Annotated in this window: 43 protein-coding genes and 2 pseudogenes (1 of these 45 cut by a window edge); 26 read left to right on the top strand and 19 right to left on the bottom strand. The window is 70.6% G+C overall.

The window, feature by feature from the left end:
• The first annotated feature begins 613 nt into the window (after window positions 1–613).
• The 7 genes from WMF12_RS10470 to WMF12_RS10440 all read left to right on the top strand — a co-directional run bounded on the left by WMF12_RS10470 (window position 614) and on the right by WMF12_RS10440 (window position 10,283).
• Window positions 614–1,735 (top strand): DUF4419 domain-containing protein, encoded by a 1,122-nt coding sequence (locus WMF12_RS10470; RefSeq protein ID WP_437745437.1) that lies wholly within the window; start codon window positions 614–616, stop codon window positions 1,733–1,735.
• Window positions 1,736–1,879: 144 nt separating this feature from the next.
• Entirely contained in the window at window positions 1,880–3,133 is a 1,254-nt protein-coding gene (locus tag WMF12_RS10465) for a hypothetical protein (protein WP_437870472.1), read from the top strand.
• A 45-nt stretch (window positions 3,134–3,178) separates the two neighbouring features.
• On the top strand, window positions 3,179–4,297 hold the full coding sequence (locus WMF12_RS10460) for a hypothetical protein (RefSeq protein WP_437870471.1): 1,119 nt from the start codon (window positions 3,179–3,181) through the stop codon (window positions 4,295–4,297).
• A 25-nt stretch (window positions 4,298–4,322) separates the two neighbouring features.
• On the top strand, window positions 4,323–6,758 hold the full coding sequence (locus WMF12_RS10455; protein ID WP_437870470.1) for a DUF2169 family type VI secretion system accessory protein: 2,436 nt from the start codon (window positions 4,323–4,325) through the stop codon (window positions 6,756–6,758).
• Window positions 6,755–8,494, top strand: coding sequence for a pentapeptide repeat-containing protein (locus WMF12_RS10450; protein ID WP_437870469.1), 1,740 nt, complete (start codon window positions 6,755–6,757; stop codon window positions 8,492–8,494). The genes WMF12_RS10455 and WMF12_RS10450 overlap by 4 nt, the downstream gene beginning before the upstream one ends.
• A 16-nt stretch (window positions 8,495–8,510) precedes the next feature.
• Entirely contained in the window at window positions 8,511–9,203 is a 693-nt protein-coding gene (locus WMF12_RS10445) for a DUF3540 domain-containing protein (protein ID WP_437870468.1), read from the top strand.
• Window positions 9,204–9,215: 12 nt separating this feature from the next.
• Entirely contained in the window at window positions 9,216–10,283 is a 1,068-nt protein-coding gene (locus WMF12_RS10440; protein WP_437870467.1) for a S41 family peptidase, read from the top strand.
• Window positions 10,284–10,521: 238 nt separating this feature from the next.
• Here WMF12_RS10440 and WMF12_RS10435 read toward each other — a convergent pair whose 3' ends face one another.
• Complete coding sequence (locus tag WMF12_RS10435) at window positions 10,522–12,543, bottom strand: hypothetical protein (RefSeq protein ID WP_437870466.1); 2,022 nt, start codon at window positions 12,541–12,543, stop codon at window positions 10,522–10,524.
• A 489-nt stretch (window positions 12,544–13,032) separates the two neighbouring features.
• Here WMF12_RS10435 and WMF12_RS10430 point away from each other — a divergent pair, with 489 nt between their 5' ends.
• Window positions 13,033–13,461: a hypothetical protein gene (locus WMF12_RS10430; RefSeq protein ID WP_437870465.1), complete on the top strand. Its 429-nt coding sequence runs from the start codon at window positions 13,033–13,035 to the stop codon at window positions 13,459–13,461.
• Between the two features lie 132 nt (window positions 13,462–13,593).
• Here WMF12_RS10430 and WMF12_RS10425 read toward each other — a convergent pair whose 3' ends face one another.
• The gene (locus WMF12_RS10425; protein ID WP_437870464.1) at window positions 13,594–15,657 is read right to left on the bottom strand and encodes a hypothetical protein; all 2,064 of its coding nucleotides are present in this window, start codon (window positions 15,655–15,657) and stop codon (window positions 13,594–13,596) included.
• A gap of 125 nt (window positions 15,658–15,782) precedes the next feature.
• Here WMF12_RS10425 and WMF12_RS10420 point away from each other — a divergent pair, with 125 nt between their 5' ends.
• Window positions 15,783–16,580 carry a sulfite exporter TauE/SafE family protein gene (locus WMF12_RS10420; RefSeq protein ID WP_437870463.1) on the top strand — a complete coding sequence of 266 codons (798 nt, stop codon included), beginning with the start codon at window positions 15,783–15,785 and terminating at the stop codon, window positions 16,578–16,580.
• Between the two features lie 8 nt (window positions 16,581–16,588).
• Here the strand turns inward: WMF12_RS10420 and WMF12_RS10415 are convergent, their stop codons facing one another.
• A complete protein-coding gene (locus WMF12_RS10415) occupies window positions 16,589–17,209 on the bottom strand; it encodes an SAM-dependent methyltransferase (protein ID WP_437870462.1) in 621 nt (206 codons plus the stop codon).
• Window positions 17,210–17,224: 15 nt separating this feature from the next.
• Window positions 17,225–18,358, bottom strand: coding sequence for a lysylphosphatidylglycerol synthase domain-containing protein (locus tag WMF12_RS10410; protein ID WP_437769142.1), 1,134 nt, complete (start codon window positions 18,356–18,358; stop codon window positions 17,225–17,227).
• Window positions 18,359–18,472: 114 nt separating this feature from the next.
• Here WMF12_RS10410 and rfbF point away from each other — a divergent pair, with 114 nt between their 5' ends.
• The 4 genes from rfbF to WMF12_RS10390 are packed head-to-tail and all read left to right on the top strand — an operon-like array spanning window position 18,473 to window position 22,297.
• Entirely contained in the window at window positions 18,473–19,243 is a 771-nt protein-coding gene (gene rfbF / locus WMF12_RS10405) for a glucose-1-phosphate cytidylyltransferase (protein ID WP_437873846.1), read from the top strand.
• Window positions 19,240–20,316, top strand: coding sequence for a CDP-glucose 4,6-dehydratase (gene rfbG, locus WMF12_RS10400; RefSeq protein WP_437870461.1), 1,077 nt, complete (start codon window positions 19,240–19,242; stop codon window positions 20,314–20,316). The genes rfbF and rfbG overlap by 4 nt, the downstream gene beginning before the upstream one ends.
• Window positions 20,313–21,263, top strand: coding sequence for an NAD-dependent epimerase/dehydratase family protein (locus WMF12_RS10395; protein ID WP_437870460.1), 951 nt, complete (start codon window positions 20,313–20,315; stop codon window positions 21,261–21,263). Before rfbG ends, WMF12_RS10395 begins: the two co-directional genes overlap by 4 nt.
• Window positions 21,260–22,297 carry a glycosyltransferase family 2 protein gene (locus WMF12_RS10390; RefSeq protein ID WP_437870459.1) on the top strand — a complete coding sequence of 346 codons (1,038 nt, stop codon included), beginning with the start codon at window positions 21,260–21,262 and terminating at the stop codon, window positions 22,295–22,297. Before WMF12_RS10395 ends, WMF12_RS10390 begins: the two co-directional genes overlap by 4 nt.
• Here WMF12_RS10390 and WMF12_RS10385 read toward each other — a convergent pair.
• The 5 genes and pseudogenes from WMF12_RS10385 to WMF12_RS10365 all read right to left on the bottom strand — a co-directional run bounded on the left by WMF12_RS10385 (window position 22,255) and on the right by WMF12_RS10365 (window position 28,449).
• A complete protein-coding gene (locus tag WMF12_RS10385; protein WP_437870458.1) occupies window positions 22,255–23,988 on the bottom strand; it encodes a DUF6798 domain-containing protein in 1,734 nt (577 codons plus the stop codon). The two genes, WMF12_RS10390 and WMF12_RS10385, sit on opposite strands and share 43 nt — an antisense overlap.
• A gap of 187 nt (window positions 23,989–24,175) precedes the next feature.
• Window positions 24,176–24,535 (bottom strand): annotated as a pseudogene (locus WMF12_RS10380) (aquaporin); the annotation flags it as partial.
• A gap of 368 nt (window positions 24,536–24,903) precedes the next feature.
• Window positions 24,904–25,293 (bottom strand): DUF4156 domain-containing protein, encoded by a 390-nt coding sequence (locus WMF12_RS10375; RefSeq protein WP_437870457.1) that lies wholly within the window; start codon window positions 25,291–25,293, stop codon window positions 24,904–24,906.
• Window positions 25,294–25,436: 143 nt separating this feature from the next.
• Window positions 25,437–27,359 carry a GNAT family N-acetyltransferase gene (locus tag WMF12_RS10370; protein WP_437870456.1) on the bottom strand — a complete coding sequence of 641 codons (1,923 nt, stop codon included), beginning with the start codon at window positions 27,357–27,359 and terminating at the stop codon, window positions 25,437–25,439.
• A gap of 283 nt (window positions 27,360–27,642) precedes the next feature.
• Window positions 27,643–28,449, bottom strand: a complete 807-nt coding sequence (locus WMF12_RS10365) for a class I SAM-dependent methyltransferase (protein ID WP_437870455.1) — start codon at window positions 28,447–28,449, stop codon at window positions 27,643–27,645.
• Between the two features lie 291 nt (window positions 28,450–28,740).
• On the opposite strand from WMF12_RS10365, the gene WMF12_RS10360 reads away from it, so the two are divergent.
• Window positions 28,741–29,283: a DinB family protein gene (locus WMF12_RS10360; protein WP_437870454.1), complete on the top strand. Its 543-nt coding sequence runs from the start codon at window positions 28,741–28,743 to the stop codon at window positions 29,281–29,283.
• Between the two features lie 80 nt (window positions 29,284–29,363).
• Here the strand turns inward: WMF12_RS10360 and WMF12_RS10355 are convergent, their stop codons facing one another.
• On the bottom strand, window positions 29,364–30,881 hold the full coding sequence (locus WMF12_RS10355) for a hypothetical protein (RefSeq protein WP_437870453.1): 1,518 nt from the start codon (window positions 30,879–30,881) through the stop codon (window positions 29,364–29,366).
• A 595-nt stretch (window positions 30,882–31,476) separates the two neighbouring features.
• Here WMF12_RS10355 and WMF12_RS10350 point away from each other — a divergent pair.
• Window positions 31,477–32,301 (top strand): hypothetical protein, encoded by an 825-nt coding sequence (locus tag WMF12_RS10350; RefSeq protein WP_437870452.1) that lies wholly within the window; start codon window positions 31,477–31,479, stop codon window positions 32,299–32,301.
• Window positions 32,302–32,371: 70 nt separating this feature from the next.
• Here WMF12_RS10350 and WMF12_RS10345 read toward each other — a convergent pair whose 3' ends face one another.
• On the bottom strand, window positions 32,372–33,328 hold the full coding sequence (locus tag WMF12_RS10345) for a LysR family transcriptional regulator (RefSeq protein WP_437870451.1): 957 nt from the start codon (window positions 33,326–33,328) through the stop codon (window positions 32,372–32,374).
• Window positions 33,329–33,534: 206 nt separating this feature from the next.
• Here WMF12_RS10345 and WMF12_RS10340 point away from each other — a divergent pair, with 206 nt between their 5' ends.
• On the top strand, window positions 33,535–34,158 hold the full coding sequence (locus WMF12_RS10340) for an RNA 2'-phosphotransferase (RefSeq protein ID WP_437870450.1): 624 nt from the start codon (window positions 33,535–33,537) through the stop codon (window positions 34,156–34,158).
• 275 nt (window positions 34,159–34,433) lie between these two features.
• A complete protein-coding gene (locus WMF12_RS10335) occupies window positions 34,434–35,273 on the top strand; it encodes an amidohydrolase family protein (protein WP_437870449.1) in 840 nt (279 codons plus the stop codon).
• A 368-nt stretch (window positions 35,274–35,641) separates the two neighbouring features.
• Here the strand turns inward: WMF12_RS10335 and WMF12_RS10330 are convergent, their stop codons facing one another.
• From WMF12_RS10330 to WMF12_RS10320, 3 genes are all read right to left on the bottom strand, one after another.
• Complete coding sequence (locus tag WMF12_RS10330) at window positions 35,642–35,770, bottom strand: hypothetical protein (protein WP_437870448.1); 129 nt, start codon at window positions 35,768–35,770, stop codon at window positions 35,642–35,644.
• Window positions 35,771–35,833: 63 nt separating this feature from the next.
• The gene (locus tag WMF12_RS10325; protein ID WP_437873987.1) at window positions 35,834–35,986 is read right to left on the bottom strand and encodes a hypothetical protein; all 153 of its coding nucleotides are present in this window, start codon (window positions 35,984–35,986) and stop codon (window positions 35,834–35,836) included.
• A 694-nt stretch (window positions 35,987–36,680) separates the two neighbouring features.
• Complete coding sequence (locus WMF12_RS10320; RefSeq protein WP_437870447.1) at window positions 36,681–38,879, bottom strand: aldo/keto reductase; 2,199 nt, start codon at window positions 38,877–38,879, stop codon at window positions 36,681–36,683.
• On the opposite strand from WMF12_RS10320, the gene WMF12_RS10315 reads away from it, so the two are divergent.
• The 7 genes from WMF12_RS10315 (at window position 38,853) to WMF12_RS10285 (ending at window position 47,877) form a co-directional block, all read left to right on the top strand.
• Window positions 38,853–39,323, top strand: a complete 471-nt coding sequence (locus tag WMF12_RS10315) for a hypothetical protein (protein WP_437870446.1) — start codon at window positions 38,853–38,855, stop codon at window positions 39,321–39,323. The genes WMF12_RS10320 and WMF12_RS10315 overlap by 27 nt on opposite strands.
• 339 nt (window positions 39,324–39,662) lie before the next feature.
• Window positions 39,663–40,385: a DNA alkylation repair protein gene (locus WMF12_RS10310; protein ID WP_437746558.1), complete on the top strand. Its 723-nt coding sequence runs from the start codon at window positions 39,663–39,665 to the stop codon at window positions 40,383–40,385.
• A 324-nt stretch (window positions 40,386–40,709) separates the two neighbouring features.
• On the top strand, window positions 40,710–41,231 hold the full coding sequence (locus WMF12_RS10305; protein WP_437870445.1) for a hypothetical protein: 522 nt from the start codon (window positions 40,710–40,712) through the stop codon (window positions 41,229–41,231).
• A gap of 356 nt (window positions 41,232–41,587) precedes the next feature.
• Entirely contained in the window at window positions 41,588–42,556 is a 969-nt protein-coding gene (locus WMF12_RS10300) for a LysR family transcriptional regulator (protein ID WP_437870444.1), read from the top strand.
• A gap of 201 nt (window positions 42,557–42,757) precedes the next feature.
• The gene (locus WMF12_RS10295; RefSeq protein WP_437870443.1) at window positions 42,758–43,792 is read left to right on the top strand and encodes a Kelch repeat-containing protein; all 1,035 of its coding nucleotides are present in this window, start codon (window positions 42,758–42,760) and stop codon (window positions 43,790–43,792) included.
• Window positions 43,793–44,217: 425 nt separating this feature from the next.
• Window positions 44,218–45,486 (top strand): FG-GAP repeat domain-containing protein, encoded by a 1,269-nt coding sequence (locus WMF12_RS10290; protein ID WP_437870442.1) that lies wholly within the window; start codon window positions 44,218–44,220, stop codon window positions 45,484–45,486.
• A 357-nt stretch (window positions 45,487–45,843) separates the two neighbouring features.
• Window positions 45,844–47,877: a WD40 repeat domain-containing protein gene (locus WMF12_RS10285; protein WP_437870441.1), complete on the top strand. Its 2,034-nt coding sequence runs from the start codon at window positions 45,844–45,846 to the stop codon at window positions 47,875–47,877.
• 86 nt (window positions 47,878–47,963) lie between these two features.
• Here WMF12_RS10285 and WMF12_RS10280 read toward each other — a convergent pair whose 3' ends face one another.
• The gene (locus tag WMF12_RS10280; RefSeq protein WP_437870440.1) at window positions 47,964–50,135 is read right to left on the bottom strand and encodes an OmpA family protein; all 2,172 of its coding nucleotides are present in this window, start codon (window positions 50,133–50,135) and stop codon (window positions 47,964–47,966) included.
• A 630-nt stretch (window positions 50,136–50,765) separates the two neighbouring features.
• On the opposite strand from WMF12_RS10280, the gene WMF12_RS10275 reads away from it, so the two are divergent.
• Window positions 50,766–51,425: a glutathione S-transferase family protein gene (locus WMF12_RS10275; protein WP_437870439.1), complete on the top strand. Its 660-nt coding sequence runs from the start codon at window positions 50,766–50,768 to the stop codon at window positions 51,423–51,425.
• A gap of 103 nt (window positions 51,426–51,528) precedes the next feature.
• On the opposite strand, the gene WMF12_RS10270 is transcribed toward WMF12_RS10275, so the two are convergent.
• Both WMF12_RS10270 and WMF12_RS10265 read right to left on the bottom strand, forming a co-directional pair.
• Window positions 51,529–51,906, bottom strand: a complete 378-nt coding sequence (locus WMF12_RS10270) for a hypothetical protein (protein ID WP_437745407.1) — start codon at window positions 51,904–51,906, stop codon at window positions 51,529–51,531.
• A gap of 593 nt (window positions 51,907–52,499) precedes the next feature.
• Entirely contained in the window at window positions 52,500–52,919 is a 420-nt protein-coding gene (locus WMF12_RS10265; protein ID WP_437870438.1) for a hypothetical protein, read from the bottom strand.
• 560 nt (window positions 52,920–53,479) lie between these two features.
• Between WMF12_RS10265 and WMF12_RS10260 the strand changes: the two genes are divergently transcribed.
• Window positions 53,480–55,144, top strand: a complete 1,665-nt coding sequence (locus WMF12_RS10260; RefSeq protein WP_437870437.1) for a glycoside hydrolase family 43 protein — start codon at window positions 53,480–53,482, stop codon at window positions 55,142–55,144.
• Between the two features lie 79 nt (window positions 55,145–55,223).
• Here the strand turns inward: WMF12_RS10260 and WMF12_RS10255 are convergent, their stop codons facing one another.
• Together WMF12_RS10255 and WMF12_RS10250 are read right to left on the bottom strand one after the other, a co-directional pair.
• The gene (locus WMF12_RS10255; protein WP_437870436.1) at window positions 55,224–56,786 is read right to left on the bottom strand and encodes an RtcB family protein; all 1,563 of its coding nucleotides are present in this window, start codon (window positions 56,784–56,786) and stop codon (window positions 55,224–55,226) included.
• A gap of 245 nt (window positions 56,787–57,031) precedes the next feature.
• Window positions 57,032–57,671 (bottom strand): annotated as a pseudogene (locus WMF12_RS10250) (sigma 54-interacting transcriptional regulator) (its annotated part continues 97 nt past the right edge of the window); the annotation flags it as partial.

Genomic DNA, 57,671 nt, shown 5'->3' with positions numbered 1-57,671 from the left:
CGGCGAAGAGCAGCCCGGATCCAGAGAAAATCCTCTCGATTCCGGCCATGATAAGCCCACATCCAGAGAATCAACTCTCGGTTCAGGCTAAAAGTAGCCTGTATCCAGAGAATCATCTCTCGATTCCGGTTAAATACGGCCTGGATCTAGAGAAAGAATTCTCGATTACGGCGAAGAGCAGCCCGGATCCAGAGAAAACGCTCGGTTCCGACGACAACCCGCTCGGCTGCGACGAAGACGCGCTCGGCTGCAACGCCGGCGCCGAGCGACAGCGCCGTCGACCTGGCTGCGCGCGCTGTGGGAAGGAAAGGAGGAGAACGAACTCCTGTCTTCTCAGAGGTCCGGAAGAACGACCGCGCACGTCTCCCAGCGGACCCGGGGCACGACCGATCACGACCCATCACCAATCGATGCCTCGGAACAAGCACCTTGCCGGGCCCCAGCGCTCACGCCGGGCAGCAGAAATGTGCCGCGCCCGGGCGCGCTCCGTCCCATGCAGCGACGCCGCGGTGGGCGCCTGCGCGCGGCCCGTTGTCGCGCGCCGCACGCTCGTGTACGAAGGACAGCGAAGGATCACGAGCGCGCCGCGCAGGCTTGGGGAGGACGAGGTTTCATGAACGTCACGACGATCGCCGTTGCCGACGTCGAGCCCGCAACGGCGCCGTTGCCGGGATTCGATAGCGAAGCTGCGGTGCAGAGCCTGCTCGTCTCGAAGATCGAGGCCTCCTACCGCCACCGCCTGCCCCTCGTGGGACGCACGGACCTCCACCCGCTCGTCCAGGCCGCCTATACCGCCTTCACCCAGCGCTATCCCCTCGTGCTCTCGCCCGACGTGGTCTGGCTCTGCCTGGCGCGCGGCTTCACGTTCCACCTCGCCGCGAACGACGAGCATCGACGCCGCTTCCTCCCCGACGATCACGAGTTCTCGCTCGTCGTCGATCGCCCGGACTTCACCCTCGGCGAGGTGAACCCGTGGCCAGCTTTGTTTCCGGACTTTTCCAGGCAGGTTTCAGCGCGGGTCGGCTCGCTGCGGGACCTCGTGACCTCCAATTTCTCCACCACGGGGCCTGTCGAGCGGGTGTCGTCGGAGCTCACGGTCGCGACCCCGCTCGCGCCGCACTACGCGTGGGAGCCGCCGTTCCCGGGCGACATGGTGTTCCCGCAGCGCGGGATCCCGCGCGTGTACCTGCTCGGCACGTCCGACGACTGGCGCTGGGTGCGCCAGCGCGTGGCGATGCTCGGCTCCGTCGGGCAAGATCGGTGGACCCGCGCGCTCCTGCCCGTGCTCGACCAGATCGCCGCCTCGGCGGAGGGGCGCGCCGACACGATGTTCTGGCGCGCGTTCTTCAGGTACGAGAGCTCGGCCGACGAGCTGACCGGGTGGATCCACGTGCTGTTTCCCTACCTGCGCGCGTGGCCCAACGACTACTTCGCCCCGAATCCCTATCTCGAGAGCTGGCACGAGCGATGGCTGACGGCGGAGGCCCGGAGCGACGCGCTCGGGGGCCTCGGGAACCCGCAGGGACCGGGGCTCTCCGAGCTGCCGCCCGGCCTGACCAGCGCCCAGCTGCGCTTCATCGACGGGAGCAGGCGCGAGCACCCCATGGAGTTCATCAGCGGTCTCATCGGCGTGACGCAGGATCCGCACTCCCTCGCGCTGCTGCCGGAGTTCGTCTGGGCCATCGCGCACCAAGCCCCCGAGTCGGCGGCGCAGCGCCCCGCCGAGGCCTCGTGAGCCACGCGGCCCCGTGAGCCGCGCGCTCGATCACGACGATCGCGGCGAGCGGTTCGGCGTGGACGGGCGGCTCCCCCTGACATAGGATTGTGCGGTCCGCGACACGGCGACGCCATGCGTCGTCGATCACGCTCGGAGGCTCCAGTGTCCGGAGGCAAATTCGCGCTCCTCGAAGTACCGGATCTGAATGGTGGGGAACCGTCCTACCTGCGCCTCGGGGCCGCCGCGCCGCTCGGCGAGAGCGCGGGCGACGATCTCGCCGAGCGGATTCAGACGTTCACCGACGACGACCGCAAGCGGGACGGCTCGCCCAATTTCGTGCCTGTGGGCGAGCGAAAGGCCGAGACCGCGAAGCTGCACACGAAGGGCGGCTGGCGCGATCACACCGACGGCAACCGCATCTCGACCACCAAGGGCGACAAGGTCGAGGTGATCGGGGGGAACTACCGCCTGCTCATCCTCGGCCGCGGGGAGCACCAGGCGGGCTGGGACGTGTCGGGAGGGCACGTCACCGAGGTCAGCGAGACCTTCGGCGGCGGCACCACGATCGAGTGGGTGCAGAACTACGGCGGGACGTGGAAGGTGGTCGAGACGACCATCAAGGGCGAGGTGCACACCCTCTACCACGGCGACGTCTACGACTATTACTTCGGGAAGATCAAGGAGAGCCAGACCGGCACGGACACGTTCCCCACGCTGAATGTCACCGACGATTTCATCGATGACAAGAATCCGCCCTCGCCCCAGGCGATCCCGACGGAGAACCCCACGATCGTCGACAGGACGTGGGCCAAGAGCATCTCGTCCTATACCGGCTCCGCGAAGCTGCCGGTGCCGTCGATCACCGACGAGACCTGGACGGAAGTGATGGTGACGAAGACGAACGCCACCTCGATGACCGACGAGACGACCGTCAAGGCGGAGTCGAAATCCACCATGAAGGCCGCGTCGATCACGTCCTCCACCAAGGTCGACGGGACCATGGATGACCACACCGAGGCCGACATCATCAAGAGTTATACGAAGGCGAGCAAGATCATCTCCGAGACCCACGCCGACACCGAGGACGATATGTACGGCGACGCGGACTCCTACACGAAGGGCGACAGCAAGACCGTCGTCGAGGGGATCGAGACGACGATCAACCTCGGCATGGTCAACGAGGTCGTCCTGGGGGGGATGATCGAGGCGACGCTCGGCGCGGAGGTGACCTTCACGGCCGGCGGCATCGTCGACGTGACCGTCGGGCTCAAGGCGGATTTCAGCTTGACCGGGAGCATCGACGTCTCCGCCGGCCCCACGCTCGAGATCAGCCCGGCGGGCGTGGAGCTCCACATGAGCAAGACGGAGATCGCGCTCGCCAACAAGATCGTCTCGGCGTTCAACCTCTTCGTTTGAGGGCGCGAGCACCACGCTCCACGCGCCACCGGATACGGAGCTCCCATGGCCGGCGATGGCAAGTACGGTATCCTCCATGTGCCTGATTTCGGCGACGGCATGTCGTCGTACCTGCGCATCGGCGCGGCCGAGGGCGACGAGTACACCTGGCGAGATCACACCGACGGCAACCGGGTCATCACCACGCGGGGCGACAAGGTCGAGGTCATCGGGGGCACCTACAAGATGACCATCCTCGGTCGCCGCGAGTTCGAGGGCGGCTGGAAGGCGGAGGACGGGCAGATCAACGAGAAGAGCATCACCTTCTACGGGTCGGGCGAGTTCGACTTCATCCAGGGCCCCCGCGGCGAGAAGCGCCTGCGCGAGAAGACCGTGAAGGGCGAGGTGCACACCACCTACCACGGCGATGCCTTCGAGTTCCATTACAGCAGCAAGATGGAGAGCGTCACCGGACACGACAGCCCGCCGCGCAACCTGGACGAGATCACGGACGCCTGGGGGCTCCCGCCCTCAGGCGTCCTCGGGGAGAACCCCACGATCGTCGACAGGACGTGGGCCAAGAGCATTTCGTCCTATACCGGCTCGGCGAAGCTGCCGGTGCCCTCGATCTCCAACGAGACATGGGCGGACACGATGGTGTCGAAGACCCACGCCACGTCGATGACCGACGAGACGACCGTCGAGGGACCGTCGAAGTCGACGATGAAGGCGGGGTCGATCACGACCTCGACCACGGTCACCGGGACCATCGATGACCACACCGAGGCCGACATCATCAAGAGCTATACAAAGGCGAGCAAGATCATCTCCGAGACCCACGCCGACACCAAGGACGAGAAGTACGGCGACGCGGACTCCTACACGCAGGGCGACAGCAAGACCGTCGTCGACGGGATCGAGACGACGATCAACCTCGGCATGGTCAACGAGGTCGTCCTGGGGGCGATGATCGAGGCGACGCTCGGCGCGGAGGTGAGCTTCACAGGCGGCATCTCGGCCAGCGCCACGATCGGCCTGGAGGCGTCCGTCACCGTCGCCGCGTCCCTCGATGCCAGCATCGGGCCCACGCTCTCGATGGGGACGGAGAAGCTGAAGGTCACCCTGGACCGGGGCAAGGTCGTGCCCGTCCGCACGAACATCGCGGCAGTCCACCTCATGACGTGACGCGCACGCGCGACGACCCTCACGGATGGCGAACAAGAACCTCACCCCGTTCCTCTTCGGCAGCAAGGTCACCTCGCGGAGGCCGCCTCAGCCGGAGATGACCCTGATCGTCCGGGCGAAGTTCACCCTCACGCCCGGAGCGCCGCTCTCCCTGCCCGAGGGCCACCCGGCGCTCGCGCAGGAGACGCTGCGCGGCGACGTGTTCCACGACGACGATCACGAACAGACCGGCGAGTGCCTGTACCCGAGCGATCTGGCGGACTTCAAGCCCCACGCCGACGTGCTCCTGATCGGCACGTGCCACACGCCGGGCAAGGCGCGCATGACCGAGTGTCCGGTGCGGTTCGGCGTCGGGTCCTGGTCGAAGATCCTGCGCGTGGTCGGCGAGCGCGTGTGGATGGATGGCCTGCTCGGGCCCGCCATGAGCGATCCTGTGCCGTTCGACCGGATGCCGCTCGGCGATCGGCGCAGCTTCGGAGGGCCGGGGCACCCGCTCAACCCGGTGGGCAGGGGCCACGGGACGCGCGAGCTCCCCAACGTCGAGGGCCCGGACGATCTGCTGCTGTCGCGCTCGGATCGGCCGGCGCCCGCGGGGTTCGGGCCCCTGTCGCCGAACCGGCCCGATCGGCGCGCCCGGGTCGGGAAGAACTACGGCAAGGCGTACCGCGAGAAGCGAGCGCCCTACTTCGCCGACGACTTCGACTGGACCTATTTCAACGCGGCCCGGCCCGATCAGTGGCTCCCCTATTTGCGCGGGGACGAGGAGCTCCTGTTCCAGAACCTCCACCCCGACGCGGAGGTCTTCCGGTCGCGGCTGCCGGGCCTCCGGATCCGCGTGTTCGCGAACGACGCGGAGCGCGGGTTTCGGGAGGTGCCGATGCACCTCGACACGCTGCTCGCCAACCTGGACGAGGGGGCCCTGTTCCTCACGTGGCGCGGCCTCACGGAGGTGACCGACGACGACCTCTCGCGCGTCACCACGCTCGTCGCCTCCGAGCCGCTCGACGGGCCGGCGCTGCCCGAGGAGCATTACCGGGAGATCCTCGCGCGCTTCGAGGCCGATCCGCTCGAGATCGAGGAGCAGCTCGCGCCGGAGCTCAAGGAGGAGTGGGGGGCGCTGCAGGCGCTGCAGAAGAAGGGCGACGGCGCGGCGCCGCGCGACGGCGGCGGCGCGGCGGGGCTCGACCCGCTGTCGGCGCTGCTCAAGGCGCGGCTCGGCGACGTCGCGAAGCCGCAGCAGGAGAGGATCGGCCGGGCGATGGCGGCGCTCGCGGGCATCGCGTTGCCGGGGGGAAAGGTCCTCGGCAGCGTCATCGCGGAGGCGCTGCGCAACCTGCCGAAGGCCTCGCAGGCCCTGCCGCCGATGAGCTCCGACGCGTCGCCCGTGCTGATGGACGCGGCGCTCCGGACGGCCTTCCGGCGCGTCGCGCGGGCGGTGGAGGAGGCGAAGGCGCTCGCGGCCGCGCGCGGGACCCAGGTCCCGGCGCTCGCGGCGTGGGACAAGCTCGCCGGCGATCCGAAGCTCGCGTCGATGGGCCTCTCCATGGCCCCGCCGCGGCCGCCCGGGCAGATCGGGCCGGGGAGCGACCTCCGCGACCAGGACCTGAGCGAGCAGGACCTGAGCGGCCGCGACCTGACCGGCGCGGACCTCACGGGCGCCCTCCTCACGGGCGCCAACCTCCGGGGCGCGAGGCTCACGCGCGCCCTCCTCAAGCAGGCCGTGCTGTTCGACGCCGACGTGAGGGAGGCCGATTTCACGGGCGCGGACCTGAGCCTCGCCACCCTGCAGAGCGCCTGGGCAGAGCGCGCCGTCTTCCGCGGCGCCACGCTGGAGGGCACCACGTTCGACGGCGCGCGGCTCATGGAGGCCGATCTCTCGGGCACGCAAGGGTCGCAGCTCGTCTTCTCGAGGGCGGACATGACGGGGGCCGTCGCGCGCGGGGCGGCGTGGGCCGTGGCCTTCCTGGAAAGCACCGTGCTCGAGCGCGCGGACCTGTCGCAGGCCTCGCTCACGCGGTGTTTCGTGTCCAAGGTCAAGGGCGCCTCCGCCACGTTCGCGGGCGCCACCCTGACCGGCACGAGCTTCTCCGGCTCCGACCTCACCGGCGCGGTCTTCACGGGCGCGCGGGGCGACGGGAGCGTGTGGATGAGCGCGACCCTCACCGGCGCGGATCTCAGCCTCGCCGTGCTGACGGGCGCCCTCTTCAGTGAGGCCACGGCCGACGGGGCGAGGTTCTTCGGGGCCAACGTGCGGGGCGCCCGGTTCGACCGGGCAAACCTCACGCGCGCCGACTTCACGCGGGCGAACCTCTTCGAGGCGGACCTGCTCAAGGCGCGGGTCCCGGAGGCGAAGTTCGTCGACGCGAACCTCTACGATGCAAAATTCTACGAAACCTCGGGATCCGGCTGTGATTTCAGGGGGGCGAACCTGAAGAAGTCGACGCTGGAGCGAGATCGATGACCCCGGACGAGCTGAGGGCGCTGCTCCAGGCGGGCGAGGCGCTCGAGGGCAGGACGCTCGGCGACATGGATCTGCGGGGGGCCGATCTCCGCAAGGCGCGGCTGCGCGGCGTGAAGCTCGGGCGGGTGCAGCTGGAGGGCGCGGACCTCTCGGGGGCCGATCTCCGCGGCATCAAGATGGCCTGGTGCGCGCTCCGCGGCGCGGACCTGTCGGGCGCCGATCTCCAGGGCGCGGCCGTCGCCCAGAGCGACCTCTCGGGCGCGAACCTCGCCGGGGCGAACCTCACGGGGGCGAGCCTGGTCCGCGGGCAGCTGACCGGGGCGAACCTGCGCGGCGCGCGGCTCCAGGAGGCGAACCTGGCCGAGTCGAAGCTCGCGGGGGCAGAGCTGTCCGGCGCGACCCTGAAGGGCACGCGGCTCGACCTCGCCGACCTGTCGGGCGCGGCGCTCGACGGGGTGACCGTCTCGCAGTCGTCGTTCACGCGGGCGGACCTCTCGGGCGCCTCGCTGTCGCAGGCGCGGATCGAGGGCTCGTCGTTCGCCGAGGCGAACCTGACGCGGGCCGATCTGTCGGGCGCCGAGCTCGACACGGTGGTGTTCCTGAAGGCCGATCTCCGGGAGGCCGTGCTCCCGAAGAAGCTCACGAAGACGGTGTTCGACGGCGCGCGCCTCGGCCGGCTCGACCTCTCCGGGGCGGACCTCGCGGGCGCGGCGCTGGAGGGGATGGACTTCGCGGGGGTGAGCTTCGAGAACGCGAACCTCACGCTGTCGTCGCTCCAGGGAACGGACCTCCGGGGCGCGAGCTTCCGGGGCGCGACGCTCGACCAGACGGTGCTCGCGAGCTGCGACCTCACCGGCGCGGACTTCCGGGGCGCGACGCTGAGGTCGTGCATGCTGTACCGGGCGCGGCTGCCGGGCGCGGATCTCTCGGGCAAGGACCTCGAGATGGTGGTCTTCAAGGAGGCCGATCTCTCGGGCGCCGACCTGTCCGGATCGCGGCTCGTGCGCTGCATGCTGGAGGGGGCCAACCTGACGGGCGCGAACCTGACGCGCGCGCTCGTCTCGCAGACCACGCTGCGGACCGCGGTCGTGGAGGGCATCACCTTCGAGAAGGCGATCTTCGACTGCGTGGACTTCTCCGGCGTGGACCTGACGCGGGTGTCGCTCTCCGGGCTGACCATCTCGCGGTGCTTCTTCGCGCTCGGGAACCTCTCGGGGATGGACCTCTCGGGGTGCAACCTGTCGAACTGCGACTTCACCTCGTGCAACCTGGAGCGGACCCGGCTCGACGGCGCCATCCTGGCGAACGCGAACTTCAAGGGGGCGAACCTGCGGCAGGCCTCGCTGGCGGGCGCGATGGCGAAGGCCGCCTTCTTCGGCGAGGGCGTGCTCGCCGGCGCCGGGCTGACGCAGGCGATGCTCCGCAATGCGATCTTCGTGAAGGCCGATCTCTCGGGGGCGAACCTCGCGGGGGCCGACATCCGGGAGACGGTGATGCACGAGGTCCGCGCGGCCGGGGCGCTGTTCGTGGGGGTCAAGGCGCACCACGCCGATCTCTCGCACGCGGACATCTCGGGCGCCGACTTCACCGGCGCGGACCTGCACTGGGCGAACCTGCACCACGTCCGCGACGAGAAGACACGTTATCTCGACGCCAACCTCGCCACGGCGAGGCGCACGGACGTCGATCGGCTCGAGGCCGAAGCATGGATGCCGCCCGAGCGGCGCTCGCAATGAAGGAGGAGCGATGTCGATGGGAGCCATGAAGGAGAGCGATCGCGCGGCGGCCGTGCGGGTGGATGCGGCGGCGGGCGAGGAGCACGCGCCTCGGGCGTACGGCGCGCACGGCTCGCGCGGCGCGGACGTGCTTCGGATCGGCCTCCCGCGGGCCGGGGGCGCGGCGGCCGACGACGCGGGCCAGGAGGGCGCCGCGGCGCTCCCGAGGGAGTACCTGGGCCCGGGCCGGGTCACGGCGGCGGACGGGGGCACGATCGCGGTGGAGCTGCCGGGCGGCCAGCCGGTCGCCGTCGAGATGGCGCTCGCGCTGCCCTACGAGCCCGCCGTGGGCGACACGCTGCTCGTCATCGGCAGGGAGGAGCGCTACTACGCCATCGGCGTGCTCCACGGCGCGGGTCGGACGGTGCTGTCGCTCCAGGGGGACGTGGCGGTGCACGCGAGGGACGGAGAGCTCTCGCTGTCCGGGGACAAGGGCGTCGCGATCCGGGGGCCGGAGCTCGAGGTGCAGGCGGGCAAGATCCGGATGGTGGCCGACGCCATGGTCCAGAGGTTCACCTCGATGGTCCAGCGGGTGAGCGCGCTGCTGAGCGTGCAGGCGAGCGAGTCGCACACGATCGTGGAGAAGACGGCCTTCACGAAGGCGAAGAACGCCACGATCCTGACCGAGGAGACGGTCACGGTGAACGGCAAGCAGATCCTCTTGGGATAGGAGGCCGGCGCGATGCTGCCTGCGAACAACAAGTGCACCGGCATGAGCGCCGGGTACCCCGACGTGTGCATGTCGCCTGCGCTCGGCCCGTTCCCGTTCCCCAATTTCGACCCGAACGCGGTGAAGTTCCCGTTCTCGTTCAACGTGTGGTTCTCGATGGGGCCTGCGCTGAGCCTCCTGGCGCGCGCGATCCTCACGATGGGCGATTGGCTGGGCACGCTGCACTGGACCTTCATGGGAACAGGCCAGTACACGTTCGGCAACGTGCGGGTCTTCATCAACTATGCCCCCGCCACGTCGCTGCTCTCTCCGAGGTCCGGCAACAATTACAACTGCTTCATCGGCGTCCAGGTGTTGCCGAGCGTGACCAACGTCTTCATCACGTACAACGCGGGCAGCGCCGGGGGCGCGCGGCCCGCCGGCGCCCCGATGCTGGCCGATCTGGACGCGCTGGTCGCGTCGCTCCACCCGTGCGGCGGCGCGTCGCCCGTCGAGAGCGTCCAGCTCGAGCCGGGGGTCGGGTACGTGAAGATCCGCACCTTCTCGCTGGACGTGCCCGCCCGGGTCCACACGGCGGTGAGGGCGCTCGAGGCCGAAGGGCTGGAGACGCTCGTGCTGGATCTGCGCGACAACCCCGGTGGGGAGCTGACGGCGTTCCTCGAGCTCGCGGGCGACTTCCTGGAGCCGGGGAGCGTCCTCGGGAGGGCGATCGACGCGGACGGCGACGAGATCGTGTACCGGTCGAGCCACCGGGATCCGTGCCGCGCGCCGCTGTGGATCCTGGTGAATGGCGGGACGGCGTCGGCGGCGGAGCTCTTCGCCGGCTGCCTCCAGTGGCACGGGAGGGCGGTCGTGGCAGGGGAGCGCACGTACGGAAAGGGAACGGCGCTGAAGGTCGCGGCGGATCCGGAGGATCACGCGCCGGTGCTCGCGCCGGCCGCGAGGATGGTCCTGCCGGGCGGAGAGCCGATCCACGGGACGGGGATCCGGCCTGATGTCGAGCTGGGAGCGATTGAAGGAGCCGATCGTGGCGGGGAGCGGCGATCGCTGATGGACTTGATCGCCGGCGCAAAGGCCTGAGCGCGATCCGCCGCTCGGCTCAGGGGCGTACCCTGAAGCATCCCCTCGAAATATCCGAAGAAATTCACAGGGAGACGGGGGGACGGGGAGTAAATTCCATGAATCTCCCCGTCTCCCCGCCTCCCTGTTCAATTATTCTTCGGAGAAATCCACGGGGAGACGGGGAGTAAAATTCCATCAATCTCCCTGTCTCCCTGTTCAATTCCCCGCTAAAAATGCCAACCATTGAGGGGATTTGTCAGGGGCGTACCGCGAGGTACACGGTGCTCCAGAGCTGCACCGCGTTCGACTCGTCATGGTGCAATCGCTCCGCGCCGAAGGGGACCAGCTTGTAACAGCCGCCCTCGAAGGCCCAGCTCCAGAGCTCCCGCGTGCTCGCCTCGCGCGTCGCCGCGATGACCTCCCAGAGCGCGCTCTGCGCCCGCTCCAGCGCGCCCCGCGCGCGGGGCGGCAGATCGCCGCGGCCGAGCTGCCGCTCGACGCCCGCGGCCAGCATCGCCTGCTGCCACGACCACGTGACCGTCCCGTGGTAATGGGCCGCCGTGAAATCCCTCTGGATCGCTGGATCCTGCGCGAACGCGGGGTTCGCGACCAGGATCCCCACCGGCGTCCGCAGGCCGGCAGGGAACGGGCGGATCAGGCGGCCCGCGATCTCCTCCAGCGCAGCGGGCGGCGGCTCCGTGAACAGGAGGACGAAGCTGTCGTCGGAGTGCATGATGGGAATCGGCTTCCCCTCGTTGTCGAGCGCGACGGCAGGAAACGAGAGCGTCCCCGAGAGCGACGCGAGCGCCGGCGCCGCGTCCAGGCCCAGCGACGCCGCATAGGACGACACGCGCCGCCTGGCCTCGTCCTCCGGCAGCTCCACACGGAAGAACACGCCGGCGTCCTTCCACGCGCGCGCGAGCCGCTCCGCCCGGCCGGCGCGCTCCGCGTCCGCGCCGAGCAGCGGGCTCGCGAGCAGCCGCGCCGACGCGCGGAGCGCGGCCGGAACCAGCGCGGCGTTCACGTCGTAGGGGATCCGGCCGCCCGCCAGGCCCTCCTGGCTGTCACGCCACTCGCCCACCTTCGTGCCCGCCTTGAGCCCGATCAACGTCATCGGATCCCCCGTCTCGGCGAACGGGGCGGCGAGGTGGAGCACGAGCGCCACGTTCCGCGCGAGCGCCTCCGCGTACGTGTCGCCCCCCGGCGTCCGGCGCGACAGGAACGCCGCCGCGCGCTCCCGGCCGGCCGCGCTGCCGAGGAGATACTCCGCGGCGACCGGCGCGAGGAGGAAGTCGTCGTCGATCATCTTGTAATCGTAGACGGGCTCGCGCAGCGCCCCGGGGATGCCCGAATCGAGGTGCATGAGCGCCGCGTACTCGCCGATCGCCTCCTCGTGCGCGACCTCACCGGTCAGGCTCAGCCGATCGAGGACCGAGCCGATGCCCGCCTCGACCACCGCCGGATCGAGGACGGGCAGGAGCATCCTCACCGCGAGCAAGGTGTCCCGGCCGAAGTACGTAAGGAAACGCCAGGACCCGGCCAGCAGCTTCTCCCGGTACGCGAGGAAGCCGAGCGCCTGTCGGTGGCGCGGATCGTCGCTGGCGCGCTCCGTCACGAGCTCCTCGAGGGGCACCGGCGTGAGCGGCGCCTCGTCCGAGAGCGCCGTCACCCGGACACGGAGGCCGCTCGGCCCTGCCGCCAGCTCGATCCGGCCGTCGCCCCCGAGCGCGGCCGTCGTGCCGTCCTGCGGCTCGATGAGCAGCTCGAGGTGATGACCGCCGTCCAGCATCGTGCGCCGCACGGCGATCGCCGCTCCCCGCTGCGAGGCGAACGCCTCGACGTCGTTCCCGAGCCAGGCCGGAACCTCGGCGTCGCGCCCCACGTCGCGGAGCGTACGGACACTCCCTAGGAGCACCCGATGGACACGCAGCACCGGCGCCTCGCTCGCAAGGAGCGCCGACACGCCGCGCATGACGCCGGGCCGCTCCACGCGCTCCACGTCAGAGACGTCCCCCTCCACCGAGAGATCGACCGGCGCGGGCAGAGAATCGAACCACACCGCGATTCCCATGTTCCCTGCCGGAAAAGCGATGATGAGCCGCGGCGACACGCCCGACGTCGTCAAGAGATGGGCGGCGATATGACCACGACGGAAGAAGTGGTTGTCTATCTGGCCTTCTTGCAGCTCGAAGGCCAAGAGCTCAGCAGGTGGCGGCGCGGAGGGCGCCTCGCCGTGCGGTGCGCCGGAGACACAGGAGGCGGCAAGCAGCGTGGACAAGGTGGTCCCCCTCAGAAATCGCTCGATCTTCGTGGGCCTCGTGGGCACCGCGGGACCGTACCCAGCCGGGGCGCGCCTGCCAAGGACCAAGGGTCTTCGGTGGCCGCCAGCTTACGTCTCCGACGCGCTGGCCGTTTATCGCGAGTTTTCAGCGAATTTACCCAGGTAGAGCGGATTCAGCAGGACGCGTGGGAGGGCGCCACCACGGCCTCACTCCGCGCGGCACGTCTGGCCCCGGGAACGGACGCAACGAACGCGACGGACGCAACGAACGCGACGGACGCAAGGTGCAACGGACGCAACCTACGCAACCTGCGCAACGGACGCGACCGACCAGAGCACCAGAGGGCGCGATCGCGATGACGAGATGACGAAGAAAGAGTTCACGCCTTTGTTGCCCTGTGATAACCCATCCGAGAACTCAGTCGTTGATAGTGGGTTCGCAGCAGGCGAATGGCCTGCGAGCCATTTTGAGGAAGGGGGTTCGAGATGGACGAAAGCATCTCCGGCCAAGCCGCGGCCGGCAGCAATGGTTCTGAACGCGCGAAGCTCAGCGTTCCGCAAGAGGGCCTGATCACCACCTGGGTTGATGGCAGCCTCGGCGTCGTCGAAGAGGTCGTGCGCGCGGGGTTCGGCTTCCTCGAGGACGTGCGCGTCGAGACGCAGGAGCGGCTCGGCGCCACGCTCGACCTGCTCGAGGGGGTCGATCGCAGCATGTTCCGGGTCGCGCGCAAGACGCTGGCCCGCGTGGACGGAATCACCGAGCGCGCCATTTCGAGCAGCCAGCTCGGCTGGTTCGCGCTGCTCGGCGCGATCCGCCGCACGTCGCAGGGCGCGGCGGGGCTCGCCTCCGAGACGGTGGTCGCCGTCGTGGGCGAGCGCAAGGCGACTCAGCAGCTCATCATGCGATCATCGTGAGCCCGACGAGCCCCAAACGCCGTTCCATCCGCCGGCGATAGAACCCTCTTCATAGCGGGGTGCAGCATAGCGGGGTGCAGCTTCGTGGGATACCGGCTGAGCCGCCAGGCAGGCGAGTGAGGCGTACGCCGGTCAGCGCCCCTCGGTCCCCCGCCCTGGCTTCCCCCGGCGGTAGAGCCCGATGACCAGCGCGAGCACGGCGGCGCCCAGCCCGGCGACGGCGATGAGCCACGCCGTCGTGCTCCAGCGGCCGAACGGCCACGGGCTGGTCTGTCCCGCGCTGTCCGCCCCGCCGCCCGCGCGGGGGAGCGGGACGAGCGCGCGGCGGGCCGCAGCCGCCTCGGCGAGCGCGCGGCGGACGCCGGCGGCGTCGAGCGAGGCGCCCGCCGGGATGAGCGCGCGCAGCGCGGAGCGCGCCCTGAAGAACGGGGCGCCGTCGCTGCTCCACGCGGCGGGCGCGCTGTCGAGCGCCTCGTCGAGCGCGGCCGGGATCACCTCCTTGACGATCGCGTCCACCGCGCCGGGCGACGCCGACCTCGCGAGCGCGATGTAGCCGGCGTCCTGGATCCCGCGGCGAAGGCTCTTCAGGCGCATCGAGGGGAGCACGCCGGGAAAGCCGACGGATCGGGAGGAGAACGCGCCCCGCTGCGTCCCGGGATAGAGCAGCATGCCGTCGCCGAGGCACGCGTCGCCGTCGCGGTTGTGGAAGTTCTCGGCGACCGTGAACGGGTCGATGGGCCCTTTGCCGCCGCGGTTGCCGTCGTGCCAGAACGCCGTCTCCCACAGGAACCAGCGGTCCACCTCGTGGGAGGCCGCGATCCAGCCGTCGGCCATGAGCCCGGTGAGCGGCGCGTCGATCATGAACGTGCCGGTCCTCGGCAGCGCGCCGTTGTACACCCAGAGCCGCTGGCCCGCCTCGCGCGCGGCCCGCGCCCACGTGGAGTCGAAGCGGTTCGCCGGCGTGAGCACGAGGTCGACGTCCTGCTCCACCGGAGGGACCTCGCCGCACGAGTGCCCCACGAGGACGCGCGACGACAGGCGCGAGCCGCGGATCAGCCGGCGCCAGCCGGGCCCGCGGGGGCTCTCGCACTGCTCGTCGATCGCATAGAGCATCACGTCGTCCACCGCCGGCGGGAGGAGGTCCGCGACCGCCTCGACGCGGTGGAGGGTCGCTTCCCCGGGATCGCCGAAGCTGCCATAGGCGCCGAGCGCCACCGCCCCGGGCGGCACGCCCGCGCCCGGCCCCCGGTAGCCGCGCGCCTCCGTGAAGAGCGAGCCGTCGATCGCCGCGCGCAGCCGCTCGACCTCGGCGGGGCTCCGGACCGACGCGAAGCCGTCGACGTGGTGCTCGTGGAGCAGCTGCCAGAGCTGCTGCTCGACGGCGGGCCCGTCGCCGACCCGCTCGGCGACGCGATCGGCGTCGTAGAACGCGATGAAGTCGACAGCGCCGTACGGCAGCGCCGGCGGGGCGACGTCGAGCTTCAGATCGAGCGACGCGAGCTCGCCGTGCGACGCCGATCCGACCACCACCCTCCCCTCGTAAGCGCCGGGGAGGGCGCCCTCCGGGACGTGGAGATCGATCCAGACCGCCCGGGTCTCGCGAGCGCCGACCTCGAGCGGGTACGGCGCCCAGGGGGGCGCGAGCTCGACCGGGATGAGCGCGTCGGGGAGGAACCCGAGGTGCACGTCGTCGGGCGGCCGCGCCGCAGGGCTCCACCCGAGCGACTCCCGGGGGCGCTGTTCGTTGCGCGAGCGCCGCGTGATCTCGACGTAGTGCTCGACGAAGCGGCGGATCGAGATCGTCCCCGCGGGCGCCGCTCCCTGCCCCTGCGCGGGCTGCTGCGGCGCCGGCGGCGCCTTGGCCGGCGCGCCCGGGCCGGCCGCGGGGCCGAGCGCGGAGAGCTCGACCGTGACGCCGCGCACGGGCTCGGCGCCAGCCTCGACGACGACCTGGAAGGCGACGACCTCCGCGCGGAGCGCGCCGAGCCGGATCGGCTCGCCGGGCCGGAAGACCGCGTTTCCTTCGCCGCGCGAGAGCGGCAGGCCGACATCCTCCCGGCGGACGCGCGTGCCGTCGTCGGCCACCCAGACGCGCGCGCGCTCGGGCTGCCCCTCGCCGGCGGCCGCTTTCGCGAGCGCGCCGCACGCCATGGCGGAGAGCAGCGCGGCGGGGAGGTGCGGGAAGGATCGCGGCATGTCGCTCGGCTCTCCGAGTGAGGAGCGACCGCCAGGGTCGGCCGCCATTCCATCCTAGGGGCGCCGCGCCCGCCCCCTCAAGCGCGGTGGTTGACAGGCCGGCGGGGCTCGGGCGATCTCGCGCCGTGGATCTGACCAGAGCGGCACTCCTCGCCGGCGGCGCCGCCGTGGCCGGCGCCATCAACGCGGTGGCCGGGGGCGGCACGCTGGTGTCGTTCCCCGCGGCGATCGCGGCGGGGCTGCCCCCGCTCGCGGCGAACGCGACCAACGCCGTGGCGCTCACGCCGGCGTCGCTCGCGTCGGCGTGGGCGTATCGCCGCGAGCTCTCCCGGGACTACCGGGTCCTCGGCGTCCTGTTCCTGCCCTCGCTGCTCGGCGGCGTCGTGGGCTCGGCGCTCCTGCTCGTGACGCCGCAGCGGGTGTTCGACGCCGCGGTGCCGGGGCTCGTGCTCGTCGCGACGCTGCTCCTGCTCTGGCAGAACCTGCGCCCGGCGAAGCCCTCCGCGGCGCCATCACCCGCGGCGGATCCCGGCGCGGAGCGCTTCGCGCTGCCCTCCCGGCCGTGGCTCGTGTTCCTGCTCCAGTTCCTCGTGAGCGTCTACGGCGGCTACTTCGGCGCGGGCATCGGCATCATGATGCTGGCGCTGCTCTCCTCGTTCGCGGGCGACGTGGACATCCACCGGCTGAACGGGATCAAGACGGTGCTCGCGAGCCTGATCAACGGCGTGGCGGCGCTCGCGTTCCTGTTCGCGGGCGCGGTCGACGCGGTCGCCACGCCGATCATGATGGCGGCGGCGGTGGTCGGCTCGCTCGCCGGCGCCGTGGTCGCCCGCCGCGTCGAGCCCAGGAAGGTGCGGTGGTTCGTTGTCGCGCTCGGCCTCACGCTCACGGCCAAGCTCGCGTGGGACCGGTTCGGCGGCTAGCCCGGACGCTACGCGACCCGCGGCGCCTCGAGGCTCATCATGAAATGGGAGGCGGGCATCCTGAGGGTGTCGCCCACGAAGCGCTCTTCGATCCGGCCGAAGGACCGGTCGGCGAGCCGCCGGAACGCCTGCGGGGTGCGGATGTAGTCGCCGCGATCGTTCTTCGCGATGAGCCGCGCCAGCGAGGACTGGCCCTCCCAGAGGGCGGTGTCGAGCGTGATCACGCGGCCCGAGGGGCGGATCGAGCGCGCGACCAGGGAGAGCAGCGAGCTCGCCACCTCGTCGTCCACGTGGTGCAAGAGGCCCAGCATCAGGACCCGGTCGAAGGGGGCCAGCGCGCGCGCGTGCAGCTCGCCGAACGGCTCGTCGTAGAACCTGGCCCGATCCCCGTGGCGCGCGCGAGCCGCCGCGATGTGGCGGCGGTCGGTGTCGAACCCGTGGTAGTCGACCGGCGGCAGGCGATCGAAGTAGTACGCAGGGCCGCAGCCGATATCGAGCACGCGATCGCCGGGGCGCAGATCGAGCGCATCGAGGCACGCGCGCCGGGCCAGGTCGGCCCCGACGAGGCGCTGGGAGAGGACGTACAGCGCGGCATGGCCGCGATCGAGCAGGTGGGAGGAGAGCGCCATGGAAGGGCGGCGAGCCTAGCTCGCGCCCGGCGGCGAGGGTAGCCCCTGCGACCTCACGTCCTCGGCCGGATTTTCCGCGAACGCCTGGCTCAGCGGCGCCCCCTCCACCGCGAGCGCGATCGCGCCGAGCAGCACCGCGAGCCCGATCTGCAGCGAGTAGGTCGAGAAGACGAGCGCCGAGCCGGGGCCCATCACGACCGCCGGCGCGAAGTAGAGCGAGAGCGCCGCGTAGACCGCCATCTGGAACGTGCCGAAATACCCCGGCGCGTTCGGGAGGAGGACGCCGAGGTGGAGCACGCCGACGAGGACGGCCGCCCGCGCGAAGTCGATGGGCAGAAGGCCGCACCCGAAGGCCAGGATCTGCATCGCCCACACGTTCAGGAGGAAGTACCCCGCCGTCGCCAGGAGGAACGGGGCGGTGTACCGGAGCCGGGGCAGGAAGCCGAGGCCCGAGGCGACCCGCTCCACGGCGTCGGCCAGGCGGCCCGCGAGCTTCGTCGAGACGAGCCCGACCACGCGCTCGGTCGCGCGCCGCGCCCAGGCCCTGCGGAAATAGAAGACGCCGATCGCGAGGAACGCCGCGCCGAAGACGGCGAGCGCCAGGTAGGCGGCGCGCGGGACGGCGGCGGCGGGGACCGCGAGATCGCCGATCCGATCCGGGAGCGGCTCGCGGGGGCGCGCGAGCGCGAGCCCGGCGAGGAGCAGCGCGCTGAGGAACAGGCCGTCGATGATCCGCTCGGCGGCCACCGTACCCGCCGCCGCCCACGCCGACAGGCCGCGGCGGCGGATGAGCAGCGGGCGCACCGCCTCCCCGGTGCGGAACGGCATCAGCACGAGCGCGCCATAGCCGATGAAGGAGACGGCGACGACGCGCCGGAGCGGCACGGGCTCGATGGGCTCGAGCAACCACGTCCAGCGGTGGGATCGCAGGTAAAGCGCGCCGACGTAGAGCACCCCGTGCAGCGCCACGGCCCACCACGCCACGCCCGCGAACGCGGCCCTGTCCGGCACGACGGGCAGCCCCCCGGCGCGCAGCACCCACGCGCAGCCGAGCGCGACGACGAGCGACGCCGCGATCGCGAGGCGATGCCTCTGCAAGCTCCGGAACCGGAAGAGGCCTCGCAGCGACGCCCGCTTCGCCATGCTCATGCGGCCGCGTCTACCACGACCCCGCTGCCCGAGGTAGCGAAGCACGATGTGCCCACAGTTCGCGCCGTGTAAGTTTCGTCGTTCTGATCTATCCTCCGGCGCCCCATGGAACCCATGAAGGTCGTCCTGCTCGCCGGAGGCTTCGGAAGCCGGCTCGCCGAGCACACCGAGGCTCGTCCGAAGCCGATGATCGAGATCGGCCCGTATCCGATCCTCTGGCACATCATGCAGATCTACGCGGGCCACGGGTTCAACGATTTCGTCGTGGCCTGTGGCTACAAGGGCGAGGTCATCAAGGATTACTTCCACAACTTCTACGTTCGCAGCGCGGATTACGTGGTGAACCTGCGCGACGGCGCCCAGCGCTTCGTCCGCAGCGCCGCGCCCGACTGGACCGTGGCCCTCGTGGACACGGGGCTCCACACGATGACGGGCGGCCGGCTCCGGCGGCTCGACGGCTGGCTTGACGGCCCGCGCTTCATGTGCACCTACGGCGACGGCGTGGGCGACGTGGATATCCGCCGCCTTGTCGAGTTCCACAAGTCCCACGGCAAGCTCGCCACGGTCACGGCCGTCCGCCCGCCGGCGCGCTTCGGCGGGCTCTCGCTCGAGGGCAACCTCGTCCGCGAGTTCTCGGAGAAGCCCCAGTCCGGCGAGGGCTGGATCAACGGCGGGTTCTTCGTGTTCGAGCGGCGCGCGCTCGACTACATGACCGACGACACCACCGTGCTCGAGCGCGAGCCGCTCGAGCGGCTCGCCTCGGAGGGCCAGCTCGCGGCGTACCGGCACGACGGCTTCTGGCAGCCGATGGACACGCTGCGGGAGAAGCGGCTCCTCGAGTCGCTGTGGGAGTCGGGCAAGGCGCCCTGGAAGACCTGGGCATGACCGGCCGCGGCGGCTCGTTCTTCGCCGGGCGCGCGGTGCTCGTCACCGGGCACACGGGCTTCAAGGGCAGCTGGCTCTCGCGCTGGCTGACGCTCATGGGCGCGCGCGTGGTGGGCTTCTCGCTGCCGCCGGAGGGGCGGCCGAACCTGTTCGAGCTCGCGGGCATCGCGGGCGACGTCGCCTCCGTGACCGGCGACGTGCGGGATCTGCCGGCGCTGCTCTCCGTGGTCGAGGAGCACCGGCCGGAGATCGTGCTGCACCTCGCGGCCCAGCCGCTCGTCCGGCGCTCGTACCGCGAGCCCGCGGAGACGTTCGCGACCAACGTGATGGGGACGGTGAACGTGCTCGAGGCGTGCCGGCGCGTGGGCTCCGCGCGCGCCATCGTCGTCGTGACCTCGGACAAGTGTTACGAGAACCGCGAGTGGGTCTGGGGCTACCGTGAGGACGAGCCCATGGGCGGGCACGACCCGTACAGCAGCAGCAAGGGCTGCGCCGAGCTCGTCACGGCGGCCTACCGGCGCTCGTTCTTCTCCGGCAGCGGCGCGGCGGTGGCGTCCGCGCGGGCGGGGAACGTGATCGGCGGGGGCGACTTCTCCGAGGATCGGCTGGTGCCCGACATCGTGCGCGGCGTCGCCGCCGGGGAGCCGATCGTCATCCGCAACCCGCTCGCGACCCGGCCCTGGCAGCACGTGCTCGAGCCGCTCGGGGGCTACCTCCTGCTCGCGCGGCGGCTGTGCGAGGCGCCCGCGGCCCACGAGGGCGGGTGGAACTTCGGGCCGCGCGACGGCGACACGTGCGCGGTCGGCGGCGTCGCCGAGCGGCTCATCCGGCAGCTCGGGCGCGGCGAGCTCAGGCTCGTGCCGCCCGAGCACCGCTCCGGCCCGCACGAGGCGCAGCTGCTGCACCTCGACATCAGCAAGGCGCGCGCCCGGCTCGGCTGGACGCCGCGGCTCACGCTCGACGAGACCCTCGCGCTGACGGCGCGCTGGTACCGCGCGTACCTCGACGACCCCGCGTCGAGCCGCGCCGAGCTCGACGCGCAGATCCGCGCGTACGGGGTCGACCTCGCATGAGCGCCGGGCTCGGTGCGGTCCTCGTCACCGGCGCCACGGGGTTCATCGGCGCGGCGCTCGCGGCGCGGCTCGCGGCGACGGGCGCGCGGACGGCGTGCATCGTCCGCGCGGAGAGCCCCCGCCGGGCGCGGCTCGCGGGCATCGCCGGGGTGGAGATCACGCCCGTCGCGTCGTTCTCGACGCCGGAGCTCGCGCGGGCCGTCGCGGCGATCCGGCCCGAGGTGGTCTTTCACCTGGCCGCGTCCGGGGTGAACCCGAGCGAGCGGGATCCGGAGCTCGTGGTGGACGGGAACGTGGGGTTGACCACGCGCCTGCTCGCGGCGCTCGAGGCGCACCGGCCGGCGCGCTTCCTCCACGCGGGCTCGTGCTCCGAGTACGCTCCGGCCCCGGAGCCCGCGCGCCTCCGCGAGGACCACCCGCTCGATCCGGCGTGCGTCTACGGCGCGGCCAAGGCAGCCGCCTACCTCTGCGGCAAGGCCGTCGCGGCGCGGCTCCGGATCCCCTTCGTCGCGCTGCGGCTCTTCGGCGTCTACGGCCCGGGCGAGGGCCCCGCGCGCCTCATCCCTCACCTCATCGCGCGCTTCCGGGCGGGCGAGGCGCCGGCCCTGACGCCGGGCGCGCAGGCGCGCGACCTCACCTACGTCGACGACGTGGTCGAGGCGCTGATCGCCGCCGCGACGTCGAGAGGCCTCGAGTCCGGTGTGTACAACGTGTGCTCGAGCGCGCCAGTGCGCGTCCGCGAGGTGGCCGAGCGCGTCGCGCGCTCGGCGGGCTGGCCCGGCGGCGACCTGGGCCTCGGGCGCCTCCCCTACCGGGACGGCGAGCCCATGTGGATCGTCGGGGATCCATCCCGCTTCGCGGAGGCGACCGGGTGGCGGCCCCGGATCGCGCTCGACGAGGGGGTGCAGCGCATGCTCGAGGCCGCCGATGCAGAGAGGGTGCCGTGAGCGACGCGGGGAGCAGGCGCAGGCTGATCTCGATCGTCGTGCCGGTCTACAACGAGGAGCGCAACGTGGCCCCGTTGTACGAGGCGGTCACCGCGGTGATGCGCCGCATCGCGGATCGGTACGACCACGAGCTCGTCTTCACCGACAACCGCAGCACCGACGGAACCTTCGACGAGCTCGTGAAGCTGGCGGCGCGGGACGAGCGGGTCCGCGTCTTCCGCTTCTCTCGCAACTTCGGCTTCCAGCGCTCCATCTACACGGGATACATGAAGGCGCGCGGGGACGCGGCCGTGCAGATCGACTGCGACCTGCAGGACCCGCCGGAGCTCATCCTCGATTTCGTGAAGGAATGGGAGGCGGGCGCCCAGGTGGTTTACGGGATCCGCCGCAGCCGCAAGGAGGGCTATCGCATCACCCTGCTCCGGCGGGTGTTCTACCGCCTGATCGATTTCCTCAGCGAGGATCACCTGCCCCACGACGCGGGCGACTTCCGGCTGGTGGATCGCCGGGTGCTCGAGGTGCTGCGCCAGGTCGACGACACGAAGCCCTACCTGCGCGGGATGCTGGCCACGCTCGGGTTCAAGCAGACGGGCATCGCCTACGATCGGGCCGCGCGGGAGCGGGGCGAGAGCAAGTTCCGGATGAGGGATCTCGTCGGGCTGGCGCTCGACGGCATCCTGAGCCACTCGACCGTACCGCTCCGGGTCGCGACCTACACGGGGCTCGTCGTCTCGGCGCTGACGCTCCTCGCGATCGCGGGCTACGCCGTCGGCAGGGTCGTCTATGGCGCGGACTGGCCTGCTGGCTTCGCGACGACGACGCTGCTCATCCTGCTCTCGCTGAGCATCAACGCCCTGTTCCTGGGGATCATCGGCGAGTACGTGGGCCGCATCTACCAGCAGGTGCGCAGGCGCCCGCTCACGATCATCGACCAGAGCGTGGACCGGGCGCCGCCGCGCGAGGCGGGCGCAGCGCCCCAGGCCGAGATCCGCTATTCGCGGACGTCCAGCACGGTGAACCCGCTGTTGGAATAAGCAGTCTTGTACCTGCGCAGCTCCTTGTTCTGGCCGCGGCGCACGACGACGTAATCCACGCCGTAACGTTGCCGCAGGGCCTGGACGCGGGCCTCATCGAGGCTGCTATAGCCCTGGAGATCCCGGTGGCTGCGGATCTTGCGCCCGGTGACGTCCTCCAGCCGGCGGATCCACTCGAGCACCTCGCCTGGGACGATGGGGTTCGACTTCCAGTCGACGACGATCGGCCGCTGCCCGTGGTAACGCATCCTCTCGTTGTCCGGCGGCGTCAGGAAGATCGCGTCGACAGGGGTGCTGGCCTGCATCCAGGCGAACAGGGCCCGCTCGTCGGCGCGCAGGCCGGAGAGGACGCTGGAGCTCCGGCGGACCTCCTCGAGCCTCGGCACGAGGAAGGTGAGCAGGACGGCGACCGCGGCGGCGAGCCCCACGAGCGCGCCGCCGCGCTGCCAGAGCGCGCGGGCGCGCGCGAGGCCGGGCTCGGGCACGAAGCGCCGCGCGGACTCCGAGGCGAGCCAGGACAGCGCGGCAGCGGCCACGACCCCGGCGGCCAGCGCCGGGAGGCGCGCAGACTCCTCGACGCTGCCGTGCAGGGCGAGGGCCCCGAGGCCGCCGACGATCAGGGCCATCGCGGTGACGCCGTAGCGACGCCCGGCGGAGGGCTCGAGGATGACGCGCGCCGCCCCCGCGCACGCCAGCGCCGTGAGGAGCAGCTCCACGTGCGGGGTGATGCGCCACGGGAAGAGCTGCGTGACCGGGCGCAGCTGCACGAGCGCCGAGAGGCCGACGCCCGTCCAGATCACGAGGAGGAGCGCGAGGATCAGGGTGACCAGCCTCGCCGCGGGGCCCTTGCGGTTCCTGGTGAGCGGCACGGCCGCGCCCAGCCCGAGCAGGTGCCACGCGATGAAGCCGAGGAAATCGCGCTCGCGGCCGTGGATCATGAAATGGTGAGGGGCCCGGATGGTGGTGTAGATCTCCTGCGCGAGCCGCGCATCCTTCGCCCCGGCGGTGGCAAGGATCATCGGCGCGAAGAGCGCCAGCACCGCCAGCGGCGGCAGGAGCTGCCGCGAGGCGCGGCGCCAGAGCGCTTTCGGGTCGCGCACGCCGAGCCCGAGGTGCGCGAGCGCGTACGCGCCGAAGAAGAGGATCAGGTAGTTGGCGTGGAAGAGGCCGCTCACGGCGAGCGCGATGCCGGAGGCGAGCCACTGGCCCCGCACGAAGAACGGCACCGAGATGAAGAACGCCGCGGTGCCGAGCGATGAGGGCTGGAGGATATAATCGAACGCGAAGATGGCGCAGGCGCCCCGGGTGCGCGTGAGCGTGGCGCACGCGACGAGCAGGAGAAAGCCGGGCAGCGCGTGGCGGCGATCGACGAGGGCGCGCAGCAGGAAGTAGAGGGCTGCCGTGCCGGCGCCGATGACCACGGTCTGGGCGATGCCGACGGCCCACCCCTTCTCATTGAGCGCGAGGAGCCCGGCAGCCAGGTACTTGAACGTGGGGTGATAGTGCGTCGTGCTGGTCGCGAACCAGTCCCGCGCGAGGATGTCGGGGTGCACGAGCCGCAGCGACCCGAGCATGTACACGACCTGGTTGTTGATGCCGCAATTCCACCCGAACGAGGCCCCGAACAGCAGCGATACCACCGCCGCCAGCGTGACCTCAGCGCGATCCCTGATGCGTTCTAGCCCGGACATGGCGGCGCGAGACTAGCGCGCGGCCGAGCGCACCGCCAAGGGGCAGCTCGCTTGCGCTCGCGGCGTGTCCGCCGGCGTCTTCTCGGCCGCCTCAGCCTCCTGGGCCTCCCCAGCCTCGTCCGCCTCGTCAGATTACCGGCGGCGACGTAACGACGGCCCGGTCCGGCCTCGGGCCCACGAGCACCGCATAGCCGTTCGACGCGAAGCCTGCGTGCACGGCGAACCCGGCAGCGCCGCTGGCGATCGCATAGAGGATCCCGGCGGCGACGATGGCGCCGGCGATCTGGGCGAGGACGTACGGCAGGAGGTCCCGCGCGGGAAAGCGCCCGCCGGCGATCAGGCCGAGCGTCACCGTGGGGTTGAAGTGCGCGCCCGAGATGTGGCCCACCGCGTAGGCCATCGTCAGGACGGAGAGCCCGAACGCGAGCGCCACGCCGTGGAAGCCGATTCCCAGCCTGGGATACGCCGCGGAGAGCACGGCGCTCCCGCAGCCGCCGAGCACGAGCCAGAACGTTCCGAGAAACTCTGCGGCCGTACGCCTGGACAACGACATCTCCATCTCTTCATCGCCCCCTGCGGCAGGCCCCCTCGGCGCGGATCGGGGCGCGTCGGCGGCCGCGCCCGACCGTGGAGCCATCCCGACGGCTGGCGCGGGCCGCGCGGTCGACCGGCGGGCACCCCGCCGAGGCGACGCGCTCCACAGGCCCTTCGTCGATATTGGATGAGCCCCGGCCCACCGCGTTGCGGTCGGACCGCTTCGATATCGGCTCGCCTGGTCGAGCACGCCTCCCCGGCGGCGCCCGGACAAGCCGCGCTGCCGCGTTGTCCACGAATCACGAGGCTCCCGCCGGCGGCGCCTTCGGGAGCCTCGCGCTGCGGACCATCGCCGCAGCGACCTCGCGTGTTCGGGCCGTTTTACAGGCCGACGAGCTGCGGCGGGCAGCTGTACGCGTTGCCCATGTGGGTGACGTCGGTCTGCTGACCAGAGATGCTGCCTCGATCGCCGGAGATGGTGGTCCCGGCATTCGTGTTCTCCAGGACCACGTAGTTGCCGCCCAGGCCATGGGCCTTGTTCTTCATGTCGTTGACCGCGCCCTCCTGCAGGTTCGCATTGCTGGTGAACGCTCCAGACACGGAGCCGCCCTGCTCCCCGATCACCGTCCCCAGGAACCGGCACCCCTGCGGGGCCGACTGCTTGGTGACGATGACCCTCTCGGCGCCCGGGTTGAGCTCGACGGCGGCACACGCGGGCAGGGTCAGGCAACACAGGAGGAGAGCGAACGCAGCGTGGATCGATGTCTTCATGGCAAGCACCTTGTGTCGATTGCTACGTGTGCAGGCGAGCGCTTCTTCCTCTCTGAACCGCCGGGACGGCAGGAATCCGACAGGCCGCCTCCACGGTCGGCCTTGTGTCGATCTCCCGCGTGGCGTCGCGGGTCGAGCGCGCCTCACCGGTGCTCGATCCTCCGCAGCCGGTACGCCCGCGCGTCCCACAGCGAGAACGCCCGCTCGCCGCTCGCGAGGATGTCGAACCCGTGGCGGGCCGCCAGCCGCGCGACGTCGGCCGCGTCGCGCGCGGGGTCGCCGCGGTACGAGTAGCCCAGGACGACGAGCTCCCCGCCCGGCCGCAGCGCCCGGCGCGCCTCCGCGACGAGCCGATCCACGACGTCCGCGCCCGCGGCGACGGCGTACGGGAACGAGTCGACCGCGTAGACGAGATCGAAGCGGGCCGACGGCGCGTCGCCCAGATCGACGCCCGACGAGACCGCGAGCACGACGTTCGAGCGCCCCGCGCAGCGGCGCCGCGCGGCCTCGATCATGCGCGGCGAGACGTCGAGCCCCCACGCCTCGCGCACCCTCGGCGCGAGCGCCACCTCGAAGCGGCCGATCCCGCAGCCGATCTGCAGGATCGCGCGGTCCTCCCCGATCGCGCCCCACCGCTCGAGGAGCTCGACCACCTCCCGCGTCGCGCGCTCGAGGATCTCCGGATCGCCGAGCGAGTACGCGGCGACGCTCGCCTCCTCCGAGCGCTCGCAGAGCTCGTCGAACAGCCGCGCGGCGGAGCGACAGGCCCCCCGCGCGTCCGCGCCGGCGAGGCCCGCGTCCCGGTGCGCGCCCAGCATCGCCGCCACGGTCACGCACGCGGCGCGCCGCTCGTCCAGGCAGCGGCGCAGCGCCTCGAGGCGCGCCGCCCGCTCCCCCTCCCCCGCCGCCGGCCGCGCGGCGTCGATCGCGCGCGCGGCGGCCGCGAGGTCCCCCGTGGCGCCGAGCAGCCGCACCAGGCCGACCTCCGGCGACGCCTCGCCGGACATCACGGCCTGCACCGCGCCCTCACCGTCGCTCTGCCCGCCGTCCTGCCCGGGCCCGCGCGCGCCCCGGCGCCGCAGCCGCCGGCGGAACGTCCAGCGGTCGACGGCGCCCCAGTCATACTTGTACGGCTCGCGGCCGCGGAGGAAGTCCACGGTCCGCGCGCCCTCGCGCGCCGCGTGCTCGATCGCGCTGGCGAGCATCACGAGCCCCGGGCTGTACCACGCGAGCTCCGGATCGAAGCCGGTGATGTACGACGCGAGCCCGCCGCGCTCGGCGAGCCCGTAGAGCGACGCGATGATCCGCCCGTCGAGCCGCAGGCCGAAGAGCCGCAGCGCGCCCCGAGCGCACAGCGCGCGCGCGGCCTCGCGGTGGAACGGCCGGAGCGCCTCGTCGAGCACGCCCCCCTCGCCGCGCGAGCGCCAGCGCGCGTTGTGGTTCGCGAACAGCGCGTCGAGCAGCTCGTCCACGCTCGCCGCGTCGGCCACGTCGAGGCGCAGGTCCCCGGCCCGCGCGAGCCGCTTCCGCGCGCGGGCGACGCGCGCGCGCATCCCCGGCGGAAACAGCTCGTCCGGCGCGGCGCCCTCGGGGATCGTCACCGCCGGACACGCCTCGTGCTTCTCGACCTCGTCCGACCAGCCGGGGGGCGCCTCGGCAAGGAGCAGCGGCGACGACGCGCGCAGGTCGTGGAGATCGGCGACGTCCCACGCGTCGGCGCGCTCTTCGAGGCAAGCGATCGCCGCGTCCGCGACCGCGCGCTCGTACCCGGACGCGGCCAGGACATCGTTGTAATCGGTGATCCCGGCGCCGAGCAGCGCGACGACGCGCTCGTCGCCGATGCGGTGAACCGCGAGGGGCGCGAGGCCGACGAGCCCTTCGTCCGACCGGAAGACCAGGGCGAGCACCTCCTCGGGCCCGAGCGCGCGGCACCACGGGATCAGCCACTCCGGCCGCTGGAACGCCGTCGCCGCCGGGCAGCGCTGCCACAGCGCGCTCCACGGCTCCCGCAGCGCCTCGAGCTCCTCGCGGCAGCTCAGCACCTCTACGTCGAGTCGTTCGCTCACCTGCCCTCCGAGCGGCGGGCTCAGCGCTCCTCGGCGCTCGTCGGTCGTCGTCGAGCACGCGCGGGCGCTCACCCGGCTCCCCGCCCCTGCCGGCGCCGTATCCTCGCAGAGGCGCGCGGCCACGCAACCCGTGCGCGCTACCTCGGAGAGGGCTCTGGAGAGCTCGAGCCGGCCGGCCCGTCGCCTCTGGCCACCGGTTGCCGAGCTTGCCAGCCCCCCTCCGGGTCAGGCGTGGGGACGACGAGGACATCCGGCAGGCCCTGGCCTTCGCCGGAAGATCGACCTACCAAGCCCCTCCCGCGCGCGCCACGGCGAAGATCAGGTGACGTTGCAGCCGGATCCCCTCCAGCGCGCGGCGGCGCTCGAGCTCGGCCGCGAGCGCCGCCTTGACCCGCGCGGCTTCCGCCGCATCGAGGTTGGAGAGGAAGTTGCCGAACGAGCTGGCCAGGTAGAACGAGATCACGTCGTCCGTGTCCGCGAAATGGTCCGTGAAGGAGCGGATCTGGAGCCTCGGATCCTCGAAGCCGGCGAGCAGGAGGGTGCTCGCCAGCTCGTCGGAGGTCACCTTGTAGGTCGTGTTGCCGAGCGTCTCCGCGGTGCCGGTCAGGCCGAGAGACGACAGCACGCCCTCGATCACCTGCTCGAACTCGTGCGGGCGCTCCCTGGCAGCCGAGCTGATGCCGAGACGCCCTCCCCGCTTGAGCACCCGGCGCGCCTCGCGCAGCGGCCCGAGCTTCTCGGGCAGCCAGTGGAGCACGCTGTTCAGGAACACGACATCGAAGCTCCCGGCGGCGAACTGCGAGAGATCCTCGGCCTGCCCGACGCTGGCGCGGAAGTTCGGCCGGCGCTTCTCGTTCGCCAGCTCGACCCGGAGCGGCAGCGGATCGACGCCGGCCACCGCGCCGGAGGGGCCGACCCGATCGGCGACATACGCCCCGAGCCGTCCCGTCCCACACCCGACGTCGAGGACGCGCTCGCCCGGGGAAATCTGGAGATCTTCGATGAGCAGCTTCCCGTGGTTGAACTGCCGATCGCTGACGCGATCGTACGTCTCGGCCAGGAGAGCTGAATCGAGCGCAAAGCTGACCATCGTGGCTCCTTGTGAGAGGAGGTGGAGATCGGCGAAAGACGGCTCCGAATGGAAGGTCTCCTCCGAGCGCCACGTGTCTGTTATCGAGGACAATAGTCCGCCATAACGGACCGAGCAAGCGCGATCTCGACGGCTGCGCGCGATGGCGGCGATGCGCCCGAGACGCGCGGTCCAGGGAGTAGCGCGCCGGCCGTGACGCCGCGGGCGATAGCGGCGTTGCTGGCCAGGTTTCGCCGTCGCGGGCGGGCGTGGTAGCGTTCGCGCCAGCTCTCGAACAACGAGGAGTCGCTCATGAGCTGGATCGACCAGTACCGCGCCTTGGCTCGCTACAACCGGTGGATGAACGACAGGCTCTTTGCGCTGGTCGGCGAGCTCGACGACGTGGAGCGCAAGCGCGATCGCGGGGCCTTCTTCCGGTCGATCCACGGCACGTTGAACCATATCCTGCTCGCCGACCGCATCTGGATGGGGCGCTTCACCGGCGACGCGGAGCGGTTCACCTCCCGCGATCCGAGCGGGAGGGCCATCGAGTTCACCGCGCTCTCGCAGGAGCTCTACGCGGACTTCGGCGATCTCTCCCGCGAGCGCGCCAGGACGGACGCGGACATCCTCGCCTGGGTGCACGAGATCGATGAGCGGGCGCTCGCGTGCGACCTTACGTACACGCGGAGCGGGACGGTCTACACCTCTCCGCTCTGGTGGTCCGTGGGGCACCTCTTCAATCATCAGACCCATCACCGCGGTCAGGTGACCACCCTGCTCACGCAGATGGGAATCGACCCTGGCGCGACCGATCTGATCGCGATGCTGCGGGACGAGAGCCGCGGGCGATGACGCGCGCGTCACCCCGCGGCGCGCGCGGCTGTCCGGTGGTCCGATAGCACCTGGGCCAGGCGGGCAATGCCAACCCGGTATCACCGGGCGGCGCGCCGCCGGCCGTCCTGCCGCGCCTGGCTCGCCGCCCTGACCTCGACGAGCGGATTGCGCGCCTCCGCGGCGCGCAGCCGCTCGAAGCGCTCGATCCTCCCGCGGTTGCCGCTCTGCCGCAGCGTCCGCGCGAGCACCACGCTCTTGGCGAGCCGGATGAACCGCAAGCGGTGGGCCGAGTCCACGTCCTCGACGTCTCTCCTGCCCGCCCGGGGCCCGAACTCGCGATCGTAGGCGGCCCGGAGCCGGTGCTCTCCGTGGAGGCCCAGCGCGTCCGAGAGCCCCTCGAGCGCCGCCCGCTCCGCCGGGGTCGACCACGAGAGGACCCTGGAATAGGGCGTCGCCATGGTCTCGTGATCGGGCTTGTTGACGAAGCGGCGCAGGAACACATCGGACGTCGCGACCGGCACATCGCCCGTCTCCTGGTGGAGGAGGGCGTACGCGAACGCCTCGTTCATCCCCACGAGCTGGTTCCGGTCGTAATCGGCGCCGTCGACGCGTTTCCCGAGGCGATCGACGCCCGAGAGGGCGGCAAAAAAGAAGCTGCTGAAATCGGTGTAATCGGCCTCGTCGATCTCGGGCGTGCAGCCCGACGCGGGGCGGTCCCGGGTCGCCGCGAAGAAGCCGACGATGTCGCGCTCGACCAGCTCGCCGTCGGGCCTGCCGCCCTCGAAGAGGAGGTTCGCGAACGAGCCGGAGTAGCACTGGGCCATGACGAGGACGACGGGAGTGCCGGCGGGCAGCTCCTTCATGCGGGCAGCGAGGTCGCGCACGGACAGCGCTCCGCCGCCCCAGAGGTCAAATACGTTGTTGTCGAGGTCGTGCCCTGGATCCGGGCTCCCATGGCCGGCGAAATACAGCAGCAACGGGTCGGCGGGGCGCGCGTGGACGAACCTGCGCCAGACCGCGTCGAACCCGGGGCGGGTGGTCGCCCCGTCGATGCGCGGCAGCCTGGGCGCGCGGTAGCGCGTCTGGTCGCCGTCGAGGAACTGCACGCTGCGCGTGCCCCGGCGCCCGTCGGCGAAGAGGACGCGCCGCTCCGCCCTGGCCGGGAGCAGCGACTGGAAGTACCGGATGTGGCCTTCGATGGCCACCTGGTTCATGGGCGGCCTCGGGCCGCCGCCCACGACGAGCGCGCGCCAGGCCGCGGGCTCGGGGGAAGCCGCGGAAGGCAGGGCCGGCGGGGCGGGCGAAGCCGGGGGCGCCCGCGGGGCGGCCGGCGCAGGCAAGAGGGCCTGCGGGGCGGCCGGCGAAGGGCGCGGCGGGCGCCCCGGCGAGGGGGCTGGCGCACGGCGCGGCGGGCCCACTGGCGAGGCCGCCGGCGCGGGGCGCGGCGGGTGGGCCTGCGGGGCGGCCGGCGCGGGGCGCGGCGGGCGCGCGCCCGCCGTCGCGGCGGTCGCCGTGGCGACGACGATCACAGCGACCCGGAGGAGCAGATGGTGCGCGGCGGTCACGTCCTCGGCCTCGGCAGCGCGCGCATCGCGGCGCTCGATTCTAGGTAGCACGACCGGCTCCCCCGCGTCGACACGCGCTCTCTCGATCTCTCGGCCGCCCAACCGGGTTGGCCCGGCGCACGTGGGTACCATCGAGCGCGAGCTACAATGGGGACGCCTGGTTCCGTGGCGAGCGCCACCGGGATGCCCTCACTGCCTACGCGTGTGCCTCCGTGAGGGCGCCGCGCGTCGCGTGTCGGTCTGTTTCTGTCAGCCAGGCAGTCTGTCTGTCAGCATTCAAGCACGCAGTCTGTCGGCCTGTCTGCTTCAAATTCAAGCGGATCCAGGGGAACGCGATCTCCGACGAGGACCTGCGCCAGCCGGCAGCATTTCGCCGCAGGCGGGGCAAATTGCATCGCCGAGCCCATCGTCGACCACAGCAGAGCTCCCCTGCTTTCACCATGGTCTCCGCCAGGTGACCGCGACGCGTCGCATGCACGACAGCACGGTTCGGCAGCGCGACGGGCTCCGCGGCGCGCCGCGCTCGGTCCAGGGAGCCGCCGTATGGCCGAGGTCGGCCATCGCGTGCCCGGATCTTCTCATCGGCCTCTGGCATGCAGATTGCCGTTCCCCGCGCCATCGATGCACGAGCACAGGAGGGAAGACCATGTCGGCCAGCTCATCGAAGACGACCATCGTTCATGACGAGATCCGCCAGTGGGCCGAATCGCGCGGAGGCCGCCCGGCGACGGTGAAGAGCACCGAGGAGGGCGGCGAGCCTGGCATCCTCCGCATCGATTTCCCCGGGTACAGCGGGGAAGACACGCTGGAGGAGATCTCGTGGGAGGACTTCTTCGACAAGTTCGAGGAGTCGAACCTCGCCTTCGTGTACCAGGAGAAGACAGCGGACGGGCAGCCGAGCAACTTCTCCAAGCTGGTGAGCCGCCCGGACGACATGGTCCAGAAGGGCAAGCCGACGTCGCGCGCGGCGAAGGGCGGCACGGAGAAGGCGAGCAGCGCCAGGGGCGCGAAAGAGGAGCGCGAGAAGGAAGAGCTCGACGTCGAGGTGGAGGTCCAGCTCGATCTCGACGAGGAGCCCGGCGGCGCCGAGCAGCGTCCTCGCGGGAAGCAGGCCCGCCCGAGAGGCGCCGAAGGCGACCATGCGTCTCACATGACCATCGACCATGACGAGATCCGCGCGTGGGTCGAGGCGCGCGGCGGCCATCCGGCGACGGTGGCGCGGACCGAGAGCGAGGGGGAGCCCGGTGTCCTCCGGATCGACTTCCCGGGGTACAGCGGGGAAGACACCCTGGAGGAGATCTCGTGGGACGATTTCTTCGACAAGTTCGAATCGTCCAACCTGGCCTTCGTGTACCAGGAGGCCAAGGCCAGCGGCGAGCCGAGCTACTTCTCGAAGCTGGTGAGCCGCCCGGACGACGTCGGCGGCAAGAAGGCGAAGCAGGGCAAGCAGAAGTCGAGAAAGGCGGCCTGAGCCTGGAAGCCAGAGTCCGGGAGGGAGACCGGCAGAGACCGGCAGGCGGCAGGAAGAGCGATGCCGGGGCTCAGCGCCGGCGCGCGGGCGGCGTCGGGGCGGCGTCGGGCGCGCTCGACGCGCCTGACGCGCCTGACGCGCCCAACGCATGGTTTCTCTGCCACGCCGCGGCGTGCGCGAGCAGCGCGTCCCGGAGCTCCGCGGCCGCGCCCTGGAGCTCGCCGCCGCGGCGGCGGACGAGATAGAAGACCTTGCGTGGCAGCTCGGGCAGCGGGCGCGCGACGAGGCCGCGGGGGAGACGGCAGCAGGCGTTGACCACCGCGATGCCGACCCCGAGCTGGACGAAGTGGAGCATCAGCTCCCAGCCGTTCGCCTCGACCGCCGGCTCCCAGCGGACACCCGCCGAGAGCAGCGCCTGCGCGAGCAGGGCCCGGTGGGGCCGCGACGGGCCGGGCACGACGAGCCGCGCCCCCTCGAGGTCGCGCAGCCGGATGTGGCGCTTCCGGGCGAGCGGGTGGCCGTCAGGGACGACCAGGACCTGCGCCACCTCGGTGAGGCGATCGGCGGCGAGCCCGTCCGGCGCCCCCTCGAGCGGCGCGACGCCGAGGTGCGCCTCGCCCGCCGCGACGGCCTCGAGCGTGCCCTCGCGGTCGCGCGTGAGCAGCCGGAGCGGGGCGGCGCCGCGCGCGGAGAAGGCGCGGATCCCCTCGCCGAGCAGGTAGAGGTACGAGCCCTCCCCGGCGCAGAGCACCACCGGCTCCCGGCTCTCGCCGTGGCGGAGCACGTCGAGGAACGAGCGCGTCCGCTCGCCGACCTCGCGCCCGAACGCGGCGACGCGCTTGCCGTCGGCCGTGAGCTCCAGCCGCTGCCCGCGCCGCTGGTAGAGCGTGACGCCGAGCGCCTCGCCCAGCTTGCCGATCTGGGCGTGGAGCGCAGGCTGCGAGACGTGGAGCGCCCGCGCCGCGCGCGTGAAGTTGAGGTGCTCGGTGAAGACCACGAAGGCGCCGAGCCAGTCGAGGTTGAGCATGGCGGCAAGCTATCGCGAAACGCGATAGCGACTCCAGAAATACTTCTTCCGGATGATAACCGGGCGTCTATTCTTTCCTCTTGCCGATTCCCTTCACGGTTCGGTCCCGGTCCCTGCACCGTCCAGGGACCTTCCGGAGGCCTCTGCGTGCCCGCGCGAATCGCGGGCTGCGGCTCCGGTTCACGAGACGGGAATGGAGCTTGACGATGGGCCGCGATCGCTTGACCGACACGAGCAAGAAGCTCTCCTGGCTGCTCCGCCACGCGGCGCCCTCGCAGGGCGTCGCCATGGACGACGCCGGCTGGGTGGCCGTGGACGACGTCCTCAAGGCGCTCCGGATCTCCCGGCCGGTGCTCGACGAGGTGGTGGAGAAGAACACGAAGAACCGCCTCGAGCTCCGCGGCGACCGGGTGCGCGCCTCGCAAGGGCACTCGCGCGACGGGATGCCGGTGACGCTCGCGGGCCTCGAGGCGTCGTGGGAGGAGGTCCACGGCGACGCGTCGATCTGGCACGGCACCAGCGTGGACGCCGTGAGGGGCATCGCGCGCGACGGGATCCGGCCGGTGGCGCGCACGCACGTCCACTGCACCGACGCGCTGGGCAGCGCCGTGGGCAAGCGCGCGAAGGTCGACGTGATGCTCGAGATCAGCCCGGCGAGGCTCCGGGCGCGCGGCGTACGCGTGTTCCGCAGCCAGAACGGGGTGATCCTGGTGCGGGAGGTGCCGGTCGAGTGCCTCGTGGGGCTGATGCCCATCGTGGCGCGGGCGCAGCGGGAGGCCGAGGCGCTGCGGGCGATGCTCTTCGGCGACGGGTCGCGCGGGGCGGCGTGATGGCCTTGTCCCGCGGGTCAGAAATCCCGCCAGTTCTTCTTCTACGGCCTCGGGCACGTGCGCATGGGCCGCCTCGAGTTCTCCACTGAACGATCCACAGGATCATCCTCCTCAGCTGCGGCTACGGCGTCGCCATCGGCGAATGGAGATCCGCCCGCACGGCGACCCGGGTCCTCGTCCTCGACCGCATCGCGTTCCTGCTGGGCGCCGTCGGGCTTATCAGCTACGGCAACTGCGTCGCGGCCCTGCCGGCCGCGCACTGACATCGTCCCGCCATGCCGCGCATCGACAGCCACCAGCACCTCGTCTACCGCGACCGCTTTCCGTACAAGTGGACCGCCAGCTTACCGGCGCTCGCGACGGCGCCCTTCACCCTCGCCGAGTACCGCGCGGCCGCTGCGAGCTGCGACATCACCGGGACGGTGTTCATGGAGGTCGACGTGCCCGAAGGGCATGCCGGGGACGAGGCGAAGTTCTTCTGCGCCCTCTCCGAGGACCCCTACAGCGGCATCCGCGGCGTCGTCGCGTCGGGCCGGCCGGAGAACGCAGACTTCCCCGCGCACCTCGAAGCGATCCGTCATCCGAAGCTGAAAGGCATCCGCCGCATCCTGTATGTTGCGCCCGACGCCACCTCCCAAGGCGCGCTCTTCCGGCGCCACGTCGCCGCGCTCGGCGCGGCCGGATTGACCTTCGACATCTGCGTGCGGGCCCGCCAGCTGCCGCTGGCGGCGGCACTGGCCGACGCGGCGCCGGCAACCCAGCTCATCCTCGACCACTGCGGCATGCCGGACATCGCGAGTGGCGGGCTCGACCCGTGGCGGGCGGACCTTCGCGAGCTGGCCCGCCGCCCGAACGTCGCCTGCAAGATCTCCGGCCTCGTCACCTACGCCAAGCCGGGCGCGGTCACCGCCGACGCGCTGCGGCCCTATGTCGAGCACGCCGTCGCCTGCTTCGGTTGGGACCGGATTGTCTGGGGCGGTGACTGGCCCGTGTGCAACCTCACGTCCTCGCTCGGCGACTGGGTGCGGCTCCTCGACGAGCTCCTCGTAGCCGAGCCCGCGGGGAACCGCGCCAAGCTCTTCCACGACAACGCCTGCCGTCTCTACCGCCTTTGACCATGGAACGCCTCTCCGCCCACTACCCGATCGAGACCGCCCTGCCGGACGGCCGGGAACAGTAGCGATTTTCGTAGCTTCCGCCTGTTTCGCCGCCGAGGACGGCTCCGGTGTGGTCCAACGGCGCGCCCTCAGCCGCCGCGTCGCCCGCGGTGAAGGGCCCGCGGAATCACCGGTCCCACCCTACAGCCACGCCGCACGCGCTGGTTAACATAGAACACCTCATGCGACCAGGCAGGCCTTACACGCCTGAAACGCCTGCGGTTTCCGCGACGTAGCACCAAGCGGAAGGCGTCCTGCCGTATAGCTGTACCCTGCTGAGCGTCAACCGGGCGGCGGTTCGACGCGAGCGGCGAGGGAGGTCGCCATCACTCCCAGCCGGACACGCCGTTCGTGTCGCGCAGGATGTCGAGTTCTCGCAGACGTTCGGCGAGTCGCCGATGAAAGATGTCTTTGTCTGCCCACACCGTGGTGAGTGGCCCGCCGGCATAGGGCACAGCGATCTCTTCTATGAGGATGTTGTCGCGTTGATAGCGTGCACCGACGCTGTCGGAGGCTGCTCACCCCTCCGGTGCCACCGGCAGCCCGAGCAGCCGACCGATCGCCTCGTGAACGACCCGCGCCGCCTCCTCATCCCCGAGGGCGACGGCGCGGCTCAGGGTGCTGGCGAGCGAGGCGACCACCGCAGCCCGACGCGACGGCTCCTCGGTCACGGCGAGCTCCCCAGGCCCGGTCCAACCCGACGTTTGCGGGACTGCGCCGCGACCTCGCCGCCGCTGCTGCTCAGGCGCAGTCCCGCAAACGCCCTTTCGTTGGGCCCGCGTTGGGCCCATGCTTCCCGAGGGGGTGCGATCCGTCGTCACGCTCTGCCAAAATCCCGGGGCAGGCGACGGATCGCGACGGTTCGCTCCCGCGGAATCGTCCCGCCAGAACAACCGGTCGATGACGAGCGGTCGCCGGAAATAGTAGCGGTTTTCATGGTTTCCGCCTGTTTCGCCGCCGAGGGCGGCTCCGGTGTGGCCCAACGGGGCGCCTTTCGCCGTCGCGTCGCCCGCGGTTAAGGGCCCGCGGCATCCCCGATCGGGGTCGGCGCCTGGCCTGGCGGCGCAGCGCCGAGGGATTCTCCTTCGCTCGCCGCCCTGTTGCCGCGCCCTTCGATGCGCTGCCGCCTGCTTCGGGATCGTGCCTGCGTCCCCGTCACTTCCATGGTGGTTTCTTGCCCAATTCCGTTCATTGAGGTGCTGAGGTTTCTCTCTGCCACCCAAGTAGACGGACCCGCTCCTCTCGGATCTCCTCGCCGGCGACTTCCACCTGAGCGAAGGGTCGCCCGCGCTGACGGCCGGTTGCCCGGGCGAGGACGGCGCCCGGCGCGTCCACGCGAGGGCCCACGCTCTTCATCGCCGGCGCTCACTCGCCTGGGAAGAGCTCCTCGGCCGTCATGTACTTCGCCCCGAGCGATCGCGCGAACTCCCGGTCGCTTTCCATATCACCGACCATGACCAGGTGCTCGCGCGCGAGCTTATGGCGCTGGATCAGCGATATCCCGAGCCCCGGCAGGGGCTTGCGACAGAAGCAGCCGACCGGAAACGCCGGGTGCGGGCAGTACACGACCTCGGCCACGGGCAGGCCGAGGAGCTCGATCGTCCGCGAGAACGCGGCCAGGACAGCCTCTTCGGTCACCGATCCTTTCGAGATGCCGCTCTGGTTTGACACGAAGAAGAGCGTGTATCCGTCGTTGACCCAGCGCTCCAGGGCCGCGCGCCGACCGGGCAGGAGCTCGACGTCGTCAGGGTCGCGCGGGTAGATTTCGCCGCTCTTTGTCGTTCGCAGCGTACCGTCTACGTCGAGGAGCAGGCCCTTGCCCGTGAAGAGCGGATCAACGCGCCGGGCAAACGGGATCTCCTCGACCACCGAGAAGCCCTCATCCACGTGCGGCGCCTCAAAATTCGCAGCCCACCGCGAGAGCGCCTGCGGCGGCGGCAGGTTGGGATCCTCTTTGCCGAGCGCTTTCATGTCCTCCGGCCCGAGCAGCTTGCCGTAGCGCTCGAGGACGCGGAGGGCGACGTTCGCGTAGGCCTCGTTGATGGGTGTGGCCAGGTACCGGCACCGGACCGGTACGCGGTGCGCGTGCGCCATCCGGAGCACCGCATAGCGCGACGCGCGCGTGCCGTACGTATTGTCGAGGACCACCCGCGTTTGCTTCGAGGAGAGCAGCTCTCCGAGCTTCTTGACCACGCCGTCGAGCGTGCCGCCGAGCTCATCGCGGTTCAGGCGCGCGTACCCTTTGGCCGTGTAGCGGGCGACCTCCGACGATTTGCCTGCCCCTTGAATTCCCATGACCACGACCACCTCGGGCGCATCGCCGGGGTCTTCTCCGGGCTCGAGCTTGCGCAGGCCGGCGGGGATCACGGGGGGCGCGACCGAGGCCAGCACATCGGCCGTGGGCGCAAAGCTGGTCTTCGAGAGGTCGGCTCGATCGCGCGCGCCAAAGGGGACCCGGAGCGCGCGCAAACAGGACTCGACGCTCTCCCGCTTGGTCGCCCCGAACAGGGGGAGGACTGGGGGGCCGAGATCGAGCAGGACCGCGAGGGCCGCCTCCTGGGACGTGATGGTGTGCCGCGCGGCGATGGGCTTGATCGCGCGGTTCTTGAGGAGGCTATCGACCTTGGCGTGACCGCCGAGCGGCCGGTGGGCGAGGAACGGGATGCCCATTTGCTTGGCGAGCTCGAAGAGGCCTCGGGCTGCGCTGCCGCGATCGAGAACGCTCAGCTCCTCCTGGATGGCCCGCACCGGAAAGTGCCGCAGGGCCTGGTGGACCTCTGCGATGGATGTGTTGCTGAGGCCGAGGTGCTCGATGAGGCCCTCGTTCTGGAGCTCGGCGAGAGCGGCGAGGCTGTCTTCGAGGGGGGTCTTGGGGTCGGTCACGTGGAGGAGGAGCATGAAAATCCGCGAAACGCCGAGCGCCTTTAGGCTGCCCTCGACCGTGCGGCGCAGGTGGTCGCGGCTGCCGTTCGGGACCCATCGCCCTTTGGGTCGGGTGAGGCCCGCCTTGGTGATGACGCGCACGTCGTCGCGCGGGCCGGACCACGCGTCGAGCGCCTTGCGGACGAGGCGCTCTCCATAGTGGGCCTCGCGGTCGGTGAGGCAGTAAGAATCGGCGGTGTCGAGGAGGCGTATGCCTTGATCGAGGGCAACGTGGATGACGGCGGTCGCGTCCTCTTCCGAGGGGCGCCCCTCGGTGGCCAGCCGGAGCAGGCCGAGGCCGAGGGGAACGTCGAGGGGGCCTAGGACACCGTAGGGCGAGGGGGCGGGAGTCACGGAGACGATGACGTAGCCAGGTCCGCGGCTCGATGCAAGCGCTGAAGCCGAACAACTGGGGCAGATCGTTGGCGTCCGCCAACATCGCGCTGGTCCCGAGCCGCCGAGAGCGTGTTTGAGGCTCCCCGGCTCGGCGAGAGGCCCTGGCGGATTGAAAAGTCGGCCTTCTCGCGTCATGTCCACCGGCAGGGTGATACTGACGGGGCTGAGGCCGACATGCCGACCCTCCACGCCTTCATCCCGACCGCATCCTGGCTGAACATGCTTGCCGAACTGGCGACCGCTCACGAGGCGACCCTGGTCTTCCAGCGCTTCGATGCACCGGGGCGTCCCGCGGCGCTGACCGCCGTGGATCCGGCTGCGAGCCTCGCCGAGCTGTACGCCCAGGGAGGCTACGAGCTCGTCTACGTCGCCCTCTCGGGACCGCCACGGAGCGCGCAGGACTGGGGCTTCTTGGACCGTGAGGCGGAGGGCTTGATCGAGCTGCAGGGCGGCCGCCAACGCGGTCGCGATCTGGAGCAGGTGGTGATCCGAACGTTGGCGAAGAGGACCAGGACCACGAAGCTGTTCAAGCAGCTCCAGGAGAAGATCCGGAAGGCTTGCCGCCAGGGCGTGCTGCTCAACGGTCGCCCGACTCCCCGGATCTTCTACGCGTCGGAGATCGAGCCGCTGGAGCTCGGGCTCTGGGTCGATCTCGACACGCAAACCATCCGAGCGACCCTGGGAGGGTGAGCGAGCGGGCGGACGAACGACCCACGACATGACGGAGCCTTGTCCGGTGTCTCCCCGCCTCACCCCGCCCCCGCCGCCCTCTCGGGCCACCTCGCCTCGAAGCGCGCGCCCCCTCCCGGCGCGCGCTCGTAGCGCAGCGCGCCCCCGTGCCGCTCCAGCCAGCGCGCCCCGTCCGTCCTCCGCCTCCGCTCCCATGGTCGAGAGGCGTCGCGTCGCCCTGCTTCTTCGAATCAGAACAACGTCGTCGAAGATGATGGCAGGTGCTGGTCCTTCGTCGTTCCCCGCGCAACGAAGGGCTCGCGATCGCGGGCGAGGTACTGTAAAGAACGAGGAGCGGAGATGAAGAAAGCAAAGGCGCCGGAACTGTCGCTCCAGGAGCAAGTGCAGTGGGTCCTCGAGTGGCTGAAGGCTCACAGCACGAAAGCCACGCTGGACGGCATGTCGCGCTACGCCATCCCGTCGGACAAGGCGTTTGGCGTCGCGATGAAGGACATGAAGGCGCTAGGCAAGAAGCTCGGGCACAACCACGAGCTTGCTTTGGCGCTCTGGGAGACCGGCTGGTACGAGGCGCGGATGTTGACGTCGTTCGTAGCGGACCCCTCCGCGCTCACCGCCGCGCAGATGGATCGGTGGTGTAAGGAGTTCGACAACTGGGCCTACTGCGACACCCTGAGCTTCAACCTCTTCGATCGCACGCCGCACGCGTGGGCGAAGGTCGAGCAGTGGAGCCGTAAAAAGGGGGAGTTCGAGAAGCGAGCGGCGTTCGCGCTGCTTTGGAGTCTTGCTCTCCACGACAAGCGCGCGAAGGACCAGCAGTTCGTCGACGCACTCGGGCTCATCGAGCGTGCAGCCGACGATGACAGGAACTTCGTCAAGAAGGCCGTGAGCATGGCTCTTCGAGCGATCGGAAAGCGCAATGCTTCGCTCAAAGGCGCCGCCGTCGCCGTCGCCGCTCGTCTCGCCCAATCACCGCAGCCTTCAGCGCGATGGATCGGAAAGGACGCATCGCGCGAGCTTGCAGCGGCGCTGCCCAAGGCTTCGAGGCGCGCGGCGCTCCGCTAGGCCGTTAGGACGAGCTCTGCTCGGCGAGCCGGCGAGGCCTTGCCCGGCGGGCAGTCCTCCGCGGCTCGTCCGCGAGCGGCGATATCGCGCGGGTGAAGGCTACCACCACGCGGGTGTCGAGACGCGCGAACTTCCCGCTGCCCTGGACGAAGCGGTGCTCGAAAACCAGGGTTTCGCGGTTGGCTGCGAACCACAGCAGTTCTTGGCGCCTCCCCGCAGCTGGAACGTCCGCGCAACACTGTCGATGTAGGGAGGGACGGATCACCCGACAGGTTGATACCGGCTTGTTGACCCGACGCCCGACGAAGGTTAGCAAGGCGTTCGATGAGTTTCGCCGACGGTTCGCCGCTCGCTTTCATCCTGGCCGCAGTGATCGCCGCGGTCGCCCTGCTCGCCGTGGGGCTCTATCTCGCTCACTCGCGGCTGGGCGCCGGCAAGCCCGACATCGCCAGCGCGACGCTCCACGGCGCGGGCCCCTTCACGCTGACCGTCGCGGCGCCGCCCGCGGGCCCGGTGGACCTCTTCATCCGCTACGCCGTGGCCTTCCCCTTCTTCAAGCCTTCGGGAGGGCCGACGAGCCGCACTTTCGGTCTGATCGTCGAGCTCGTCGCGGACGGTCAGGTCCTGACATTCGGCCACGGGGGGACGCACCCAGCGGGTCTCCTCGAGTTCGAGGGACTGGCCCACTACATGACCTCGTTCCGACCGGGAAACCCCGGCGAGCCCACGCGCTACACCGCCTCCGTGCTGGTGAAGTCTTTCTCGAGCTGTCCACGCACGCTTTCGGGCGTCGTGCGCACTGCCGAGGGCACCACGCTGGCGACCGCAACACTCACGCTGAGGTGAGCGCGGCCCTCAGGGCGCCATCAAGCTCTGCAGGAAGATCGCGAAGCCGGGATTCGCGACGTCGTCGTGAGCGCCGCCGGCGGCCGGAAGCGCCTGCAGAGCGCGAACGCCTACGCGGCTGCGGTCAGCTCGCGAGCAGCGTGACCGTTGCCGTGGCGAGGCCCTGCGAGAGCAAGGATTGGCACGAGAGCCTGCTCTGGCTCGCCATCGTGCTGCCAGCGCAGGTTCTCGCCTGCTCCGGTCCTGTGCCACCTCGGCCGCCATCTCCGACAGTGCCGGCCAAGGCCAAGACGGTGAGCTCGATGGGCCGCTCGGCCGTCTCGCCCGGCGGGGGCTGGTGGTGTAGTGCTCGCGCCATGGGTCGCCGCGTCCGCCTCGCCTCCGTGGATCTGAACTTGCTTGTCGTGCTCGACGAGCTGCTCCGGAGCCAAAGCACCGTCGTCGCGGCGAAGCGCCTCGGTCGGGCGCAGTCGTCGGTGAGCCACGCGCTCGGCCGGCTCCGCGAGGTGTTCGGCGATCCGCTCTTCGTCCGCACCGGGGCCGCGCTCCGGCCGACGAGCTTCGCCGAGGAGCTCGCGGCGCCGCTGCGCGCGCAGCTCGACTCCCTGGAGCAGCTCCTCGATCAGGCCGCGGGCGTGGAACCATCGCGCCTCGAGCGGACGTTCACGATCTCCGCGCCCGACTGGGCCGTGATCATGGTGGTCCCGCCGCTCGTGGCGCGGCTCCGCCGCGAGGCGCCCGGCGTCGATGTCGTCCTGCGCTCCTTCAGGATGGATGTGGATCGGGCGGTCCAGTCGGGCGAGATCGACGTCGCGTTCGCCGTCAGGTTCCAGCCGCTCGCCGGCCTCGTCGCGCAGCGGCTGATGGAGCAGCCGTTCGTGTGCGTCGCGCGCCGCGACCACCCCTGCATCGGAGAGCGCATCACGCTCGACGCGTACGCCGCCGCGGAGCACGTCCTGGTCACGCCCTACGAGCTGCCGGGGAGCCCTCTGGACGACGAGCTCGCGCGGCGCGGGCACCGCCGGCGCGTCGTGCTCCGAATGCCGCATTTCACGGCGGCCCTGTTCGTCGTCGCGCAGACGGACCTGATCGCGACGCTGCCGAGCAGCTTCGTTCACGCCACGGCGCCGCTCCTCGACCTCCGCGTGCTCGATCCGCCGCTCGCCATCCCGCCATTTCCGTTCTCGTGCCTGTTCAGCGCGACGCGGCAGAAGGATCCGGCGCACGCCTGGCTCCGCAGGTGCATCTCCGAGATCTGCCGCGAGATCCAGGCCGCGACGCCGCGCCCGCTCCTCCATCAACTTATCGATAGCGTCGATAGATAATAACGGCCATCCAGACACGCCGCCGCGTCGACCGTCCGCGGCGCCGGCGTTACGCTCCGCCGTGACGATGGAAGTCCGTCGCGTGGCTCGGCGCCGCGCCCGCGCTCGTGGCCTTCGGCGTGATCGGCCGCGCGGGCGGCGCGGGACGTCGTGCCGTGAGCCCACGGTTCCTTTGACCGGACACCGAAAGGAAAGAACACCATGCGATCCATTACCGCCCTTGGCTTCTCTCTCTGCTTCTCCCTGGTCACTTCCGGCTGCATCGACGGCGGGTCGAGCGCGAGCGAGAGCAACGCCGCCTCCGGCGAGGACGTCAGCGCCGGCGCGCGCTCGGGCTGGCGCGAGCTCGCCCCGATCGCCGGCGGCCCGCGCCAGGAGCACTGCGTCGTCGCGCTCAACGGCAAGGTCTATGTCATCGCGGGCGTCGGCGGCGACTTTCTCAACACGGGTCGCATCGAGGTCTACGATCCTCGCGACGATACGTGGTCCGAGGCCGCGCCGCTGCCGGTGGCGCTCAATCACCCGAACATCGCGGCCGTGAACGGCAAGATCTACCTGCTCGGCGGCATGATCGGCGACTTCCCCTGGACGGCCGTCAGCGATGTGTTCGAGTACGACCCGGATACGGACGCGTGGACGGCGCTCGAGCCCATGCCCGAGGGGACCGAGCGCGGGAGCGCGGCCGTCGGCGTGGCGGGCACGAAGATCTACCTCGCGGGCGGGCTGCGCTCGCTGTCGCCCCTCTTCCAGGACACGGTGCTCGCGTTCTCCTCGTACGACGTCGTGACCGGTGCGTGGGAGGCGCTGCCGGACCTGCCCGAGCCGCGCGATCACGTCGGCGGCGCGGTCGTGGGCTCGACGTTCTATGTGCTCGGCGGGCGGGCGAACGGCCAGGGCAACGTGAAGGACACAGTGTTCGCCTACGATCTCTCGGCGCGCGCCTGGTCGACGCGCGCGCCGATGCCGACGGCGCGCGGCGGTGTCGCGGCGGCCGTGAAGGGCAAGAAGATCTACGTCATCGGCGGCGAGGGCAACGAGGAGCCGGGCTCGCTGGGCGTCTTCGACGACAACGAGGCCTACGACACCGCGCGCGACACGTGGCAGGTGCTCGCGCCGATGCCGACGCCGCTCCACGGCACCGGCGCGGTCGCGGTGGGCTCGACGATCTACGTTCCAGGCGGCGGGACGCAGCAAGGCTTCGGCCCAACCGACATCATGGCGGCGTTCAAGCCCTGAGCAGGGCGCGCGGATCATCACGCCTCGCGCTCCTCGCCAGCTCGAGCGCGGTCCCGTCGCCGGGAGATCAGGGACAGCCATGTTCAGCTGCCGAGCGGCCGCATGCGCGGTTGTAAGACCCGTACCGAGCGGCGGGCTCGACGTTCGGCTCGAGCTCGCTCACCCCTCCGGTGCCACCGGCAGCCCGAGCAGCCGACCGATAACCTCGTGAACGACCCGGGCCGCCACCTCGTCCCCGAGGGCGACGGCGCGGCTCAGAATGCTGGCGAGCGAGGCGGTTGGTGGAAAATTCTTGACAGGCCGAAATGGCTTTGCGCGAGCGATACTCCTGCTCGCCAGGGCATAGCTCCCGATGACGAGCGGGACCGTGCGCGATGGCCGGCGCATGGTGACCGATTCTACCACGACGTGCTAAGCGCTCGGAGATGGCTTCGGGAATGGGGGGATTGTGCTGCACACCGCTCGCCTTGGTCATCGCCTGCGCGGCCGAATCCTCGCGCGCGCCCGTCGACGCGGGCACCGACGCGCCGCCCGCGGGCACCGTCACCGCGCCCCCACCGCTCCCCCGTGAGGCCGCCCTCGACGCACGCTTCGTGAAGATCACGCTGCACCGCGAGTTCTACTGCGAGGGGGCGAGCTTTGCGGACTTCAATCACGACGGGGTGACGGATGTCATCGCGGGCCCGGATTGGTACGAGGGTCCGGGGTATGGCACGAGCCATCCCGTCTGGCCGAGGGAAGCCTTCGATCCGCACGGCTACTCGGATTGCTTTTTCGAGTTCCCCTACGACTTCGACCACGACGGTTTCACCGACGTCCTCGTCGTCGGCTTTCCGGGTGTGCCCGCGGCTTGGTACCAGAACCCACGCGACGGCGACGCGCTCTGGGCTCGTCACGACACACTGCCGTGGCCGATCGACAACGAGTCGCCCCTGTTTTCCGACATCACCGGCGACGGCGTGCCCGAGCTCGTGCACATGTCGGGAGGCGTGCTCGGAACCTCGTCGCCCGGCGTGGACCCGACCGAGCCGTGGGTCTTCCGGGCGCTCACCGAGAATCGGGGGTACGGCGCGTTCACGCACGGCCTCGGTGCAGGCGACGTCAACGGGGACGGCGCAAGCGACTTGGTCGAGGCGAGCGGCTACTTCACGCGGAGCCCAGAGTCGCCCGACGGCTTGCCGTTCACGCGCGTCGAGCAGCCGTTCGGTGCCGGGGGAGCGCAGATGCCGGTGGTCGACGTAGACGGCGACGGGGATGCGGACATAGCGACCACGCTCGCCGCTCACGGCTACGGGCTCTCCTGGTTCGAGCAGGTTCCGAACGCGGCCGGCGCCGCGTTCGTGGAGCACGTCGTCGTTCCGGGGACCACACCCGATGCCGCGTCGAGCGTGTTCATGCACGAGCCGCACGCGCTCGCTCACGCCGACATCGACGGTGACCGGCTCCAGGACCTCGTGAGCGGCGAGCGCTTCTGGGGTCATGTGCCTGCCGGCATGCCGGACTTCGACGCGCCGGCACGGCTCTACTGGTTCGAGCAGGCGCGAGCGGCGGAACGCATCGACTTCCAGCCCGTTCTCATCGACGACGATTCGGGGGTAGGCACCCAGCTCACGGTCGCGGACGGCGACGGAGACGGCCGGCCGGACATCGTCATCTCGAACAAGAAGGGCGCTTTCGTCTTCCTACAACGCTAGGGCAGAATCCTCGCGCGGTGGGTGTCAAGATTGCTGGCCGCTGATTTGGTCACATCCTCGTGAGTGCGTGAGCCTCGTGCGTGTGGGGGGTTGAGAGTCACGGGACCGATGGGAGTCCAGTTGCGCCCTCCGGGCGGCGTCGCGCGCGTGGACGAGCGGCGCGGGCATGAAGGCCGCTCGCTGACCACCCGCAGCCACGCGCCATGAGGGGGCAGCTGCCCGCTGCTTTGCGATCACGCCCTGGCCCGTCTCGCACGCGACGAGGGGACGCGCGCTCTTCATGAGCCCACGACGGCCTCTGCTCCGGGCGGCTGCGCCTTCCCGCAAACCCGGGACGTCGCTACGCTGCCTCTCACCATGAGACAGCTTCTCGGTGCATCATCAATCCTTCTCTTCTCGGTCCTCGCGGCCTGCGGCGGGTCCGGCGAGCCCCCCGCTGCCCCGGGCGAAAGCGGCTCCGGTGGCGACAGCCTCGGCGGCGGAATCGACGCCGATGGCGGCTTTGATCTCACCCCCTGCCGCGACCTCCCTTCGGACGCCAAGACCGTCGACTTCTCGGGTGACGGCAAGCGCCTGCTCGTCGGCGACTCGCTCGGGACGAGCGCGATCGACACGCGGATCTGGGCCGTCGAGCGCACCGTGGCGGATCATCGCGGCACGGTCTACGACGCCGTTCTTTCGTCGGACGGCCGCGTAGCCGCGAGCTTCGGAGAGGACGAGGTCGTGCGAATCTGGGACGCCCCGTCCGGCGGGCGCCTCGCCGAGAGCCCGAAGATCACCGGCATCACCGCGTTCGCCCGCTCCGAGGAGGGCGGCGTCATCCTGGTTGGGTTCGGCGACGGCACCGTCAAGGCGCTCGACCCCGCCTCGTGGGAGGAGCGCTGGTCGGTCGACGTCGGCGAAGGCCCTGTCGCGCCCCTGATCGCGTCGCCGCGCGGCAGCCTCTTCGCTCTTGGCAAGGACCGCGGCACCCAGCTTCGCGACGCCACGGACGGGAGGCTCGTCGGGGAGACGACCTTCGGCGATCGCGTGGGCGCCTTCTCCCCCGACGGGATGCGCTTCGCTTGGGCCGAGGACGACGACGTGATCGTCTTCGAGGCCAAGGAGGGTATCCCGGAGCTCGCGGAGGTGCGGGCGCGCAACGTCGTCCTGGCCCTCGCGCTGGGCCCTGACACCGGCGCCGTCTACGTCGCCCACCCGAGCCACGTCGAGCGGCTCGCCCTCGAGGGCGGCGCGGTCGAGATGGAGTATCCCGCCCGGTTCCAGCCGCGCCAGCTCGCCGTGTCCCCTGACGGCTCGCGCCTCGCGGTCGCGTCGCAGAGCCTTCACATCTACGACACCGGCTCGGGCGAGGTCATCTACGAGCGGATCGCCAACGGCTTTGTCTGGAGCCACGACCTGGACAGGACACGACCCTACGTCGCGTTCGCGGGCGCGGGGCAGCCCGCTGAGGTGTGGGACTATGAGACGGGCGTCCGCCGGCGCGTCTTTCCGAGGCCGCCTGGCAATCAGCACCTCGTCGCCTTCCACCCTTCCGGCGAGCTGCTCATCAACCATGATGGCGTCGGTCGCTACTACGACCTCGAGAAGGGCGACCCGACGCGGACCGTCACCTATGAGACGGACGAGGACCTGCCCACGACCTCGTCCTCGGACCCCGAGTGGTCGGGAGACTTCAGGATGTCCCCCGACGGCACGTTGATGCTCGGCACCCATGACGCCAACACGAGGGGGATCTTCCCGGTATTTGACGCCGCGACCGGCGCGCGCGTCGCCACCTTCCCCGGGTTCGACGGCGGTCAAACAGCCTGGGTCTGGTCTCCGGATCAAAGGCTCATCGCGGTCGCGGGGTTTGCCTCGAGCGACGACTCCACCATTCCCACGACGTACACTGGCATCGCCGTCCGCATCCACGACGCAGCGACGACCGAGGTGCTCCACGAGCTCGCCGGCCACGAGCACCCAGTGCGGACGCTCGCCTTCTTCCCCGACAATCGACGCCTCGCCACCGCCGACGAGCAGGGCAGCATTCGCTTCTGGGATGTCGAGACCGGCGATCCGATCGAGGAGTTCCTCGAGCGGAGCAGCGGCGGCACAGGCGACATCGACATCCACGACGGCGAGATCGCCCTCTCGCCCGACGGTCGCTATTTGGCGAGCGCGGCGACGAACTGGGGCCTCACACCCGGTCACACGGGCACGATCACGATCTTCGACATCGAGAAGCATGAGCCTGTTCGTCGCCTGTACTCCTTCGCCGAGGCGAACATGGGGAACGTGAGCTTCTCCCCCGACGCGCGTCACGTCATCATGGGCGTGGCCCCCGGCGTGCGCGTGTATTGCCTCGGTGACTCGCCCGCGCATCCATCTCCTGCTCCCCCGCCGCGCTGAGACAGCGTAGCCGACGATCGCCCCTCGTCGTCGTAGGAAGCGGGGTGCGCGCCGCCGCGCGGTCTCCCCGGATCGTCCGCCGGCGCTCACCGACCTTCGATGACCAGATCGCGGAGCGTGTCGTCGAACTCGGCGCGCGCCATGGCCACGTCCTCGACGCGCTGGGTGATCTTCGCGCCGATCTCCTCCGACTGTCGGGCCACCTCGGCGAGCCGGTCGAGCAAGGTTTGGCGGAGCTTGCCGGCCTGGGGCGTGCGCTCGATGGTCCTCAGGCTCTCGCGCAGCTCGGCCGCGCGGTCGATCAGCTCGGCGCGCCTCCGCCGCAGCGGGTCGAGCTCGTCGTTCGCCGCGTCGAGCGCGCGCCGGAGCGCGAGCGCGCGGTCCAGCCTCGCGCGGAGCTCGGCCGGGAGGCTCGAGCCCTTCAGGTAGAGCGAGAGCCGCTCGCTGTCGGCCTGGACGAGCGGGATCTCGCGCTGCGACAGCCGCGTCTCCTCGACCACGACCTTCTGGGGCGCGCCGGGCGCGAGCTTCTTCTCGACGAGGCAGGCGTCTGGCGTCGCGTCCGTGCACCCCGGGAGGCCCTGCGGCTCGAACCCCGTCGCCCTCGCGTGGCGGATGAGCAATGTCTCCGGCACGTCCCGGCCGGGCCTCACATCGTAGACCGTCACGCGCCGGTACCGATCCTCCACGCTCAGCGCGCCGCGGAACAGCGACACGACCCGCACCGGCACATCCGTGGTCATGCTCGTCGCGCGCACCTCGGTCGAGCTGTCGATGGCGTACGGGATCGTCGCGCTCTCCCCGGGCAAAAGGCGCGTGAGCACACCCTCGCCCACGAAGGTCCCGCCGGAGAAGATCGACACGGATCCGGGCTGGAGACCGAGCGCGCTCCGGTTCTCGATCTGCGCTGCGCGGAAGGGGTGGGTCGCGCTCGCGGGCGCCGCGGGATCGGGGCGGAACAGGAGGACGTCCTCGCCCGCGACCGGGCGGTTGATGAGCGTGATCAGCGCGGACGACTTCTTCGGGAGCGTCACCGGGTTCGCGATCGCGTACCGGAAGGCCCCGGCCACGGCGTCCACGCTCGCCGCGCCCTCCGGCGCCTTCGCCATCGCCTCGGGCGTGACGGCCGGCGCCTCGCGCCTCGGGCTTGGGGCCTGCGCCTGCCTGACGTCCGGGGCGCGCAGGAAGACGCGGCGGTTGCGCTGCCGAGCTTCCTCGGTGTCGCCGGCGACGAGGGGCATCTCGGCGCCGTGCGAGCGCGTCACGAGCTCGGCAGTGACCCCGAGCTGGAGGAGCGCCGCGCGCACGGCCGCGGCGCGCCGGGCCGCGAGATCCGCCGCGCCGGCCTCGTCGGACGACGCGTGCCCCTCGACCTCGAACGCGCGGAGGTGCGGGACGCTCTTGATCGTGCGCGCGATCTCCTCGATGAGCGGCCTCGCGCGCGGCGGGATGACGTCTGAGCCCTTGTCGAAGAGCACGGGGGTCAGGATCTGGATCTCGCTGCTGATGGCGCGGACCGCCTGCGGGCAGCCGTGCCGGTCGGGTTGCGGGCTCGCCGAGCCGGGCTCGCGCGGGCAGGCGTCCTCGTGGTCGAGCACGCCATCGCGGTCGGCGTCGGGCCCGGGCGAGCTCTCCGCGAGCACCGGGGCGAGCGCGCCTCCCTCGCCGTCGTAGACGCCCTTCAGCTCCGGCCTGTCGAGCATCGCCGGCGCGCGCAGGTTCGAGACGTAGGAGAGCGGTGCGCCCGTCGCGAGCGTCACGTTGACCTCGCTCCAGTCCTCGTCGCCGATGTTGCTGATGAGCGCCCAGGCCTGGAGGAGCGCCCGCTTCTCCTTCTGCCCCTTGGCCGGCAGGATCACGCGGTAGGTCGCCTTCCAGGCGGCGGTCGGCACCGCATACGCGATCGACACGGGCCTCCTCGCGGCCGGCGAGAAGACGAGCTCGATCTCGGTGGGATTCTCGGGCCCGCTCGCCTGTTCGGAGCGCGGCAAGAGCGCGCTCACGGTGGAGGGGGTCTCGTTCGGCCCAAGGTTTTGCTCGACGACCACCATGCTCTTCAGCACGTCGTCGACCTCGCGCTCCCGGAACCGGAGCGTGAGCCGCTCGCCCGACATGACGCCGGTGCGCTCGAAGTAACCGAGGCCGTTCTGGTAGAGGACGACGTGCCGCAGGCGGAGATCGACCGACGGCCCTTTCGCCAGCGGTCCGGCGCACGCGCTGAGGGCTAGCGAGAGCGCCGCGAGGAACGCGTGCTTCATGGGGGCGAGCTTTCTGTGCAGAAGTAGGTGGAGGCGCTGGTGCGCCGGCAGTGTACCCGAAGCAGATCGACGGCAAGCGGTCGAGCACGGCGGCGGCGCAGCAGCTCCCCGCTCGCCCGGCCGCAGCGAAGGCGCATACCGCCCGGCCTATCCCTGCCGCCGGACCCGCGGCCGCTGGGCCGCGGCCCCCGCGCTGGCGTCACCGCCCGCGCGCCAGCGGATCGGCGAGGCCAGGACTTGAGCCTGAGGTAGGGCGCGGGCGCTACAGCGGGAAATGTTGCTCATCAGCGCGGCGGAACCTGCAACAAGGCAGGCCGCTCCCACCTCCGATCCCGGCGTCGTCCGCCGCCTCGTACGAGGTCGTCGTGCTCGCGCCGCCGCTCACCGGATTCGCGACAGATTTGTTGCTCCCAGGGGCGCTGCCCCTGCGTTAAACCTTTCGAGACACCGTCGTCACGTGGACGCTCACAAAAGTCCACGACGGCGCCCGGATTCGCCTGGTGCATGCCGGCTTCTGCACGACGAAGAATGATTTTTTCGCTCGAGAGCATGCGCGAAGGATGGCCGAAGGTCGTCCGAGGAACGGCGCCATCTCCAAGGAACACAACTCCACAGAGGCAAATAATTCAAATGGACAAGATCACCGTTACGGGATTGCCCTGGGCCCCGCCGTTCGCGCAGGGGCTCGTTCGCGACCTGCGCGTGCGCTGGGCGCTGGAGGAGGCCGGGCTTCCCTATGAGGTCAGACTGATCGATGGCGGGGAGCGGAGCTCGCACGCATACCGTCAGAAGCACCCCTTCGGAATGGTGCCGGCCTTCGAGGCGGATGGTCGGGGGCTGTTTGAATCGGGCGCCGTCGTGCATCACATCGCTGCGGACTCCGAGGCTCTGATGCCCCCCGATCGGCACGACCGCGCCAGCACGGTCGCCTGGATGTTCGCCGCGCTCAACACGGTTGAGCCGCCGATCCAGAACCTCTTCGCGATGGACCTGCAGCACAGCGAGGAACAGTGGGCGAAGCTGCGGCGTCCCGCGGCTGTGGATGAGGTGAAAGTTCGGCTGGGCGCGCTCTCCGCTTGGCTCGACGGGCGCGACCATCTGGTCGATCGCTTCACCGCGGCGGACGTCCTGATGACGACCGTGCTGAGGTTCCTTCGCCACACAGACCTGCTGACCGAATTTCCCGTGCTCGACGCCTACGTCAAGCGCTGTGAGGCGCGGCCAGCCTTCCAAAAGGCCTTGCGCGACCAAATGGCGGACTACGCTCGAAACGCTCCAGTCGCAGCCTGAGGCTGTGTTGACCATTGGGCCCGGGTTGGGCCCACGCCTTCCGAGGGGCTGCGATCCGTCGTCACGCCCTCCCATGATCCGAGCCCTGCCGCCGCGCGGGCACTCACGGACTGATCGCGGTCCCGACTGTCCCGTTCCCGACTGTCCCGGTCGTCGCCTTGACGCCAGGGTGTTGCCGCACGAGCTTCCAGTGGCAATAGCACAGGTACGGCGGATTGATGCGACACTCGAACCTGTCGACGCAGTACTGAGAGAGCCCCCAGCAGTCTGACGACAGCGTTCCACCCTCGCACGTGCAGGTTCCGTCGTCGCTGCACCACCAACCGAGCGAACCAGCGCCGCCTCCGTTGTTCACGAGCGCCTCTGTCACGGCGGTCGTCTCATCCGGAGTGGTCGTTTCGTCGGGGGCTACGACGCAGCCGGCCAGGAGGCCGGAGGCAAGAGACAGGATGGCGAGCGCGGCGCGAATGGTGTTCTTCATCTGAGCAGCTCCTTGTGAAGGTTCGCTGTTCCCTCAGAGCAAGGCCGGTGCCCGCGCATCACCCCCCCGCATCTTCGGGCCATTCCCGGTGGGCCGGGGCCGCCGGACGCCTGCCTGTGGCGCTGCCTCCTTCGTCGCGATGGGGACTGGTAACCGGCCCCGACGGGCTGGTCACGATGGCGTTGATCGGCCGGTTACCCTGCGCCGCCGTCCGGGTCAAGGCGCTGCGCGCACGCCGCGAGCAGCGCGATCTGCACGAGAGAGGGCGATCCGGCCTTCGCATGGTGTTTCGGTGCCTCGCGGGAACGACACGACAGCCCTCGGAGGTGCGCGTGGGCATGTTGAGCGAAACCTCGCTCACTTGCGCGCGTCGTTGAGCGAAGCCTCGCTCACTTTCGCGCATGGTTGCGCATCGCGGGCGCTCTGCCGGTCCCGGGCTGCGGTCGCGAGCTCGGGCCCCGCGGCATGCGCGTTGTTTGAAGGACCGCGAGCTTCGGGGGTCGGCACGAGCGAGCTCGGCGAGGACAGCCGCAAGATCGCGGGAGAGCCAGTTTTACTGTCACATGGCAGAGGCGAGAGCAGAGCGCGGCGCCTCAGAAGGCGGCATCACGGTGCTTCGCCTTGTACTCCGCCTTGTACAGATCATGGCAGACCTTGCAGCTCGCCTTGGCGCCGTCGATATCGCCCTTCTTGGCCTTCTCCGCGCCGTCCTTCGAGATGGCGACCCACTTCGGCATCCCGGGCGGCGGCTTCGACGCCACATAGTCCAGCGCCGACGCGATCTTCGCGCCGTCGCCGCTCGTGGTCGCCGACTGCATCACCGTCTTCATCCAGCCCTGCATCGGACAGGCCTTCTGTCCCTTTGCGCCGCAGCCGAAATCCTTCCCCTCGGCGACCGATGCGGGGACGTCCGCCGTCCCGCCCGCGGCCCACGCTGCGCTCGCAAAGCCGCCGCCAAAGCCCATGCTGACGCTCATGATCATGGCCCCCATCAGCTTCATGCTTATCGACATCTGGCGTCTCCTGATCCGGTGAAAAGCAAGCTCAACCCCCCATCGCAGCTCGAAATGTGATCGTTCACATTCGCGACGTCAATCCAAATCGACCGATGACGGGGCGAGGTCTTGGCCAGAGCGCGGCCAGAGCGCGCGCTCGAGTGGCCGCGCACAAGAGGCGATACCCAGGGTGCCGGCCGCCTGCGGCACCGAGCGCCAGCCGTCCGTGCGCAGGCCGGCATCAAGCGCATCGGGCCGGCGATCACCGCGGTCCGGCGCCCGCCCCCCCCGCGACGCGGCGCGCCGGAAGAGCCCGCCAGCGCTGTCCTCCCTTCTGGATCGAGGATCCCGCTCGGGCCGGTCGATTGGGTTTGACACGAGAAATGTGATCGTTCACATTTCGAAAGCGTCTACTTGTGCTTTGCCCTGGGGGGTCGTCCTGCGTGCCTTTGCGCGGGCTGCCCGCTCATCGGATGGCGCCTCCGCCGAGTCAGCACCAGGGGTGCGAGGCGCCGGCAATTTCGCTCGCGAGAGGATTCAACGTGCGCTTAAATACAACGTTCTACCGAGCAAGAAGAATGACCCTGTCGGCGATGGCGCTGGGCCTCGTCGCCGCGATTCCGTCCCCCGCTCGGGCGGACAACCCGATCGTGCAGACCTTCTACACGGCCGACCCCGCTCCCATGGTGCACGAAGGCACGTTGTACCTCTACACGTCCCACGACGAGGACGTCACGGTGAACAACTTCTACACCATGAACGACTGGAGGTTGTACTCCACCACGGACATGGTCAACTGGACGGACCACGGCTCGCCCGCGGGCTACAAGACCTTCCGCTGGGGGACCGACAATGCGTGGGCGCCGCAGGGTATCGCCAGGAACGGCAAGTACTATCTGTACGTGCCGCTGAACAACAACACCGGCGCGAGGATCGGCGTTGGCGTATCGGACAATGTTGCAGGCCCGTTCATGGACCCGCTGGGAAAGGAGCTGGCCGTGGCGCCCGGAGGCGGCAACATCGACCCGACGGTGTTCGTCGACGACGATGGACAGGCCCACATGTACTGGGGGAATGCCAAGCTCCGGCACGTGAAGCTGAACTCGGACATGATCAGCACCTCGGGAAGCATCACCGAGGTGCCGTTGAGTGGCTTCACCGAGGGGCCGTGGATCTACAAGCGAGGGTCGCTGTACTACCTCGTCTACGCCGCCATCGCCGGGACCGAGAAGATCAGCTACGCGACCAGCAACAGCCCGACCGGGCCCTGGACCGTCCGCGGCGACATCATGGGCGCTGGCCGAACCTTCACCAACCACGCCGGCATCGTCGACTACAAGGGGCACTCGTACTTCTTCTATCACAACAGCGCATTGCCGGGCGGCAGTGACTTCAAGCGCTCGGTCTGCGTGGAGGAGTTCACCTACGGCGCCGACGGCAGCATTCCGAGGATCATGATGTCCACGAACGGACCGTCCGCCGTCGACACGCTGGATCCGTTCAAGCAAGTCGAGGCCGAGACCATCGCCTTCTCGTCCGGGCTCAAGACCGAGGTGTGCACCGACACCGGCGCCGGCATGAACGTCACGTCCATCAGCAACGGCGACTACATCAAGGTGAAGGACGTCGATTTCCTGGACGGCGTGACCTCCTTCGAGGCGCGGGTATCGTCCACAGCCAGCGACGCGAAGATCGAGCTCCGCCTCGACAGTCAGAACGGCACGCTGCTCGGGACGTGTGACGTCTCGGGCGCGTCGTCCTGGACCACCAAGACCTGTGCGGTCAGCGGGGGCAGCGGGAAACACGACTTGTTCCTGAAGTTCGTCGGTGGCGGCGGCGACCTCTTCAAGTTCAACTGGTGGCGGTTCACCGGACCCACCATGCCGGGTGACGGGGGCGACGGCGGCGGAGGCGGTGCCGGCGGCTCGGACCAGGGAACGGGCGGCAGCAATGGCAGCGCCGGCGCCGGGGGCGCGCCCTCGGGCACCGGCGGCAGCGCCGACGCCGGGGGCACGACCTCGGGCAGCGGCGGCTCGGTCACCGGAGCCACCGGCGGAACGACCGGCTCCGCCAGTTCGGGCAGCGGCAACAGCGCCGGCCCCTCCGGTGGGAACGACGCGGCCGGCGACGACGCAGACGGCTCGTGCGCTTGCCGGACGGGCGCGAGCACCGGGGGCGGCGGACTCGCCGCCGCTCTCTGGCTGGCCGCTTCTGCGCTCGTTCTTGGGCGTCGGCGCCGGTAGTCGCTCGGCAGGTGGAACCAGGAGCCCGCGCAGTTCGGGCACCCGCTCGCGATCGGAACCATCGTTCCGATCGCGTTCCCTATCCCTTGACCGTGACGAGCGGCCAGAGTCGCGCCACGCGCCGCGCGATCCCTGCCTCCTCGACGGAGCGCACCACCGGCGTGATGGGCTTGTAGGCATACGGCGCCTCCTCCTTCATCCGCTGGTGGTACTTCGCGAGGATGTCGCGCCGCCGCCGCACGTGGGGCGCGTCGGGGTCGAGCGGCGTCACGACGTGCAGCTTCTCGACCGCGCGCCGGTAGACGTCCTCGTCCGCATGCGCGGAGCGGCCGCGCGTGAGGCTGCGGCCCGCGCCGTGGCACGCGCTCGAGAGCAGCGCCGCGTGCCCTGCGCCCGCGAGCACCCAGCTCGAGTCGCCCATCGAGCCGGGGATGATCACCGGGTCACCGGTGTACGAGAACGCTCCGCCCTCGCCATCGGGTCCCCCGGCGGGCGTCGCGCCCTTGCGGTGCAGGTAGCGCGGCTCGGCCCCGTCGGGCTCCCAGATGAGGTTGTGCGGCGCGTCGTACACGAGCGTGCTCGCGACGTGACGGCCAAGGACCTCCCGCATCGCGCGCACCACCATGAGGCCCAGGAAGAGGCGGTTCGCGAACGCGAAGTTCGCGGCGTTCCGCATCGCGTCGAGGTAGACGGAGGCCTCGTGGGCGTGGGGGCCCACCGCCGGCAGCACATAGAAGCCGTGCGCCGGATGGGGCACCCCCGCGGGGTACAGCGCGCGGGCGCGCTCGTTGAAATAGCCGCCGACCGCGTGTCCGAGCCCGACGGAGCCCGCATGGGCCATGATCGTGACAGCGTTCTTCGAGAGCCCGAACGAGCGCGCCGTCGCGCCGTCGACCAGCTCGTCGACGGCCTGTATCTCGACGAAATGGTTGCCGCCGCCGACCGTGCCGATCTGGATGTCACGCCCGTCCGCCCGGCCCGACGCCTGGATGTACGCGTCGAACGCGAACGTCCCACGCGCGGGGAGCCCGCCGTGGAAGTGCACACGATCGAGATCCGCGCGCTGGGCGCGAGGATCGTAGTGGGCCCACAGGCCGGTGCGGGCGTTGTCCGCCGCCGTCTCGTGCAGCCCGGACAGGCCATCACGGAGCATCGCCGCGCGCTGGCGCGGCGACATGGGGATATCGCGCTGGCCCTGGAAGAAGATCGCGCGGAGCCGCTGCTTCAGGGCGCCGATGTGCGGCGCGAGCTCGTCCCGGTCCACGTCCGTCGCGAGCAGGCGCATGCCGCAACAGACGTCGTTGCCGACGGCCTGCGGCACCACGAACCCGCGGGCATCCACGACGGTGCCCACGGGGATGCCCGCGCCCTTGTGAAAGTCGGGCGTGAGCACGATGGAGCGGATCTCGCCGGCTGTGCCGCCCCAGAACGGGGCAATCCTGCCGGCCTTCTCCCAGGTCTGAAGATCGCGGAGCGTGCTTTCAAGCGAGGCGAACCGGAGGAGCTCCTCGATGCCGTCGGCCTCGACGACGACATCCTCCCTGGCCACGAGGGTGATCGGAATACCGAACGGATTGTCGATGCGGGCCGTCGCGCCATCCAGGCGACGCACCACCGCATCGAGATGCAGTTTGCCAACCATGCTGCTGTCCAATCCACGAAGACGCACGCGGCCGACGCGATCACGCGACGGGGCCGCGGCTCACTCTCCCCCGATTTGGACCCGGCGCGCGAACGAGGGGATCGCACACCGCAGCAGCGGGGCTCACTATAAACCAGGAACGCCGGTCGTCAAGCGGCGCCGGCCAGCTCGACCTGCCCGGCTGGCGCGGGGCCCGGGCGGCGCGTTCGGTCGCCGCGGGCCCCGCGCTCATCGCGGTTCAGTGGACGCTCAGCAGCGGCAGCCGCAACACCGGAGAAGGCGCCCTTCCTGTGCCCGAAGAGCTCGCCCTCGACCAGCTCCCGCGGCACCGCACCGCAGTTGATCGGCACGAACGGGCCGGCCTGCCCGAGAGCGAATGGATGGCGCGCGCCATGAGCTCCTTGCCGGTGCCCGTTTCGCCCTGGAGCAGCACGGGGATGGCGGAGGCCGCCACGACGGTGAGTTGCGTGAACATCTGGAGCTGTGACGGAATGACGGAGAGCAGCCCAGGGACGGGCGCGGCAAGGCTCGACGTTTCCAGCAGAGTGGCCAGCTCGGAGCCGCGAGGCATCGCCGCGCGATACAGGAAGAACGTGCGACCCAGCTCGAGTACGTCGCCCTCGGCGAGCTCGGCGTGCTGCCTCGGCGCCCCATTGACGACGCTGCCGTTCTTGGAGCCGCAATCCTCGAAGCACCACCGGCCGAGGACCCGCATGATCCGCGCGTGCCTCGACGAGAGCCAGGGGTCGTCGAGGCGGATCTCGACGCGCCGGCGTGCGCCGCTGTCCGCGACCTCCAGCCTCCGGGCATTGCCGCGGCCGATGCCGACCTCCTCCACGTCATCGAGGGCGATGCGCGCCGACGACGCGAGCGGCCGATGGCTGT

The sequence above is a fragment of the Sorangium sp. So ce363 genome, from assembly GCF_051520435.1.
GTDB lineage: Bacteria > Myxococcota_A > Polyangia > Polyangiales > Polyangiaceae > Sorangium > Sorangium cellulosum_B.
This window is presented reverse-complemented; position numbering and strand designations above follow the sequence as displayed.

Coding starts and splice junctions, on each gene's coding strand:
- WMF12_RS10470 (WP_437745437.1), top strand. CDS start 614: ATGAACGTCACGACGATCGCCGTTGCCGACGTCGAGCCCGCAACGGCG.
- WMF12_RS10460 (WP_437870471.1), top strand. CDS start 3,179: ATGGCCGGCGATGGCAAGTACGGTATCCTCCATGTGCCTGATTTCGGC.
- WMF12_RS10455 (WP_437870470.1), top strand. CDS start 4,323: ATGGCGAACAAGAACCTCACCCCGTTCCTCTTCGGCAGCAAGGTCACC.
- WMF12_RS10450 (WP_437870469.1), top strand. CDS start 6,755: ATGACCCCGGACGAGCTGAGGGCGCTGCTCCAGGCGGGCGAGGCGCTC.
- WMF12_RS10445 (WP_437870468.1), top strand. CDS start 8,511: ATGGGAGCCATGAAGGAGAGCGATCGCGCGGCGGCCGTGCGGGTGGAT.
- WMF12_RS10440 (WP_437870467.1), top strand. CDS start 9,216: ATGCTGCCTGCGAACAACAAGTGCACCGGCATGAGCGCCGGGTACCCC.
- WMF12_RS10430 (WP_437870465.1), top strand. CDS start 13,033: ATGGACGAAAGCATCTCCGGCCAAGCCGCGGCCGGCAGCAATGGTTCT.
- WMF12_RS10425 (WP_437870464.1), bottom strand. CDS start 15,657: ATGCCGCGATCCTTCCCGCACCTCCCCGCCGCGCTGCTCTCCGCCATG.
- WMF12_RS10415 (WP_437870462.1), bottom strand. CDS start 17,209: ATGGCGCTCTCCTCCCACCTGCTCGATCGCGGCCATGCCGCGCTGTAC.
- WMF12_RS10410 (WP_437769142.1), bottom strand. CDS start 18,358: ATGAGCATGGCGAAGCGGGCGTCGCTGCGAGGCCTCTTCCGGTTCCGG.
- rfbF (WP_437873846.1), top strand. CDS start 18,473: ATGAAGGTCGTCCTGCTCGCCGGAGGCTTCGGAAGCCGGCTCGCCGAG.
- rfbG (WP_437870461.1), top strand. CDS start 19,240: ATGACCGGCCGCGGCGGCTCGTTCTTCGCCGGGCGCGCGGTGCTCGTC.
- WMF12_RS10395 (WP_437870460.1), top strand. CDS start 20,313: ATGAGCGCCGGGCTCGGTGCGGTCCTCGTCACCGGCGCCACGGGGTTC.
- WMF12_RS10385 (WP_437870458.1), bottom strand. CDS start 23,988: ATGTCCGGGCTAGAACGCATCAGGGATCGCGCTGAGGTCACGCTGGCG.
- WMF12_RS10375 (WP_437870457.1), bottom strand. CDS start 25,293: ATGAAGACATCGATCCACGCTGCGTTCGCTCTCCTCCTGTGTTGCCTG.
- WMF12_RS10365 (WP_437870455.1), bottom strand. CDS start 28,449: ATGGTCAGCTTTGCGCTCGATTCAGCTCTCCTGGCCGAGACGTACGAT.
- WMF12_RS10360 (WP_437870454.1), top strand. CDS start 28,741: ATGAGCTGGATCGACCAGTACCGCGCCTTGGCTCGCTACAACCGGTGG.
- WMF12_RS10350 (WP_437870452.1), top strand. CDS start 31,477: ATGTCGGCCAGCTCATCGAAGACGACCATCGTTCATGACGAGATCCGC.
- WMF12_RS10345 (WP_437870451.1), bottom strand. CDS start 33,328: ATGCTCAACCTCGACTGGCTCGGCGCCTTCGTGGTCTTCACCGAGCAC.
- WMF12_RS10340 (WP_437870450.1), top strand. CDS start 33,535: ATGGGCCGCGATCGCTTGACCGACACGAGCAAGAAGCTCTCCTGGCTG.
- WMF12_RS10335 (WP_437870449.1), top strand. CDS start 34,434: ATGCCGCGCATCGACAGCCACCAGCACCTCGTCTACCGCGACCGCTTT.
- WMF12_RS10315 (WP_437870446.1), top strand. CDS start 38,853: ATGCTTGCCGAACTGGCGACCGCTCACGAGGCGACCCTGGTCTTCCAG.
- WMF12_RS10310 (WP_437746558.1), top strand. CDS start 39,663: ATGAAGAAAGCAAAGGCGCCGGAACTGTCGCTCCAGGAGCAAGTGCAG.
- WMF12_RS10305 (WP_437870445.1), top strand. CDS start 40,710: ATGAGTTTCGCCGACGGTTCGCCGCTCGCTTTCATCCTGGCCGCAGTG.
- WMF12_RS10300 (WP_437870444.1), top strand. CDS start 41,588: ATGGGTCGCCGCGTCCGCCTCGCCTCCGTGGATCTGAACTTGCTTGTC.
- WMF12_RS10295 (WP_437870443.1), top strand. CDS start 42,758: ATGCGATCCATTACCGCCCTTGGCTTCTCTCTCTGCTTCTCCCTGGTC.
- WMF12_RS10290 (WP_437870442.1), top strand. CDS start 44,218: ATGGCTTCGGGAATGGGGGGATTGTGCTGCACACCGCTCGCCTTGGTC.
- WMF12_RS10285 (WP_437870441.1), top strand. CDS start 45,844: ATGAGACAGCTTCTCGGTGCATCATCAATCCTTCTCTTCTCGGTCCTC.
- WMF12_RS10280 (WP_437870440.1), bottom strand. CDS start 50,135: ATGAAGCACGCGTTCCTCGCGGCGCTCTCGCTAGCCCTCAGCGCGTGC.
- WMF12_RS10275 (WP_437870439.1), top strand. CDS start 50,766: ATGGACAAGATCACCGTTACGGGATTGCCCTGGGCCCCGCCGTTCGCG.
- WMF12_RS10270 (WP_437745407.1), bottom strand. CDS start 51,906: ATGAAGAACACCATTCGCGCCGCGCTCGCCATCCTGTCTCTTGCCTCC.
- WMF12_RS10265 (WP_437870438.1), bottom strand. CDS start 52,919: ATGTCGATAAGCATGAAGCTGATGGGGGCCATGATCATGAGCGTCAGC.
- WMF12_RS10260 (WP_437870437.1), top strand. CDS start 53,480: ATGACCCTGTCGGCGATGGCGCTGGGCCTCGTCGCCGCGATTCCGTCC.
- WMF12_RS10255 (WP_437870436.1), bottom strand. CDS start 56,786: ATGGTTGGCAAACTGCATCTCGATGCGGTGGTGCGTCGCCTGGATGGC.